At 72.4% G+C, this 56,260-nt stretch carries 52 protein-coding genes and 1 riboswitch (2 of these 53 cut by a window edge); of the genes, 28 read left to right on the top strand and 24 right to left on the bottom strand.

Features of this window, described 5'->3' with window-relative positions; translation table 11 throughout:
• From ACFY12_RS23390 to ACFY12_RS23380, 3 genes are all read right to left on the bottom strand, one after another.
• Positions 1-1,185: the 5' portion of a hypothetical protein gene (locus ACFY12_RS23390; protein WP_390717790.1), read on the bottom strand. Its footprint begins 282 nt before the window's first position; only the first 1,185 of its 1,467 coding nucleotides appear in the window; it begins with the start codon at positions 1,183-1,185; the stop codon falls past the left edge of the window.
• 260 nt (positions 1,186-1,445) lie between these two features.
• Positions 1,446-2,573 carry an alpha/beta hydrolase gene (locus ACFY12_RS23385; RefSeq protein WP_390717789.1) on the bottom strand — a complete coding sequence of 376 codons (1,128 nt, stop codon included), beginning with the start codon at positions 2,571-2,573 and terminating at the stop codon, positions 1,446-1,448.
• A gap of 123 nt (positions 2,574-2,696) precedes the next feature.
• Positions 2,697-3,353 (bottom strand): class II aldolase/adducin family protein, encoded by a 657-nt coding sequence (locus ACFY12_RS23380; RefSeq protein ID WP_390717788.1) that lies wholly within the window; start codon positions 3,351-3,353, stop codon positions 2,697-2,699.
• A gap of 500 nt (positions 3,354-3,853) precedes the next feature.
• On the opposite strand from ACFY12_RS23380, the gene ACFY12_RS23375 reads away from it, so the two are divergent.
• From ACFY12_RS23375 to cobC, 9 genes are all read left to right on the top strand, one after another.
• A complete protein-coding gene (locus tag ACFY12_RS23375) occupies positions 3,854-5,134 on the top strand; it encodes an anion permease (protein ID WP_390717787.1) in 1,281 nt (426 codons plus the stop codon).
• Positions 5,135-5,158: 24 nt separating this feature from the next.
• Positions 5,159-5,395 carry a hypothetical protein gene (locus ACFY12_RS23370; protein ID WP_390717786.1) on the top strand — a complete coding sequence of 79 codons (237 nt, stop codon included), beginning with the start codon at positions 5,159-5,161 and terminating at the stop codon, positions 5,393-5,395.
• A 285-nt stretch (positions 5,396-5,680) separates the two neighbouring features.
• Positions 5,681-5,813: riboswitch (cobalamin riboswitch) on the top strand.
• A gap of 127 nt (positions 5,814-5,940) precedes the next feature.
• On the top strand, positions 5,941-6,915 hold the full coding sequence (locus ACFY12_RS23365) for a cobalamin biosynthesis protein (protein WP_390717785.1): 975 nt from the start codon (positions 5,941-5,943) through the stop codon (positions 6,913-6,915).
• The gene (locus ACFY12_RS23360) at positions 6,912-8,507 is read left to right on the top strand and encodes a cobyric acid synthase (protein ID WP_390717784.1); all 1,596 of its coding nucleotides are present in this window, start codon (positions 6,912-6,914) and stop codon (positions 8,505-8,507) included. Before ACFY12_RS23365 ends, ACFY12_RS23360 begins: the two co-directional genes overlap by 4 nt.
• A 55-nt stretch (positions 8,508-8,562) precedes the next feature.
• Entirely contained in the window at positions 8,563-10,728 is a 2,166-nt protein-coding gene (locus ACFY12_RS23355; protein WP_390717783.1) for a putative cobaltochelatase, read from the top strand.
• Entirely contained in the window at positions 10,728-11,327 is a 600-nt protein-coding gene (gene cobO / locus ACFY12_RS23350) for a cob(I)yrinic acid a,c-diamide adenosyltransferase (protein WP_390717782.1), read from the top strand. Before ACFY12_RS23355 ends, cobO begins: the two co-directional genes overlap by 1 nt.
• Positions 11,328-11,334: 7 nt before the next feature.
• Complete coding sequence (locus ACFY12_RS23345; protein ID WP_390717781.1) at positions 11,335-12,756, top strand: cobyrinate a,c-diamide synthase; 1,422 nt, start codon at positions 11,335-11,337, stop codon at positions 12,754-12,756.
• Positions 12,753-13,202 carry a cobalamin biosynthesis protein gene (locus ACFY12_RS23340; RefSeq protein ID WP_390717780.1) on the top strand — a complete coding sequence of 150 codons (450 nt, stop codon included), beginning with the start codon at positions 12,753-12,755 and terminating at the stop codon, positions 13,200-13,202. The genes ACFY12_RS23345 and ACFY12_RS23340 overlap by 4 nt, the downstream gene beginning before the upstream one ends.
• On the top strand, positions 13,199-14,332 hold the full coding sequence (cobC, locus tag ACFY12_RS23335) for an Rv2231c family pyridoxal phosphate-dependent protein CobC (RefSeq protein WP_390717779.1): 1,134 nt from the start codon (positions 13,199-13,201) through the stop codon (positions 14,330-14,332). The genes ACFY12_RS23340 and cobC overlap by 4 nt, the downstream gene beginning before the upstream one ends.
• A gap of 204 nt (positions 14,333-14,536) precedes the next feature.
• Here cobC and ACFY12_RS23330 read toward each other — a convergent pair whose 3' ends face one another.
• The 3 genes from ACFY12_RS23330 to ACFY12_RS23320 all read right to left on the bottom strand — a co-directional run bounded on the left by ACFY12_RS23330 (position 14,537) and on the right by ACFY12_RS23320 (position 17,071).
• Complete coding sequence (locus tag ACFY12_RS23330; RefSeq protein WP_390717873.1) at positions 14,537-15,586, bottom strand: SCO1860 family LAETG-anchored protein; 1,050 nt, start codon at positions 15,584-15,586, stop codon at positions 14,537-14,539.
• 297 nt (positions 15,587-15,883) lie between these two features.
• Positions 15,884-16,630 (bottom strand): SDR family NAD(P)-dependent oxidoreductase, encoded by a 747-nt coding sequence (locus tag ACFY12_RS23325; RefSeq protein ID WP_390717778.1) that lies wholly within the window; start codon positions 16,628-16,630, stop codon positions 15,884-15,886.
• A 78-nt stretch (positions 16,631-16,708) separates the two neighbouring features.
• On the bottom strand, positions 16,709-17,071 hold the full coding sequence (locus tag ACFY12_RS23320) for a hypothetical protein (protein ID WP_390717777.1): 363 nt from the start codon (positions 17,069-17,071) through the stop codon (positions 16,709-16,711).
• Positions 17,072-17,156: 85 nt separating this feature from the next.
• Between ACFY12_RS23320 and ACFY12_RS23315 the strand changes: the two genes are divergently transcribed.
• Positions 17,157-17,534: an ArsR/SmtB family transcription factor gene (locus tag ACFY12_RS23315; protein ID WP_390717776.1), complete on the top strand. Its 378-nt coding sequence runs from the start codon at positions 17,157-17,159 to the stop codon at positions 17,532-17,534.
• Between the two features lie 166 nt (positions 17,535-17,700).
• On the opposite strand, the gene ACFY12_RS23310 is transcribed toward ACFY12_RS23315, so the two are convergent.
• Positions 17,701-18,792 (bottom strand): amidohydrolase family protein, encoded by a 1,092-nt coding sequence (locus ACFY12_RS23310; RefSeq protein WP_390717872.1) that lies wholly within the window; start codon positions 18,790-18,792, stop codon positions 17,701-17,703.
• 516 nt (positions 18,793-19,308) lie between these two features.
• Between ACFY12_RS23310 and ectA the strand changes: the two genes are divergently transcribed.
• The 5 genes from ectA to ACFY12_RS23285 all read left to right on the top strand — a co-directional run bounded on the left by ectA (position 19,309) and on the right by ACFY12_RS23285 (position 24,247).
• Complete coding sequence (gene ectA, locus ACFY12_RS23305; RefSeq protein WP_390717775.1) at positions 19,309-19,872, top strand: diaminobutyrate acetyltransferase; 564 nt, start codon at positions 19,309-19,311, stop codon at positions 19,870-19,872.
• Positions 19,873-19,955: 83 nt separating this feature from the next.
• Positions 19,956-21,224 (top strand): diaminobutyrate--2-oxoglutarate transaminase, encoded by a 1,269-nt coding sequence (ectB, locus tag ACFY12_RS23300; protein WP_390717774.1) that lies wholly within the window; start codon positions 19,956-19,958, stop codon positions 21,222-21,224.
• 113 nt (positions 21,225-21,337) lie between these two features.
• Positions 21,338-21,757, top strand: a complete 420-nt coding sequence (locus ACFY12_RS23295; protein WP_390717773.1) for an ectoine synthase — start codon at positions 21,338-21,340, stop codon at positions 21,755-21,757.
• Between the two features lie 160 nt (positions 21,758-21,917).
• A complete protein-coding gene (gene thpD, locus ACFY12_RS23290; protein ID WP_390717772.1) occupies positions 21,918-22,817 on the top strand; it encodes an ectoine hydroxylase in 900 nt (299 codons plus the stop codon).
• Positions 22,818-22,924: 107 nt separating this feature from the next.
• Entirely contained in the window at positions 22,925-24,247 is a 1,323-nt protein-coding gene (locus ACFY12_RS23285; protein WP_390717771.1) for an alpha/beta fold hydrolase, read from the top strand.
• Between the two features lie 59 nt (positions 24,248-24,306).
• Here the strand turns inward: ACFY12_RS23285 and ACFY12_RS23280 are convergent, their stop codons facing one another.
• Positions 24,307-25,437: an aminotransferase class V-fold PLP-dependent enzyme gene (locus tag ACFY12_RS23280; RefSeq protein ID WP_390717770.1), complete on the bottom strand. Its 1,131-nt coding sequence runs from the start codon at positions 25,435-25,437 to the stop codon at positions 24,307-24,309.
• Between the two features lie 265 nt (positions 25,438-25,702).
• On the opposite strand from ACFY12_RS23280, the gene ACFY12_RS23275 reads away from it, so the two are divergent.
• On the top strand, positions 25,703-26,449 hold the full coding sequence (locus ACFY12_RS23275) for a class I SAM-dependent methyltransferase (RefSeq protein WP_390717769.1): 747 nt from the start codon (positions 25,703-25,705) through the stop codon (positions 26,447-26,449).
• Here ACFY12_RS23275 and ACFY12_RS23270 read toward each other — a convergent pair.
• A complete protein-coding gene (locus ACFY12_RS23270) occupies positions 26,334-27,113 on the bottom strand; it encodes a GNAT family N-acetyltransferase (RefSeq protein WP_390717768.1) in 780 nt (259 codons plus the stop codon). The two genes, ACFY12_RS23275 and ACFY12_RS23270, sit on opposite strands and share 116 nt — an antisense overlap.
• 369 nt (positions 27,114-27,482) lie before the next feature.
• Here ACFY12_RS23270 and ACFY12_RS23265 point away from each other — a divergent pair, with 369 nt between their 5' ends.
• The 5 genes from ACFY12_RS23265 (at position 27,483) to ACFY12_RS23245 (ending at position 32,141) form a co-directional block, all read left to right on the top strand.
• The gene (locus ACFY12_RS23265) at positions 27,483-28,880 is read left to right on the top strand and encodes a sensor histidine kinase (protein WP_390717871.1); all 1,398 of its coding nucleotides are present in this window, start codon (positions 27,483-27,485) and stop codon (positions 28,878-28,880) included.
• Positions 28,877-29,626 carry a response regulator gene (locus tag ACFY12_RS23260; protein WP_390717767.1) on the top strand — a complete coding sequence of 250 codons (750 nt, stop codon included), beginning with the start codon at positions 28,877-28,879 and terminating at the stop codon, positions 29,624-29,626. The genes ACFY12_RS23265 and ACFY12_RS23260 overlap by 4 nt, the downstream gene beginning before the upstream one ends.
• Positions 29,627-29,824: 198 nt before the next feature.
• The gene (locus tag ACFY12_RS23255) at positions 29,825-30,391 is read left to right on the top strand and encodes a hypothetical protein (protein ID WP_390717766.1); all 567 of its coding nucleotides are present in this window, start codon (positions 29,825-29,827) and stop codon (positions 30,389-30,391) included.
• A gap of 91 nt (positions 30,392-30,482) precedes the next feature.
• Positions 30,483-30,752, top strand: coding sequence for a GlsB/YeaQ/YmgE family stress response membrane protein (locus ACFY12_RS23250; protein ID WP_390717765.1), 270 nt, complete (start codon positions 30,483-30,485; stop codon positions 30,750-30,752).
• A gap of 138 nt (positions 30,753-30,890) precedes the next feature.
• Positions 30,891-32,141, top strand: coding sequence for a TerD family protein (locus ACFY12_RS23245; protein ID WP_390717870.1), 1,251 nt, complete (start codon positions 30,891-30,893; stop codon positions 32,139-32,141).
• Between the two features lie 23 nt (positions 32,142-32,164).
• Here ACFY12_RS23245 and ACFY12_RS23240 read toward each other — a convergent pair whose 3' ends face one another.
• Together ACFY12_RS23240 and ACFY12_RS23235 are read right to left on the bottom strand one after the other, a co-directional pair.
• Positions 32,165-33,649, bottom strand: coding sequence for an alkaline phosphatase PhoX (locus ACFY12_RS23240; RefSeq protein WP_390717764.1), 1,485 nt, complete (start codon positions 33,647-33,649; stop codon positions 32,165-32,167).
• Positions 33,650-33,955: 306 nt separating this feature from the next.
• The gene (locus ACFY12_RS23235) at positions 33,956-35,506 is read right to left on the bottom strand and encodes a hypothetical protein (RefSeq protein ID WP_390717763.1); all 1,551 of its coding nucleotides are present in this window, start codon (positions 35,504-35,506) and stop codon (positions 33,956-33,958) included.
• Positions 35,507-35,785: 279 nt separating this feature from the next.
• On the opposite strand from ACFY12_RS23235, the gene ACFY12_RS23230 reads away from it, so the two are divergent.
• Positions 35,786-37,651 carry an endonuclease/exonuclease/phosphatase family protein gene (locus ACFY12_RS23230; RefSeq protein WP_390717762.1) on the top strand — a complete coding sequence of 622 codons (1,866 nt, stop codon included), beginning with the start codon at positions 35,786-35,788 and terminating at the stop codon, positions 37,649-37,651.
• Between the two features lie 330 nt (positions 37,652-37,981).
• Complete coding sequence (locus ACFY12_RS23225) at positions 37,982-38,131, top strand: hypothetical protein (RefSeq protein ID WP_390717761.1); 150 nt, start codon at positions 37,982-37,984, stop codon at positions 38,129-38,131.
• Between the two features lie 256 nt (positions 38,132-38,387).
• On the opposite strand, the gene ACFY12_RS23220 is transcribed toward ACFY12_RS23225, so the two are convergent.
• The 10 genes from ACFY12_RS23220 to ACFY12_RS23175 all read right to left on the bottom strand — a co-directional run bounded on the left by ACFY12_RS23220 (position 38,388) and on the right by ACFY12_RS23175 (position 47,209).
• Entirely contained in the window at positions 38,388-39,212 is an 825-nt protein-coding gene (locus tag ACFY12_RS23220) for an EI24 domain-containing protein (protein ID WP_390717760.1), read from the bottom strand.
• A 154-nt stretch (positions 39,213-39,366) separates the two neighbouring features.
• Positions 39,367-40,374: a 2,3,4,5-tetrahydropyridine-2,6-dicarboxylate N-succinyltransferase gene (dapD, locus tag ACFY12_RS23215; RefSeq protein ID WP_390717759.1), complete on the bottom strand. Its 1,008-nt coding sequence runs from the start codon at positions 40,372-40,374 to the stop codon at positions 39,367-39,369.
• A gap of 166 nt (positions 40,375-40,540) precedes the next feature.
• Entirely contained in the window at positions 40,541-40,876 is a 336-nt protein-coding gene (locus ACFY12_RS23210) for a metal-sulfur cluster assembly factor (RefSeq protein WP_390717758.1), read from the bottom strand.
• The gene (gene sufU / locus ACFY12_RS23205) at positions 40,873-41,331 is read right to left on the bottom strand and encodes a Fe-S cluster assembly sulfur transfer protein SufU (RefSeq protein ID WP_390717757.1); all 459 of its coding nucleotides are present in this window, start codon (positions 41,329-41,331) and stop codon (positions 40,873-40,875) included. Before sufU ends, ACFY12_RS23210 begins: the two co-directional genes overlap by 4 nt.
• Positions 41,332-41,342: 11 nt before the next feature.
• Positions 41,343-42,599 carry a cysteine desulfurase gene (locus ACFY12_RS23200; RefSeq protein WP_390717756.1) on the bottom strand — a complete coding sequence of 419 codons (1,257 nt, stop codon included), beginning with the start codon at positions 42,597-42,599 and terminating at the stop codon, positions 41,343-41,345.
• On the bottom strand, positions 42,596-43,360 hold the full coding sequence (gene sufC, locus ACFY12_RS23195; RefSeq protein WP_390717755.1) for a Fe-S cluster assembly ATPase SufC: 765 nt from the start codon (positions 43,358-43,360) through the stop codon (positions 42,596-42,598). Before sufC ends, ACFY12_RS23200 begins: the two co-directional genes overlap by 4 nt.
• A 7-nt stretch (positions 43,361-43,367) precedes the next feature.
• Entirely contained in the window at positions 43,368-43,685 is a 318-nt protein-coding gene (locus tag ACFY12_RS23190) for a non-heme iron oxygenase ferredoxin subunit (protein WP_390717754.1), read from the bottom strand.
• A complete protein-coding gene (gene sufD, locus ACFY12_RS23185) occupies positions 43,682-44,866 on the bottom strand; it encodes a Fe-S cluster assembly protein SufD (protein ID WP_390717753.1) in 1,185 nt (394 codons plus the stop codon). Before sufD ends, ACFY12_RS23190 begins: the two co-directional genes overlap by 4 nt.
• Before the next feature lie 61 nt (positions 44,867-44,927).
• Positions 44,928-46,349, bottom strand: a complete 1,422-nt coding sequence (sufB, locus tag ACFY12_RS23180) for a Fe-S cluster assembly protein SufB (RefSeq protein WP_390717752.1) — start codon at positions 46,347-46,349, stop codon at positions 44,928-44,930.
• Positions 46,346-47,209, bottom strand: coding sequence for a helix-turn-helix transcriptional regulator (locus tag ACFY12_RS23175; protein WP_390717751.1), 864 nt, complete (start codon positions 47,207-47,209; stop codon positions 46,346-46,348). The genes sufB and ACFY12_RS23175 overlap by 4 nt, the downstream gene beginning before the upstream one ends.
• A gap of 356 nt (positions 47,210-47,565) precedes the next feature.
• On the opposite strand from ACFY12_RS23175, the gene ACFY12_RS23170 reads away from it, so the two are divergent.
• The 3 genes from ACFY12_RS23170 (at position 47,566) to ACFY12_RS23160 (ending at position 50,534) form a co-directional block, all read left to right on the top strand.
• Entirely contained in the window at positions 47,566-48,555 is a 990-nt protein-coding gene (locus ACFY12_RS23170; protein WP_390717750.1) for an ABC transporter ATP-binding protein, read from the top strand.
• Entirely contained in the window at positions 48,552-49,373 is an 822-nt protein-coding gene (locus ACFY12_RS23165) for an ABC transporter permease (RefSeq protein ID WP_390717749.1), read from the top strand. Before ACFY12_RS23170 ends, ACFY12_RS23165 begins: the two co-directional genes overlap by 4 nt.
• A 162-nt stretch (positions 49,374-49,535) precedes the next feature.
• Positions 49,536-50,534, top strand: a complete 999-nt coding sequence (locus ACFY12_RS23160; protein ID WP_390717748.1) for a heme A synthase — start codon at positions 49,536-49,538, stop codon at positions 50,532-50,534.
• On the opposite strand, the gene ACFY12_RS23155 is transcribed toward ACFY12_RS23160, so the two are convergent.
• The 3 genes from ACFY12_RS23155 to ACFY12_RS23145 form a co-directional block, all read right to left on the bottom strand.
• A complete protein-coding gene (locus tag ACFY12_RS23155) occupies positions 50,495-51,571 on the bottom strand; it encodes an amidohydrolase (RefSeq protein ID WP_390717747.1) in 1,077 nt (358 codons plus the stop codon). The two genes, ACFY12_RS23160 and ACFY12_RS23155, sit on opposite strands and share 40 nt — an antisense overlap.
• A 216-nt stretch (positions 51,572-51,787) precedes the next feature.
• Entirely contained in the window at positions 51,788-52,162 is a 375-nt protein-coding gene (locus tag ACFY12_RS23150) for a hypothetical protein (RefSeq protein ID WP_390717746.1), read from the bottom strand.
• Between the two features lie 73 nt (positions 52,163-52,235).
• Positions 52,236-53,186 (bottom strand): heme o synthase, encoded by a 951-nt coding sequence (locus ACFY12_RS23145; RefSeq protein WP_390717745.1) that lies wholly within the window; start codon positions 53,184-53,186, stop codon positions 52,236-52,238.
• Between the two features lie 480 nt (positions 53,187-53,666).
• On the opposite strand from ACFY12_RS23145, the gene tkt reads away from it, so the two are divergent.
• Both tkt and tal read left to right on the top strand, forming a co-directional pair.
• A complete protein-coding gene (gene tkt, locus ACFY12_RS23140) occupies positions 53,667-55,754 on the top strand; it encodes a transketolase (RefSeq protein WP_390717744.1) in 2,088 nt (695 codons plus the stop codon).
• Positions 55,755-55,788: 34 nt separating this feature from the next.
• Positions 55,789-56,260, top strand: the beginning of a protein-coding gene (tal, locus tag ACFY12_RS23135) for a transaldolase (protein WP_390717743.1). 647 nt of this gene lie beyond the right edge of the window; 472 of the gene's 1,119 nt are visible here — the first part of the coding sequence; it begins with the start codon at positions 55,789-55,791; its stop codon lies off the right edge, out of view.

Genomic DNA, 56,260 nt, shown 5'->3' with positions numbered 1-56,260 from the left:
GTCGCCGCCCTCGTGCTCGACCAGCCACAGCAGCGCGTACGGGCGCAGGCCCGGTTCGTCGGCCGCGGCGCGTACGGCGGCCTCGGCCGGTGCGCCGACCGCGCGCAGCGCCTCGAAGGCCAGGCCGCGCAGGAGTGCGTCCTCGCCGCGGGCCACGGTCAGCAGCTCCTCGACGGCGGCGCCGACGGAGCGGGCGGCGAGCCAGGCGCGGTACTCGGCGCGGGCCGGTCCCGGGGTGAGCCGGGCGCTGCCGCGCAGCATCGCCTCCGCGGACTGCTCGATATGGCCCGCCGGGCTCTGCGCGGCCACGCAGATCTGCTCCAGCTTGATCCACACCGACCAGTTGCCGAGCGGTGTCAGCTGCGCCTCGGACGCGTCGTGGGTGCTCTGGTAGGAGCCGTCCGGGGCGCCGGGCGGCGGCACCAGCGCGCCGACCGTGAGCAGCGCGTCCAGCGCCCAGCCGAGCAGCTCGGCCAACGACGCCCCCGCGGCGTCGCCGGCCTCCGTCTCGGTGCCGCCGTCGGCCGGACCGGGCGAGGAGTCCTGCCCGTAGGGGACCTCGCAGCGTTCCGTGCGCAGTTCGGTGACGCGCTGCTCCAGCATGTCCAGCAGCACCGGCAGCCGGACCGGGCCGGCCGACAGGTGCAGGAGGGACAGCAGCTGCGGCAGCGCCTCGACGACCTCGGCGACGAGCGCGGGCCCGGCACCGGGCGGTGCGGGGCGGGCCAGCGACCAGGCGTCGAAGAGCGCGACCCAGCCGCGCAGCACCGCCGTGTCGTCGCGGTCCCAGGCGCGCAGTCGCCAGCCGGGGCGGGCGAGGCCGTCGTGGAGTTCGACGAGTCCGGCGAGCCGGGCCCGGTCCCAGTCGGTGCGGACCTGTTGCGGCGTCAGGCCCAGGGCGCCGGCGGCGCGTTCCACCGCGGGCGCGGGGAGCGCGCAGTCCTGGCCGGCACGCAGTCCGCCGCCCGGGCCGGCGACGTCGGCGCTGTCGGCCCAGCGGGCGAGCCGGGCGGCGCCGGCCAGCACGGCGCGGGCCTGGCGGGCCAGCTCCGAGGGCGGCGGAGTGCCCTCGGGCGGGCGGGGCGCCGGGCGCTTGGCCCGGGTGGCGACCGCCCGGCGGGCGGCCGTGACAGGTTGACGGGGGACGAGTCGGAGCCTGGAGTCGCGCGGAGTACGGGACGTCACAGGAGCAGTCTTGCGGCTGACGGCCCGAAAGCCCAATCGGACGACGGATCACGGTCCGATGGAACCGCACCACCCGGCCGTCGCACGCCCGATGTGGGGAGTTGTCCGCCTGTATGCCCCGGCGTCACCGGGCCAAGGCGCGTCCGAGGTGCGCCGGGGTCCGGTGCGCACCACGCGAAGAGCGGGCTCCGGCACGACAAGAGAAGGGCTCCGGCACTACAGGAGAAGCGCTCCGGCGCTACATGAGAGGGGCTCCGGCACTACATGAGAGGGACGAGGAAGCGCCGCAGGGCCTCTTCGTAGCGGGGCGGGTCCGCGTTCCACATCGCGGCGTGCGGTGCGTGCGGGACCGCGTGCAGGGTGATCAGCTCGGCGCAGCGGGCGGCGAAGGCCCGGGAGGCCTCCCAGGGGGCGATCAGGTCGTCGGGGCCGTGGAAGAGCAGGGTGGGGACGGTCAGCGCGGCCGGGTCGGCGGCGTCCGCGGGGCGGTGGACGGGCATACCGGTGGTGCCTTCGGCGGCGCGGACGACGAGCGGCAGCAGGCTGCGCGGGACCCCTCGGGCCGCGGCCAGCGCGCGGACCGTGGCGTGCCGGTCGAGGACCGGCGAGTCCAGGATCAGTCCGCTGATGCGGTCGCGCACCGCGGAGCGGGCGGCGGCCCGCAGGGCCATGGTCGCGCCGACGGACCAGCCGTGGAGGACGACGGCCCGGGCGCCGTAGCGGACCGCGTAGCGGATCGCCGCGTCCAGGTCGCGCCATTCGGTGTCGCCGAGATGGTTGATGCCGTCGGTGGTGCGGGGCGCGCCGAGGTCGTTGCGGTAGGCGATGTCCAGGACGGGCAGCCGGTGGCGGTGCAGGAAGGGCATGACCACCATGGGGTGTTCACGGGTGGTGCCCAGGCCGTGGGCGGTGATGACCCAGGTATCGCGTACGCCGGGGACGAACCAGGCGGGGAGGGGGCCCAGTTCGCCGGGGATGTCGACGTCGGCGCAGTCCAGACCGAGTGCGTCGCGGGGGTTGCCGATGTGCACCTGCGGGGTGAGCCGCATCCGGGTGCCCGGCCGGAGGGCGCCGTGGGTGACCCGTTCCAGACGGCGTACGACGGCGTCCACGGGGTGCGGTCCGCCATGGACGACGGAGCCGATCACGGCATGGCAGCCGGCTCCCGTGAGGCCGTAGGTGCCGGGCCGCAGGGACACCAGGCTGCGGGTGAGGGTGATCCGCTCGGCGCCGACGGAGTGCACGGTGAGACGGGAGTCGCCCGGGAGGGGGTGCTCGGGTGACGGTTTCAGGGCGATATCGCCGGCGTACCGGCCGACCGCCACGGCGGCCGCCCCGGCACCGAGCGCACTGAGGGCGGCCGTGGCCGCCGCTGTACCCGGACGCATCTCCTCAGTGTGCGCAGCGGCGTCGGGTGCGGCCACTTGGCGGAGACGGCGGGGTGAGCGGCCACCGGACGGACGGCGGGGCTTCCGGCGCAGGGCCCGGGCGGCCGGGCGGTGTGCTGGACCCTAAGGCTGGCCGTAGCCCGCCAGGCGGGCGCCGGCCGCGGCCAGCTCGTCGGCCGACAGCAGGCTGGGAGTGTGCCCCGGTACGGAGCGGGCCAGGAGCCAGACCCGGCACATCCACTCCAGCTGGGCGGTGCGGTCGAGGGCCTGGTCGAGGCTGTCGCCGTAGGTGAGGGTGCCGTGGTTCCGGAGCAGGGCTCCGGTGCGGTCGCGGAGCGCGTCGAGCAGGTGCGCGGCGAGTGCGTCGGTGCCGTAGAGGGCGTACGGGGCGACGCGTACGGGGCCGCCGAGCGACGCGGCCATGTAGTGGACCGGCGGGAGTTCGGTGAGGAGCGTGGAGACGGCGGTGGCGTGCGGGGCGTGGGTGTGGACGACGGCGGTGGCGTGCGGGGTGCTGCGGTACACCGCCAGGTGCATGGGCAGCTCGCTGGTCGGCCGGAGATGGCCGATGATCTGGCGTCCTTCGAGGTCGACGGCGGTGGTGTCACCGGGGCCGAGCCGGTCGTAGGGGACGCCGCTGGGGGTGACCAGGATCAGGTCCTTGATGCGGCGCGAGACATTGCCGGACGTTCCGACGACGAGGCCGTCGGTGACGGTTCTTCGGGCGGTGGCGACCAGTTCGCTCCAGGCGGCGGCGAGCGGGTCGGGGCGGTCCTTCATGGGTCCTCCGGCTCGGTGCGACGACAGGGGGCGGTGCGACGGACAGGGCGGTGCGGCGAAAAAGCGCGGAAGCGGATGCGGCGGACAGGCGGGACGCCGGACAGGCGGGACGGCGGCGGACGGGCGGGACGACCGACAGGCGGGACGACGGATGGCGAATGCGCGCCACCGTACGGGCAGGCCGGGGCCGGGGCCGGAGGCGCCGAGGGCCCTCCGTTCCGGTTCCGCCATCAGGTGACATTTCTTACCGCTCCTCGCCCTGCCGGCCGTTGCGGGGCGGGCCCCCGCGCGCCCCTCCCCCTACCCTCGGCCCCCTGGGAGCCCTGCTACGGCAGAGCAGAACAAGGTGGCCGAAAGGTGAGGCGGAAGTGACGTGAGAGGCACCTCCGCGCGAACAGCGCGGTGACGTCATCGCCAGGCCCGCATCAGTTCACTTTCCGTTCACCCACTCTCCGTACGGTCCCCGGCGACACTGACCTTCGAACTGATTGCCTGGGTGAATGGAACACATCACGCTTCTCATCGGGATCGTGATCGTCACGGCCTTGGTGTTCGATTTTACGAACGGCTTCCACGACACGGCCAACGCAATGGCCACCACCATCTCCACCGGCGCCCTGAAGCCCAGGACCGCGGTGGCGATGTCGGCAGCGCTCAACCTCGTCGGCGCTTTCCTGTCCGTGGAGGTGGCCAAGACCATCTCCGGGGGGATCATCGATGAGAGCGCCGGTATCAGACCCGAAGTGATCTTCGCCGGTCTGGTCGGCGCCATTGTGTGGAACCTGCTGACCTGGCTCGCGGGCCTCCCCTCCAGCTCGTCCCACGCGCTCTTCGGCGGTCTGATCGGTGCCACGCTGGTCTCCGTCGGCTCCCAGGGCGTGCACGGTGACGCCGTGGTGATGAAGGTCCTGATCCCGGCGGTGGCCGCCCCGATCGTCGCCGGAGTGGCCGCGACGGCCGCGACCCGGCTGACCTACCGCCTGGCCCGCAACCGCGACGAGGCCGACACCGCCAAGGGCTACCGCGCCGGCCAGATCGCCTCGGCCGCCCTGGTCTCGCTCGCCCACGGCACCAACGACGCCCAGAAGACGATGGGCGTGATCACCCTCGCGCTGATCACCGGAGGCGTGGTCGCCCCGCACGCCGACCCGCCGCTGTGGGTCATCGCCTCGGCCGGTCTGGCCATCGCGCTCGGCACGTACCTGGGCGGCTGGCGGATCATCCGCACGATGGGCAAGGGCATCACCGACATCCAGCCGCCGCAGGGCTTCGCCGCCCAGACCGGCGCCGCGGCCACCATCCTGGCCTCCTCCCACCTCGGCTTCGCGCTCTCCACCACCCAGGTCTGCTCCGGCGCGGTGACGGGCTCGGGCCTGGGCCGCAAGGGCGGCGTGGTGCGCTGGTCCACGGCCGGCCGGATGGTCGCCGCCTGGGCCCTGACGCTGCCGGCCGCCGGTGCGGTCGCGGCGGGCGCCGCGCTCCTGGCCAAGCAGGGCACCTGGGGCGTGACCGCGACGGCCGTCCTCGCCCTCGCCGTCTCCGGTGCGATCTGGGCCGCCTCGCGGCGCAACACCATCGACCACACCAACGTCAACGAGGTGCCGCCCGCCGAGCCGGCGGGCGTGGTGACCACCGCGCTCCGGGCTGTCTCCCCTCCCCCGGCGGGCCAGCCGGCCCCGGCCGCCTCCGGCGACGCCTCGCACTCCGCCGACGAGCCGGAGGTCGCACAGCACGGCTCCCCGTCCGCCCCACGCGCCCAGGCCGCGACGGCCACCCCCTAGCGGCTCTCACCCAAGGAACCCTTCATGAGCATCGACTGGGCAGCATTCGGTCAGGTCTTCGGCGTCAGCATCGTGGTGACGGTCGGGATCGTGGGCCTGTTCACCCTCGGCATCGTCGGTACCTCCCGCAAGCCGGGCCGGGAGGGCGAGGCCGCCGCGGCGACCGCGCCCGGTGCGGGCGCGCGGGCCGGGGCGGTGGCCGCCTTCGCCCTCTGCGCGGCGGCCGTGGCGTACGGCATCTACCTGATCGTCGCCAGCTGACAGAGAGTCCTGACAGAGAATCACGGCGCCGAAGAGAATCACGGCACCAAGGGGAGGCGGGGCCCCGCTCGAGGCGTTCGCGGATCACGGCATCGGCCACGATCCGCGAACGCCTCTCCGCTTCTCCGGCCGACGTCTCCGGCCGGCGCGTCGTCACCCCTGCCACTCCGTTGCCCTTCTGTGGCCTCCGCCACAGCCGCCGCCACGGCGTAGCGCCGCAGGTCAAGGGCGAGTTGACGGGCGTTCGCGGCGCGTGGTGGACTGCCGGAGCCAATCGGCGACAGCAGAGGAAGTCCGGTGCGAATCCGGCGCGGTCCCGCCACTGTCACCGGGGAGCGCTCCTCCGACGAGGGCCACGGCTCGTACCCGTACGGGCTGGAAGGCCGGAGGCCACGCCGATCCGGGAGCCAGGAGACTCTGGTCGCCGTTCACGTCGAACCAGGGCGCGGACCCTGAGTGAGGACATACCGCCATGGCCCTGTCGTCTCCTCCCTGCCGTCCGCCCGCCGCAGGGCCCGTTCGAGGCCTGACGGCGGCCTGATCCGATGCGCGGCGAACACGCGGGATACGCGTGCGGCGCGGCCCTCGGCTTTCTCGGTGACCTGGTCGCGGCGGATCCGCGGCGCGGCCATCCGGTGGCCGCGTTCGGCCGGGCCGCGTACACCGTCGAGCGCCGGCTGTGGCGCGACCACCGCGGCTACGGGGCGGTCCATGCCGTGCTGTGCGCGGGTGGCGCGGCCGCCGGTGCCGCACTGCTGCAGCGCGCCGTACGGGACCATCGCGGTGCCCGGGTCGCGCTGACCGCGATGACGGTGTGGGCCGTGCTGGGCGGCACCTCGCTCGGCCGGGAGGCGCGGGCCCTCGGCGGAGCGCTCACGGCGGGCGACTGGGACGTGGCCCGGGAGCGGCTGCCGCATCTGTGCGGGCGCGATCCCCAGGCCCTGGACGGGCCGCAGATGGCCCGCGCGGTGGTGGAGTCGGTCGCCGAGAACACCTCGGACGCGGTGGTGGGCGCACTGGTGTGGGGCGCCGTCGGCGGAGTGCCCGGGCTGGTGGCGTTCCGGGCGGTGAACACACTGGACGCGATGGTGGGTCACAAGTCCCCGCGTTACCGCCGCTTCGGCTGGGCCTCGGCCCGGCTCGACGACCTCGCCGGCTGGCCCGGCTCCCGGCTGACCGCCGCGCTGACCGTGCTCGCCGGCCCGGACCGGCGCGGCGCGCTGCGGGCCTGGAAGGCGGACGGCGCGGCCCACCCGAGCCCCAACGCGGGCCCGGTGGAGGCGTCGTTCGCGGGCGCCCTGGACGTACGGCTGGGCGGCACGCTGGCGTACGGCGGACGGGTCGAGCACCGCCCGGTGCTCAACGGCGGGGCGCGGCCGGCCACGGCGGCGGACATCGAGCGGGCGGTACGGCTCTCGCGGCGGGTGAGCGCGCTGGCGCTGGCGGCGACGGTGGCGGGGCGGCTGGCGGCGGGGCTGGCGTGGGGCGCGGTACGGCGGACGCGAAGGGAATCGCGATGAGCGGGCGGACGGCTGCGTCCGATGGCACGGCATCCGGCGGTACGGCATCCGGCAGCAAGCCGGGCGGCGGGCTGCTGGTGGCCGGTACGACCTCGGACGCGGGCAAGAGCGTGGTGACGGCGGGCATCTGCCGCTGGCTGGCCCGGCAGGGCGTCAAGGTGGCGCCGTTCAAAGCGCAGAACATGTCGCTCAACTCCTTTGTGACGCGGGAGGGCGCGGAGATCGGACGGGCCCAGGCGATGCAGGCCGCCGCGGCCCGAGTGGAGCCGACCGCGCTGATGAACCCGGTGCTGCTCAAGCCGGGCGGCGACCGCAGCAGCCAGGTGGTGCTGCTGGGCAAGCCCGTGGGTGAGCTGAGTGCGCGCGGCTACCACGCCGGGCGGCAGGAGAAGTTGCTGGGCACGGTGACGGAGTGCCTGGCCGAGCTGCGGCGCACGCACGACGCCGTGATCTGCGAGGGCGCCGGCAGCCCCGCCGAGATCAACCTGCGGCGCACCGACATCGTGAACATGGGCATCGCCCGGGCCGCCCGGATACCGGTGGTGGTGGTCGGTGACATCGACCGCGGCGGGGTCTTCGCGTCCTTCTTCGGGACCACGGCGCTGCTGTCGAAGGAGGACCAGGCGCTGGTCGCGGGGTATCTGGTCAACAAGTTCCGGGGCGATGTGACGCTGCTGGAGCCCGGGCTGGAGATGCTGCGCGGCCTCACCGGCCGCCCCACGCTGGGCGTGCTGCCCTTCGCGCACGGGCTCGGCATCGACGAGGAGGACGGCCTCCGGGTGTCGCTGCGCGGCGCGGTGCGCGAGAGCGTGGTGGCCCCACCGCACGGCGCGGACGTCCTGCGGGTGGCGGTCTGCGCCGTACCGCTGATGTCGAACTTCACCGATGTGGACGCGCTGGCCGCCGAACCGGGCGTGGTGGTGCGGTTCGTGGACCGGGCCGAGGAACTGGCCGATGCGGATCTGGTGGTGCTGCCCGGTACCCGCGGTACGGTCCGGGCACTGGAGTGGCTGCGTGCGCGCGGTCTCGCGGACGCCCTCGCCCGGCGGGCCGCCGAGGGCCGCCCGGTGCTGGGCATCTGCGGCGGCTACCAGATGCTCGGCGAGCGCATCGACGACGAGGTCGAGTCGAGGGCGGGCACGGTCGACGGACTGGGGCTGCTGCCCGTACGGGTGCGGTTCGCGGTGGAGAAGACCCTCGCCCGCCCGTCCGGCGAGGCGCTGGGCGAGCCGGTGGAGGGCTACGAGATCCACCACGGTGTCGCCGAAGTCACCGGCGGGGACGAGGCGTTCATGTCCGATGACCAGGGGCACGGCCTGGACGGCTGCCGGGTGGGCTCCGTATGGGGCACACACTGGCACGGTTCCCTGGAGAGCGACGCCTTCCGCCGGGCCTTCCTGCGACGGGTCGCGGCCGACGCGGGCCGGGCGTTCGTCCCGGCCCCCGACACCAGCTTCGGCACCCTGCGCGAGGAGCAGCTGGACCGGCTGGGCGATCTGATCGAGGAGCACGCGGACACGGCGGCGCTGCTGCGGCTGATCGAGGACGGAGTGCCGGAGGGGCTGCCGTTCGTGCCTCCGGGGGCGCCATGAGGGGTACGCAACGGACGGTTCCGGGAGCCGACGGCGACGTGGAGGACGAAACAGCATGACAACCGCGCACAACACGACCACCCCGCAGTACCCCTTCACGGCCGTCGTCGGCATGACCGATCTACGGCTGGCACTGCTGCTGAACGCGGTGAGCCCCGCGGTCGGCGGGGTGCTGGTCCGCGGCGAGAAAGGGACCGCCAAGTCGACCGCAGTACGGGCACTGGCGGCGCTGATGCCGACCGTGGACGTGATCGGCGGCTGCCGCTTCGCCTGCGCGCCCGCCGCGCCCGACCCCGGCTGCCCCGACGGGCCGCACGGGCCGGGCGCCGCCGAGTCCCGCCCGACCCGTATGGTCGAACTGCCCGTCGGCGCCTCCGAGGACCGGCTGGTCGGCGCGCTGGACATCGAACGGGCCCTGTCCGAGGGCGTGAAGGCCTTCGAACCGGGTCTGCTGGCCGACGCCCACCGCGGCATCCTGTACGTCGACGAGGTCAACCTCTTGCACGACCACCTGGTGGACCTGCTGCTCGACGCCGCCGCCATGGGCGCCTCGTACGTCGAGCGCGAGGGCGTCTCCGTACGGCACGCCGCGCGCTTCCTCCTCGTCGGCACCATGAACCCCGAAGAGGGCGAACTGCGGCCGCAGTTGCTGGACCGCTTCGGGCTGACGGTCGAGGTCGCGGCCTCGCGGGAGCCGGAGCAGCGGGTGGAGGTGGTCCGGCGGAGGCTGGGGTACGACGCCGATCCGGCCGGCTTCGCGGCGCGCTGGGCGGCCGAGGAAGAGGAGCTGCGGCAACGCATCGCGGCGGCACGGGAGTTGCTGCCGGATGTGGTGCTGGGCGACCGGGCACTGCGGCAGATCGCGGCGACCTGTGCGGCGTTCGAGGTGGACGGGATGCGCGCGGACATCGTGATGGCCCGCACCGCCACCGCGCTGGCGGCGTGGGCGGGCCGCACCGACGTCCTGGAGGAGGACGTCCGGCAGGCCGCGCTGCTGGCACTGCCGCACCGCCGGCGCCGCAACCCCTTCGACGCCCCCGGCCTCGACGAAGACAAACTGGACCAGGTCCTGGAGGAGTTCGGCGCGGACGAGCCCGCGGACGAGCACACGGACGGCGACGACGATCCGGAGCCGGACGGTCCGGACGGCGGCCCCGACGGGGGCGGCCCGGGCGGCGGGCAGCCCCCGCAGGAGGGCGGGCCGGACGGGCCCCCGCCGGGCCCCGAACTGCCCCACCAGCAGGACCGGGAGACCGGCCAGACCGACCCGCAGGCTCCCGATGAGCCCGAGCCCGACGCCCAGCCCCAGCCCCAGCCCCAGGGCGGCGCGGCCGGCGAGAAGCCCGCGGTCGGGGCCGCCGAACCGTTCCGGACCCGCCGCCTCGACGTCCCCGGCCTCGGCGAGGGCGCCGACGGCCGCCGCTCCCGCGCCCGGACCGCGCACGGCCGGACGACCGGTGCCCGGCGCCCCCACGGCACCCTGGGCAAGCTGCACCTGGCCGCCACCGTGCAGGCCGCCGCACCGCACCAGCGGGCCCGCGGACGGCGGGGCACCGGCCTGCTCATACGCCGGGACGACCTGCGCGAGGCGGTACGCGAGGGCCGTGAGGGCAATCTCGTGCTGTTCGTCGTGGACGCATCCGGCTCGATGGCGGCACGGAAGCGGATGAGCGCGGTCAAGGGCGCGGTGCTCTCCCTCCTGCTGGACGCCTACCAGCGACGCGACAAGATCGGCATGATCACCTTCCGGGGCGCCGACGCCCAGTTGACGCTGCCGCCGACGTCCTCCGTCGAGGCCGGGGCGGCGCGGCTGGAGCAGCTGCCGACCGGCGGCCGCACGCCCCTGTCCGCGGGCCTGCTGCGGGCCCATGAGGTGCTGAGGGTGGAGCGGATGCGGGATCCGTCGCGCCGCCCCCTGCTGGTGGTGGTGACGGACGGGCGGGCCACGGGTGGCCCGGAGCCGGTGGTCCGGGCGCATCGCTCGGCCCGGCTGCTGGCCGCCGACGGCATCGCCTCGGTGGTCGTGGACTGCGAGGCCGGCCCCGTACGGCTGGGCCTGGCCGGCGAGCTGGCCCGGGAGCTGCGGGGCACCGCCGTCACCCTCGAAGAGCTGCGCGCGGACAGCGTCTCCGCGCTCGTACGCGACGTACGGACGGCACACACGACACGTACGGCACACATGACACGGGCGACGACACCGACGACACGGAGGGCCGCGTAATGCCACAAGGACAGCCGAGCGTCATCCCGGAAGACGGGCTCACCACGCGCCAGCGCCGCAACCGCCCGCTGGTGCTCGTCCACACCGGTATCGGCAAGGGCAAGTCGACCGCCGCCTTCGGGCTGGCGCTGCGGGCCTGGAACCAGGGCTGGCCGATCGGGGTGTTCCAGTTCGTCAAGTCGGCGAAGTGGAAGGTCGGCGAGGAGAACGCGCTGAAGGTCCTGGGCGCCTCCGGCGAGGGCGGAACCGTCGACTGGCACAAGATGGGCGAGGGCTGGTCCTGGATCCAGCGCGACGGCGAGATGTCCAACGAGGAGAAGGCGCGCGAGGGCTGGGAGCAGGTCAAGCGCTGCCTGGCCGAGGAGACGTACAAGCTGTACGTGCTGGACGAGTTCGCGTACCCGATGCACTGGGGCTGGGTGGACACCGACGAGGTGGTGTCGGTGCTGCGCGATCGTCCGGGCACCCAGCACGTCGTCATCACCGGCCGCAACGCGCCGCAGCCGCTGCTGGACGCCGCCGATCTGGTCACCGACATGTCCAAGGTCAAGCACCCGATGGACGCCGGCCAGAAGGGCCAGCGGGGTATCGAGTGGTGAGCGCCCGGTGAGCACGCCCCGTCTGGTCATCGCTGCCCCGGCCTCCGGCAGCGGCAAGACGACCGTCGCCACCGGGCTGATGGCCGCGTTCACCGAGGCCGGGCTGACGGTCTCACCGCACAAGGTGGGCCCGGACTACATCGATCCGGGCTACCACTCCCTGGCCACCGGCCGCCCCGGCCGCAACCTGGACGCCTATCTCTGCGGCCCCGGCCGGATCGCGCCGCTGTTCCGGCACGGTGCGGCGGGTGCGGATCTCGCGGTCGTCGAGGGCGTGATGGGGCTGTTCGACGGCGCTTCCGGCATGGGCGAGCTGTCGTCGACGGCCCAGGTGGCGAAGGTGCTGCGGGCGCCGGTGGTGCTGGTGGTGGACGCGTCCGCGCAGTCCCGGTCGGTGGCCGCGCTGGTGCACGGCTTCGCGTCCTGGGACCCGGAGGTGCGGCTGGCCGGGGTGATCCTCAACAAGGTCGGCTCGGACCGTCATGAGGCGCTGCTGCGGGAGGCGATGGGCTCGTCCGGGGTGCCGGTGCTCGGCGTGCTGCGCCGTGACGGGCTCGCCGGTACGCCGTCCCGCCATCTGGGCCTGGTGCCGGTCGCCGAACGGCGGGCCGAGGCCCTGGAGTCGGTACGGGAGCTGGCCGCACGCGTCCGCGCGGGCTGCGATCTCGACGCACTGCTGGCGCTGGCCCGTTCCGTACCGGAGCTGCCGGACGCACCGTGGGACCCGGCGGCGGCGCTGTTCGCGGGAGCCGCTCCCGGTACGGCCGGGATACCTGGTACGGCCGGGACAACGGTTCCCGGACAGCCACTGATCGCGGTCGCCGGCGGCGCCGCGTTCACGTTCTCGTACGCCGAACACACCGAGCTGCTGACCGCCGCCGGCGCCGAAGTGGTCCCCTTCGACCCGCTCCGGGACGAGGAACTGCCGCCCGGAACCCAGGGGTTGGTGATCGGCGGCGGCTTCCCCGAGGTGTACGCACCGGAGCTGTCGGCGAACGCGCCGCTGCGCGCGGCGGTGGCCCGGCTGGCCGCCTCCGGCGCCCCGGTCGCCGCGGAGTGCGCCGGGCTGCTGTACCTCTCCCGTGCGCTCGACGGGAAGCCGATGTGCGGAGTGCTGCCCGCCGAGGCACGGATGACCGAACGGCTCACCCTCGGCTACCGGGAGGCGGTGGCGCTCGGCGACAACGCGCTGGCCGCGGCCGGGACGCGGGTGCGCGGCCACGAGTTCCACCGGACGGTACTGGAGCCGGGCGCCGGCCCGGAGCCGGCCTGGGGCCTGACCCACCCCGCACGGCGGGTGGAGGGCTTCGCGGCCGGCGGGGTGCACGCCTCGTACCTCCATGTGCACTGGGCCGCGGAGCCGTCCCTGGCGGTCCGGCTGGTGGCGGGCGCCGCGCGGGCCGCGGCGGTTCAGGGCACCGCCCGATGACCGGCGGCCCCGCCACCGCGCCACTGAGCGTCGGTGTGGGCGCCCGCCCGGGCGTCACGGAGTCCGAGGTACTGGACCTGATCACCGCCGCGCTCACGGCGGCCGGGTGCGCCACCCGGCCGATCGCGGCCCTGGCGACGGTGACGGCCAAGGCCGGCGAGCCGGGCCTGGCCGGGGCGGCCCGGCGGCTCGGCGTACCGCTGCGGGCGTTCCCGGCCGCGGCGCTGGCGGCCGTACGGGTGCCCCGGCCCTCCGCCGCCGCGGCCGACGCGGTCGGGACGCCGAGCGTCGCGGAGGCGGCCGCCCTGCTGGCCGCGGGCCCGGGCGCGGAACTGGTCGCGGGCAAGCGGACGTCAGCGCGCCCGGGGCGGCCGGCCCGGGCGACCTGCGCGCTCGCCGCACCCCGGACGCCCGCGCCACCGCCCGGCACCAAGGAGACCCTGTGACCTCACCCCCCGCCCGGCACGAGCCTGCCGGGCCGGCGCACCACGAGCCGGATCTGCGGCACCACGGCGACGCCGAGGTACGTGACGCGCAGGCCGTGCCCACCGGTCCGGCCGGCCGGACCGGCCTGACAGACCCGACACACCTGACAGACCTGGCGGTCAACGTCCGCGCCGGCACTCCCCCCGCCTGGCTCAAGGAGCGGATCGCCGCCTCGCTGGACGGTCTCGCCGCGTACCCGGACGACCGGACGGCACGGGCCGCGGTCGCCGGGCGGCACGGTCTGCCGGCGGAGCGGGTGCTGCTGACGTCGGGGGCCGCGGAGGCCTTCGTCCTGATCGCCCGCGCCTCGGGGGCTCGTCGGCCGGTCGTCGTCCATCCCCAGTTCACCGAGCCGGAGGCGGCGCTGCGGGACGCCGGACACACGGTCGGACGGGTGCTGCTCACCGAGCGGGACGGCTTCCGGCTGGATCCGCGCGCGGTGCCCGAGGACGCCGACCTCGTCGTCGTCGGCAACCCCACCAACCCGACGTCCGTGCTGCACCCCGCCGACGTACTGGCCCAACTTGCCCGCCCCGGCCGGATGTTGGTGGTGGACGAGGCGTTCATGGACGCGGTGCCCGGCGAGCGGGAGTCGCTGGCGGGGCGCACGGATCTGCCGGGCCTGATCGTGCTGCGCAGCCTCACCAAGACCTGGGGGCTGGCCGGGCTCCGTATCGGCTACCTGCTGGCCGCCCCGGACACCGTGGCCGCCCTCCAGCGGGCCCAGCCACTGTGGCCGGTCTCCAGCCCCGCGCTGGCCGCCGCCGAGGCGTGCAGTGCGCCCGCGGCGCTGGCGGAGGCGGCCGAGGCGGCCGAGGAGATCGCCGTCGACCGGGCTCATCTGCTGGCCCGGCTGGGCGAGTTCGGGCAGATCCGGGCGGCCGGTCCGGCGGCGGGGCCCTTCGTCCTGATCCGGCTGAAGGGCGCGGCGGACGTCCGTACCGCACTGCGTGCCCGGGGTTTCGCGGTCCGCCGCGGCGACACCTTCCCCGGCCTCGGCCCCGACTGGCTCCGCCTCGCGGTCCGCGACCGCGCCACCACGGACCGCCTGATGGCGGCTCTGGCCGACGTCATCGCCCCGGCACCCTGAGGTCCTGACACCCCGACGCCCTGACCCCGGCGGGAGTTCGCCACCGCGCCTCGCCGGGCCCTGTCGCTCCACGTGCTCCGAGGACCCGGCGAGGGGGGCGGGGTGCGCCGCACGGACCGCGTGAAGCCGATACGGCGCACCCCGGGCCGCACCCCATACGCGGCGCCCCCACAGCACCGGCACGAGGTACGGAGTACGGGTCGGTCAGTCGCGGCCGCCCTGCTGGGCGCCGGCGCGCCGCCGACGGGTGTAGACCGTCGCTCCGGCACCCGCGGCGATCAGCAGGGCCGCGCCGCCGGCGAGGTACGGGGTGGCCGAACTGCTGCCGGTCTCCGCGAGGTTCTCGGTGTCGGTCCGGGAGCCGGACTGGCTCACATGGGTGCCGCCCCCGGCGGGCTTGTCGCCACCGCCGGACCCTCCGCTACCGCCCGTACCGCCTGTGCCGCCCGTACCGCCTGTGTCGCCACCGGTGGTACCGCCCCCGGAGCTGCCACCGGAAGCGCCGCCCGACGCGCCTCCGGAACCGTTGTCGTCGGGCGGGTTGCCGTGCGGCGTGGTGCACTTCGCCTCGGCGAGGGTGACCTTGCCCCGTACATCGGCGACGTTCAGCTTCAACGGATTGACCGAGACGTTCAGTTCGAGCGCGGTGGCCGCGGCACTCTTGGACGTGTGGCTCTTCTTGGACAGGTCGAGCCGCACCTCGCCCACGCCGGGGACCTTGACCTCCGTCGTGCCGCCCGCCGTGAGCGTCACCTTCTTGCCCAGGACATGGACATCGCCGAGCACATTGGACTCGGCGCGCGTCCGGCCGCCGGCCTCGCACACCGCTTTGGCGGTGACCTGCTGGACCTCGATCAGCGACAGCAGCGGCAGGCCGGGCAGGTGCACCTTGGCGTTGACCAGGTTGGCGTAGCCCTCGTTCCGGCCGCGGTGGGCGGCGGCGCGGGCGGTGGCGACATCGGCGCGCAGCACGGTGAACGGCTTGCCCTGCTCGACGCCGTCGAGCTTGGCGGTGAGCGTGGTCTTGGCGGCGGTGGCCGGGGCGTGCACGTCGTTGAGGGCGACGTTCAGCGGGACGTCGAGCGTCTTGTTGAGCAGGCCGACGTTCAGGCCGGCACGCAGCACGACCGCGTCGGCGGTGCCGGCGGCCGGGCCGTGGTCTCCGGCGGCATGGGCGGGCGCGGCACCGAGCAGGACGGCGGGGCCGGCCGTGAGCGCCGTGGCGACGACGGCCGTGGCGAGACGCCTGGACATGCCGTAGGAGGTGGTGGAGCTGCTGGACACGTGTGTGGAACCCCCACGAGAGAAGTGGAGCCGCCGGCCGCGCCAATGGGGGACATCACGCGGGCCGACGACCTCGACCCGCACATCGTGTCCGTACCGAGGGTGAACGGGCAGCCACGTGAGGTCAGTTCACCCCAAAGGGTGAGTTTCGCGTCTGCATTCGATTCCCGTGGCGCGGCCCGCCTCTCCGACCACAGCCCCCACCGCACGACCACCCCACCGCACGAGCGCCCCACCCCACGGCCACCCCACCGCACGGGCGGGCCGTCACCTCATCAGGGCTCCCCCGTTGACGTCGTAGGTGGCGCCGGTGACGAACGATTCCCGTGAGGCCAGGAAGACCGCGACCCGGGCCACCTCCTCCGGAGCGGCGATCCGGCCGAGCGGGACCTGGGCGGTGAGAGCCGCGAGCGTGTCCGGGGCGACCGAGCGGACCATGGGCGTATCGATCATGGCGGGGGCGACCGCGTTCACCGTGATGCCGTACGGAGCGAGTTCGGCGGCGAAGACCCGGGTGAGCGCGAGCAGTCCGGCCTTGGCCGTGCCGTAGGCGGCACCGGTGGGACGGGGCGTCTGCCCGGCGATGGAGGCCATGTTGACGACGCGTCCGAAGCCGCGGTCGCGCATACCGGCGGCGACGGCGCGGGTGAGGAGGAAGACAGCGCGCAGATTGACCGCGAAGACCTCGTCCCACTCCTCGGGGGTGGTCTCCCAGAGCGCCTTGGCGAGCGGCCGGGCGGCGTTGTTGACGAGGACGTCGACCGGGCGCCAGGCCTGGATCTCCTCGTACGCGGCATCGATCGCCGCGGGGTCGGACAGATCGGCACGGACCGGCAGGACGCGTGCGCCTCCGGGGTCGAGGGCGGCGGCCAGCTCGTGGTTGGCGGTCTCGTCGATGTCGAGGGCGGCGATGTACGCGCCTTCGGCGAGGAAGGCGCGGACGATTGCGGCGCCGAGCCCCTGGGCGCTGCCGGTGATCAGTACGGTGCGGCCGGCGAGGCCGGTGTCGAGCACGTGCGGGCCTTTCTGGACGAGGAGTCGGAGATCAGGTCTGGACGGGGAGTCGGAGATCAGACGGGGATCAGACAGGGATCAGGCGGTGCCGAAGAACAGCGGGCGGCCGACCCTGGCCTCGATGCGCAGATAGCGCCAGAGCCGGCCGTCGCCCACTTCGGTGTCGCGGACGATGCCGCAGATCCGGGAGACGGTGTCCAGGTCGGGGACGTCGGCGAGGAGGTACGACGTCCAGGGCCACGCGGTGGAGGCGCCGACCATCAGCTGGTCGTCGTCCATGGTGCCGAGCACCTGCGCGCCGAAGCGTTCGGCGAGGCGCTCGAAGGCGGGCGGGAGGGCGGCGGCGACGGAGGCACGGGTGGCGTCGTCGGCGGCGAAGAAGTCCTGGGTCACGCCGATGCAGAAGAGGGTGCGCAGCGGGGTGCCGGGGGTGTCGGTCATGGCGGCCTCGGGGAGAATGCTTAGAGGATCGTCGAAACGTGGTGACGATCAGGACGTTAGCACCCAGTTAGAGAGTTCTCGAACAATGCCCCCTACGGAACGACGGCCCACGGCCCCGCCCACCCCCGAGCCACCCGCCTCGTCCCCACCGGCCGACGCCGACCAGCCGGAGACCGACCGGATCCGCCTCGGCGAGCTGCTGCAGGCGTTCAGCGATCCGCTGCGCCGGGAGATCGTCCGGCGGCTGGCCACGGACGGCGAGGCCGGCTGCGGGGACATCGAACTGCCGGTCACCCGCGCCACCGGCTCGTACCACTTCCGGATCCTGCGGACGGCGGGCTGGACGCACACCCGCCGGATCGGCCGGGAGCGCTACATCTCGCTGCGCCGCGCGGACCTCGAGGAACGGTTCCCGGGTCTGGTCGACGCACTCCTGCGGGCGGCGGAGGCGGACCGGGGGTAGGGGCCTACGGGGGCAGGACCCCGGGACGGGACCCCAGGACAGGACCCCAGGAGGGGCGACCCGCGGGGACCCTTAGGGGGCGGTCGAACAGATCCCCTAAGGGTCGCGAGGGCCCCCTGCGGGTCCACAACGACGAGGAGCAGGGCGGGTATTCCCGCCCCTCAGCTCAGCCGACGACCCGCCCCCGCAGAACCACCCGCCGCGGTGCCGCGAGGACGCGGACGTCGGCGCGCGGATCGCTCTCGTAGACCACCAGGTCGGCGGGGGCGCCCTCGGTGAGGCCGGGGCGGCCGAGCCAGTCCCGGGCGCCCCAGGTGGTGGCGGAGAGGGCGGCGACGGCGGGCAGTCCGGCCCTGGTCAGTTCGACGACCTCGTCCGCGACCAGGCCGTGGGCCAGGGAGCCACCGGCGTCGGTCCCGGCGAAGACGGGCACGCCGGCGTCGTAGGCGGCCCGTACGGTGTCGTAGCGGCGGGCGTGGAGGCGGCGCATATGGTCCGCCCAGCGCGGATACTTCGCCGCGCCGCCGTCCGCGAGTTGCGGGAAGGTGGCGATGTTGACGAGGGTGGGGACGATGGCGACGCCGCGCTCGGCGAACAGCGGAATGGTGTCCTCGGTGAGTCCGGTGGCGTGCTCGATGCAGTCGATGCCGGCCTCGACGAGCGGGGCGAGGGTCTCCTCGGCGAAACAGTGGGCGGTGACCCGCGCGCCGAGCCGGTGCGCCTCGGCGATGGCGGCCTCGACGGCGCCGCGGGGCCAGCAGGCGGAGAGGTCGCCGGTGGAGCGGTCGATCCAGTCGCCGACGAGTTTGACCCAGCCGTCGCCGCGGCGGGCCTCCTGGGCGACGTAGGCGACAAGGTCCTCGGGTTCGACCTCATGGGCGTAGTTGCGGATGTAGCGCTTGGTCCGGGCGATGTGGCGGCCGGCGCGGATGATCCGCGGGAGGTCCGCGCGGTCGTCGATCCAGCGGGTGTCGGAGGGGGATCCGGCGTCGCGGATCAGCAGGGCGCCGGCGTCACGGTCGGTGAGCGCCTGTTTTTCGCTGGTGGGGGCGTCCACCGGGCCATGGGCGTCCAGGCCGACGTGGCAGTGGGCGTCGACCAGGCCGGGCAGCACCCAGCCCTGCACCGTGGTGGCATCGCGTGCCATGGCCGGCCGGTCGTAGGTGACCCGGCCGTCCACGACCCACAGCTCGTCGCGCACGTCGTCCGGTCCGACGAGGACCCTCCCCTTGAGGTGCAGCACCGCACCTTCACTCATGGACGTCATACAGGCACTTTAGGACGCGCGGCCGGGCGGGTGGAGGGAGCGGTTCACCGTGGACATTCCCGCGGCGCTCCCGGGGCGTTCCTGTCACGTTCCTGCCGCGTTCCCGCAATTCTCGCCGTATGTTCTTACAGATCTCGCCATAGACTTGTCAGGGCCCCGTTGCCCGGGTTTCCATAGGGCTTCCGGCGGTCTCCGAGGTCCTTCTGTGGGCGAATTCCCCATTCTCCGGAAGCGCAGCTTCCCGTATTCTTCTGCCCGCTTTTCCACAGCTCAAACGCCAAGATTTCGCTAGTATCAGGTTCCGCAATTCGGACGCTTCTCGCGGGCGTTATGGAGCTGTGACCGACCACACAGAGTGTCCGTTTCACACCAAACCTCCCGGGCAAATCGGGAGATTTTTCGACCTGATCGCGTACCCGGGCGCGCCCGCGCGATAACACATTCCGCACGTTCACGTAACCCCTGCCCGCGATGCAATTTCGTTTTCCGCTGGGTAAATTCAATTCCATGACCGCCGCACAAGCAGCCCATGCACGTGCCCGAAGCGATATCAGAGAATTGCCGGAGGGCTTCAAGCTCGACACCCCCCGAGTGGCGGACGGAACCGCGATCTGGCGAATCGCCCGCGACTCGAAGGCGCTGGACCTCAACTCGTCGTACAGCTACCTCCTGTGGTGTCGCGACTTCGCCGCCACCTCCGTCGTCGCCCGCGACCCGGAGGGCGAGCCGGCCGCCTTCCTCACCGGCTACATCCGCCCCGAGCGCCCGGAGACCCTCGTCGTCTGGCAGATCGCCGTCGACGACGCGCACCGCGGCAAGGGGCTGGCCGCCGCGCTCCTCGACGAGCTGACCCTGCGCGCCATGGACGAGCTGGACATCCGCTTCGTCGAAACCACCATCACCCCCGACAACGCCGCGTCCAACCGGCTGTTCGCGTCCTTCGCCGAGCGGCACTCGGTGCCGGTCAGACGCGAGGTGCTCTTCGACGCGGGGCTGTTCCCCGAGCAGGGCCACGAGCCGGAGGTGCTCCACCTCATAGGCCCGTTCACACCGTCGGCCCCCGGGCAGTAGCGCCCCGGCGTCCCGGCGCTCCGGAACCCTGGCGCCCCGGAACAGACTTCCGCATCCCCGCACTCATCTCCCAGGAGCATGCTGTGACCATCACCCAGCCCGATCTGAGCGTCTTCGAGACCATCGAGTCGGAGGTGCGCAGCTACTGCCGTGGCTGGCCCACCGTCTTCGACCGCGCGCAGGGCAGCCGGCTGACCGACGAGGACGGGCACACCTACCTCGACTTCTTCGCCGGTGCCGGATCGCTCAACTACGGCCACAACAACCCCGTCCTCAAACGCGCCCTGATCGACTACATCGAGCGGGACGGCATCACCCACGGCCTGGACATGTCCACCACGGCCAAGCGGGCGTTCCTGGAGTCGCTGCAGAACATCGTCCTGCGGCCGCGCGACCTGCCCTACAAGGTCATGTTCCCGGGCCCGACGGGCGCCAACTCCGTCGAGGCCGCGCTGAAGCTGGCCCGTAAGGTCAAGGGCCGCGAGTCGATCGTGTCCTTCACCAACGCCTTCCACGGCATGTCGCTGGGCGCGCTCGCGGTCACCGGCAACTCCATGAAGCGGGCCGGCGCCGGCATTCCGCTGGTGCACGGCACCCCGATGCCGTTCGACCACTACCTGGACGGGCAGACCCCCGACTTCCTGTGGTTCGAGCGGCTGCTGGAGGACCAGGGCTCCGGCCTCAACAAGCCCGCCGCCGTGATCGTCGAGACGGTCCAGGGCGAGGGCGGCATCAACGTGGCGCGCCCCGAGTGGCTGCGCGCGCTGGCCGCGCTCTGCGAGCGGCAGGACATGCTGCTGATCGTCGACGACATCCAGATGGGCTGCGGCCGTACGGGTGCCTTCTTCTCCTTCGAGGAGGCGGGCATCGTGCCGGACATCGTCACCGTCTCGAAGTCCATCAGCGGCTACGGCCTGCCGCTCGCGCTCACCCTGTTCAAGCCCGAGCTGGACATCTGGGAGCCCGGCGAGCACAACGGCACCTTCCGCGGCAACAACCCGGCGTTCGTCACCGCCGCCGCGGCGCTGGACACCTACTGGGCCGACGGTCAGATGGAGAAGCAGACCCTCGCCCGCGGTGAGATCGTCGAATCGCACCTGAAGGCCCTCGTCGAGGAGCACCCGGACACCTTCGCCGAGTACCGCGGCCGCGGTCTGGTGTGGGGCCTGGAGTGCAACGACAAGAGCCTCGCCGGAAAGATCGCCAAGCGCGCCTTCGAGCTGGGTCTGCTGATCGAGACCTCCGGCCCGGAGAGCGAGGTCGTCAAGCTGCTGCCGGCCCTGACGACCACCCCCGAGGAGCTGGACGAGGGCCTGCGCGTCCTCGGCCGCGCGGTCCGCGACTGCGCCTGAGCCGCACCGCGGCCCGGCCCTGCCCGGCTCGGCTCGGCTCCCGGGAGCGGAGAAGCATCCCGGGGACGCACCGCACAGCTCCACAACGTTTCACAGAAAGGCACCGACTCACCGTGATCGTCCGATCCTTCCAGGACATCGAAGGCACCGACCGCCACGTCAAGGCCAAGTCCGGCACGTGGGAGAGCAAGCGCATCGTCCTCGCCAAGGAGCGCGTCGGCTTCTCGCTGCACGAGACCGTGCTCTACGCGGGCACCGAGACCTCCATGTGGTACGCCAACCACATCGAGGCCGTCGTCTGCACCGAGGGCGAGGCCGAGCTGACCAATGACGAGACCGGCGAGAAGCACACCATCACGCCCGGCGTGATGTACCTGCTCGACGGGCACGAGAAGCACACCATGCGGATCAAGAAGGACTTCCGCTGCCTGTGCGTCTTCAACCCGCCGGTCACCGGTCGCGAGGACCACGACGAAAACGGGGTATACCCGCTTCTGACCGAGCCGGACACGGAGCCCGAGCCGGCGGTCTGAACCCTCCGACCGGTCCGGCCGGTCCGGGCCGTCACCCGCCTGCCCCGTCCGGCAGCCGAGAAAGGCACGCACACAGCACACCTCACCACCACGACACCTCAACACCTCACGCATCGATCGCGTACGCCAGATTCCGTACGAGAGGAGAGGAAGGCAGCACATGACCACCGCACCCGAGCGCACCGCCGACCTGTATCCGACCCGGGGCACCGAAGAGGTGCTCATCGAGCGCAAGGACCCCGTGGTGTGGTCCGAGCCGGGCGCAGCGGGGCCGGTGACCGCCGAGGAGCTGGCGGGGTTCGAACGGGACGGGTTCCTGGCGATCGACCAGCTCCTCAGCCCGGACGAGGTGGCCGTCCACCGTGCCGAGCTGGAGCGGCTGATCCACGATCCCGCGATGCGGGAGAACGAGCGCGCCATCGTGGAACCGCACTCGAAGGAGATCCGCTCGCTCTTCGAGGTGCACCGGATCAGCGAGGTGTTCGCCGAGCTGGCGGCCGATCCGCGCATCGCCGGACGGGCGCGGCAGATCCTGGGCTCGGACGTCTACGTCCACCAGTCCCGGATCAATATCAAGCCGGGTTTCGGTGCGAGCGGGTTCTACTGGCACTCGGACTTCGAGACCTGGCACGCGGAGGACGGTCTGGCGAACATGCGCACCGTGTCGGTGTCGATCGCGCTCACCAGGAACTACGACACCAACGGCGGGCTCATGATCATGCCGGGCTCGCACCGGACGTTCCTGGGCTGCGCGGGCGCCACGCCCAAGGACAACTACAAGAAGTCGCTGCGGATGCAGGACGCGGGCACGCCGTCGGACGAGGCGCTCACCCAGCTGGCGTCGGAGTACGGCATCCGGCTGTTCACGGGTGAGGCCGGTTCGGCGACCTGGTTCGACTGCAACGCGATGCACGGCTCGGGCGACAACATCACGCCGTACCCGCGCAGCAACGTCTTCCTCGTCTTCAACAGCGTGGAGAATGCGGCGGTGGAGCCGTTCGCGGCTCCGGTCCGGCGCCCGGAGTTCGTCGGCGCGCGGGACTTCAGACCGGTGGGGTGACGTCCGGGCCCTCGGCACAGGGGGCCGGTCGTACAGGTGGCGCGGTCGCGCACGGCAGGGTCCGTGCGGCGGCCGCGCCCTGTCGTGCGAGGAGGGTTCGAGGAGTCATGGCTGTCGACCGGCTGCCCGGGGTGGTACTGACCGACCATGTGCTGGAGGCACCGCTGGATCACGACGATCCGGGCGGTGAGCGGCTGACGCTGTACGGCCGGGAGGCGGTGGCCGCGGGCCGGGAGGACGCCGAGCTGCCCTGGCTGGTGTTCCTGCAGGGCGGCCCCGGGTGCCCGTCGCCGCGTCCGGTGGGGCAGGAGTCCTGGCTGAAGCGGGCCCTGGAGAACCACCGGGTGCTGCTGCTCGACCAGCGCGGCACCGGACGCTCGGCCCCGGCGAACCGCCAGACCCTGCCGCTGCGCGGCGGACCGGAGCAACAGGCCGCGTACCTGGCGCACTTCCGGGCCGACTCGATCGTCCGGGACGCCGAACTGTTCCGCCGCCTACTGGTCCCGGACGGCGGCCCGTGGAGCGTACTGGGCCAGAGCTTCGGCGGTTTCTGTACGGTCTCCTACCTTTCGCACGCCCCGGAAGGCCTGTCGGCGGCGTATGTCACCGGCGGCCTGCCGGGACTGACGGCGACCGCCGAGGACGTCTACCGGGCGGCGTATCCGCGGGTCGCCCGCAAGAACGCGGCGCACTACGCCCGGTATCCGCAGGACGTGGCGGCGGTGCGGCGGATCGTGGAGCATCTGCGCGAGCACACCGTACGGCTGCCGGGCGGCGGGTTGCTGACCGCCGAGGCGTTCCAGGCCCTGGGCCTGATGCTGGGCAGCGGCACGGGTTCGCACACCCTGCACCACCTGATCGCCGAGGCCTGGGTGCCGGGTCCGGCGGGGCCTGAGCCGGCGGACGGGTTCCTGCATGCCGTACAGGGCCATCTCTCCCATGCCGCCGCGCCGTTGTTCGTGGTGCTGCACGAGTCGCTCTACGGTCAGCGCTCGGTGGACCCGGGGCCCACCCGCTGGGCGGCCCAGCGGGTCCGGCACCAACTGACGCCGGAGCACGCCGCGTTCGACGTGGATACGGCGCTGGCGGGTGACGGGCCGGTGTACTTCACCGGCGAGATGATGTACCCGTGGCTGTTCGACACCGACCCGGCGCTGCGCCCGCTGAAGGAGACCGCGCAGGCGCTGGCGGAGCGGACGGACTGGCCGGATCTGTACGACGCCGGGCGGCTGGCGGCCAATGAGGTACCGGCCGCCGCGGCGGTGTACTTCGACGACATGTACGTCGACACCGCGCACTCGCTGCACACCGCCGAGGCCATCCGCGGGCTGCGGGTGTGGGTGACCAACGAGTGGGAGCACGACGGCCTGCGGGTGAGCGACGGGGCGGTGCTGGACCGGCTGATGCGGATGGCACGCGGGGAGATCTGAGTACGGAGATCTGCGTACGGAGATCCGAGTACGTGGTGCGCGCCGGCCATCCCGACCGGCTACCCCAGGAGCGCCAGCAGCCGGTCCACGTCCGCCGTCGAGTTGTAGAGGTGGAAGGCCGCGCGGAGCAGTCCGCCGCGCACCGAGACCTGTACGCCCGCCTCGGCCAGCCGGTCCGCGGCGTCCACGAGGCCCGGGGTGGAGACGATCGCCGAGCCGGGCGCGGGGCGTGGCGTCAGACCGCGTTCGGCCAGCCCCTCGCGGTAGTACGCGGCGAGCGCGGTGTTGTGGTCGTGGACAGCGGCCACGCCCAGTTCCTCGACGAGGGCGAGCGACGCTTCGGCGCCGGCGTACGAGAGGAAGACGGGCGGTTCGTCGAAGCGCCGCGCGCCGGCGGCCGGGGTGATCAGGCCGTAGTTGGACGCGCCGGGGTCCTCCCCGGCAGCCCAGCCGGCATGCAACGGAGCCGGCCAGTGCGGCCCTTCGCCGCCCGTACCGCCGCCGTCCGTACCGCCGGCATCCGTGCCCCCGCCGTCCGTGCCGTCGGCATCTGTGCCATGCGCACCACCGAACGCCAGGAACGTCGCCCCGCGCGGGCACATCAGCCACTTGTAGGCGCCGGCAACGAGGTAGTCGAAGTCGGCGGCGCGCAGCGGCAGCCAGCCGGCGGCCTGGGTGGCGTCGACGAAGGTACGCGCCCCGTGGGCCCGCGCGGCCTCCCGTACCGCCGCGAGGTCGGCGATCCGGCCGTCCAGCGACTGCACGGCGCTGAAGGCGACCAGTGCGGTACCGGGGCCCACCGCGTCGGCGAGCGCTTCCAGGGGGACGGTGCGCAGCGTGACGCCGGGGTGGGCGCCGAAGGGGTTGAGGAGGGAGCTGAAGTCGCCTTCGGGCGCGAGGACTTCGGCGCCGGGCGGGAGGGAGGCGGCGATCAGCGCGGACCGTACGGCGACCGAGCTGCCGATGGCGACGCGCTCGGCGGGAAGGCCCAGCAGGCGGGCGAAGGCGGCCCGGGAGGCGGTGGCGGCGGCGAAGTAGTCGCGGCCCATGGTGCCGTAGGAGGTGGATTCGTCGATGGCCGCGCGCAGTGCGGCGGCGCTGCGGCGCGGGAGCAGTCCGCTGGAGGCGGAGTTCAGGTAGGTGGTCTCGGGCGCGAATTCGGCCCCGCCGAGTGGCTCGTGTCGCTGCATGATCCCACTGTGCTCGGCCCGGGCCGCCCCCGTCCATGGCGTTTCGGCCCGGCTGACGGGGGCAGTGGCCGGTGACTGCCTTACGGGGTCGGGTATGCCCCCGGCTTCACCTGTCCTACGAACGCCTGCGGGCGTGATCGCGCCCCGCTGTACGGCGCTGTCGGCCAACACCGTCGCCAGGCTCGCGTACGCCCTCCAGGTGGCGGCACGTCTTTTCCGAGTGGCGGCAGGGTTTCAGGCTCCCGGCCGGCCATACCGTGCGGGCATGACCTCGTCACAGGGATTTCTCGGATTCTGGGAGACGACCGGGGCCGCCAAGACGTTCACTCACCCGCTCGATCCGGAGCTGCTGGACGCGTACGTCCCGCGGACCGCGCGGGTGCTGGACTACGGCTGCGGCTACGGGAGGCTCACCGCCGAGCTGGCCGGGCTGGGGTACCGCGAGGTGCGCGGGGTGGATGTCTCCGCGGCGCTGATCGCGCGGGGGCGGCGGGAGCATCCGGAGCTGGATCTGCTGCGCTGGACCGGGTTTCCGCTGCCGTTCGAGGAGGGCTCCTTCGATGCGGCGCTGCTGTTCGCGGTGCTCACGTGTGTACCCGGGGACGCGGACCAGTCGGCGATCGTGGCGGAGCTGGGGCGGCTGGTGCGGCCCGGTGGGGTGCTGTATCTCAGCGATGTGCCGTTGCAGGGCGATCCGCTGAACCAGGGGCGCTATGCGCGGTTCGCGGAGTGGTACGGGACGTCCGGGGTGTTCGAGACGGCCGACGGCGGGGTGTTCCGGCACCATGCGCCGGAGCGGCTGCGGGGGCTGATGCGGGCCGCGGGCTTCTCGGTGGTGGCGGAGCGGAGGGGGTCGGTGGTGACGCTGAACGGACGGCAGGCGGAGCGGCTGCAGCTCATCGCCCGGCGGGCGGCGGAGGAACGTCCTGGAGAGAAACGTCCTGGGAAGAAACGTCCTGCGGAGGAACCGCCTGGGAAGAAACGTCCTGGGGCAGGTCGAGCGTCAGGGTGAGGTGGGTGGCGTCGGGGACGGGGCGGCGGTCGGGATCGGGGCGCCAGCCGAGGCGGCGGTAGAAGGCGCGGGCGCGGTGGTTGTGCCAGCGGACGTCGAGGACCGCCCGGGTGAAGCCGGCGGTGTGCCAGCCGCGGAGGCAGGCGGTGTGCAGGGCGTGGCCGATGCCGGTGCCCCAGTGGGCGGGGGCAACGTGGAGCTGGTGGAGCGTGACGGTGGGGCGGGCGTGCGGACGGTTCTCCCGCACCGCTGAGGCGTCGGGGAGGTAGCAAGCGGCGCCGAGGACGGTGCCGTGCCGGACCGCGCACAGCAGTGCCGTGTCGTCGCGGTCCAGCGCGCGGGCCCAGGCGTCGTACCGGCGGGCGTGGCCGGCCGGCTCGTCGAACGGGGTGCCGGGAAAGCGGGCGCGGTGGTGCGCGGCGCGGGCGGCGGTGTGCAGGGCGGCGATGGCCGCCAAGTCGGCGCGGTCGGCGGTACGCACACGGACGGGGCCCTGGACGGTGAGGGTGCCGCAGACGGTGTCTGCCGCGATCGGCTCCGGCGTCTTGTTCTTCCCGGTCTTCCCGGTCTTCCCGGTCTTCCCGGTCTTCCCGGTCTTCCCGGTCTTCCCGATCTTTCCAGTCTTTCCGGGTCGGGGTTCGTTCTTCCGGACTGGTGCTGCCACCGCGCATTCCTCCCGGGCGATGCCGTGCCGACAGGTTCGGGCAGGGTGAGCTGTACCGCCCACCGGGCGGCATCCGACGCGCTGAACGATGCCCCGGAGAACGATGCTCCGGATCATGAACATTCGGGACTCTATGGCTGCCCGAACGGAGGGTCAAGAGCGCGCCAAGAGCGTGGGCGGGACCGGGGCCGGAGACTGGAGGACCGGGGCCGGAGACTGGAGGACCGGGGCCGGAGGACCGTACCGCGCCGGGCCCGCGCCGATACCGCCGCTGAGCCTGACCTACGCTGTGTACATGTTCGTCGGAGTACTCGTGGAGAGCAGTTGCACGTGACCGGCCGGCGGCGGGGGCGGGGGCGGCTCCGGATGATGGGCCGCCGCTGGGCCCATCTCATCCTGGGCGGCGCCCTGCTGATGCCGTTCTACCTGCTGGCCACGGCCGCCATCCCGTTTTTCGTGGACGGCGTCGACCCGCTGCGCGAGCCGCCCTGGCAGTTCATCGCCTTCGGTTGCGCACTGCCGCCGGCCGCGCTGGCCGCGCTGCTGTTCCCGCTGCTGCGGCCATTGGAGGCGACGGCCGTACGGTCGCTGTGCGGGGTGCCCGCGGAGCGGCTGGCGGACGGGCCGGCCCTCTCGTGGGCGGCCCGCCGGCGCAGCGCGCTGTGGTTCGTGGCACATCTGCTGGCCGGCGGGGTCGTCAGCGGGATGACGCTGTCCGCGCCGCCGGCCGCCGTGGCGCTGATCCTGTTGCCGCTGTCGGACCCGCTGCAGGGCGCCGCACCGGACTGGATGCACGCGCTGCCCCTCGCGTACGGCCCCCTGGCCGGACTGGGGCTGCTGGCCTTGGTCGTCGGCACCGCCTGGGCGGCCGGGGCTCTGCTGGCCCGTTGCGCCCCGGTGCTGCTGGGCCCCACGCCCGCCGACCGGCTGGCCGCCGCCGAGCGCCGGGCCGCCGATCTGGCGACCCGTAACCGGCTGGCCCGCGAGCTGCACGACGCGGTGGGGCATGCGCTGAGCGCGGTCACGCTGCAGGCGAGCGCGGCCCGCCGGGTGCTGGACGCGGACCCGGAGTTCGTCCGGCAGGCCCTGGCCGCCATCGAGGACACCACCCGGGAGGCGGTCGCCGAACTCGATACCGTACTGGGCCTGTTGCGCGAGGAGGGCGGCACCGGCCGGCCGGCACCGGCGCCCGGCCTGGACGACGGTCTGGAGGCACTGCTGGACCGGATCCGTGCGGCGGGGGTGAGGGTGCGGGCGACGGTCGAGGGACGGTGGGCGGATCTGCCGCCGGTGGTGTCGCGGGAGGCGTACCGGATCGTGCAGGAGGGCCTGAGCAACGCGCTGCGGCACGCCGGGCCGCCGCCGATACCGGTACGGCTCCGTGTGCGACGGGACGAGCGGGAGCTGACGCTGCTGCTGGAGAACCCGCTGCCCGGTGAGAGCCGCCTGCCCGATGAGGGTCCACTGTCCAGTGGGGACCCACTGTCCGGTGAGGACCCGCTGTCCGGTGAGGAGCCACTGTCCGGTGAGGAGCCACTGTCCGGTGAGGACCCGATGCCCGTACCGTCGGCCCGTGCGGGCGGCGGCCGGGGGCTGCACGGGATCGCCGAACGGGCGCGGCTGCTGGGTGGCGAGGCGACAGCCGGCGCCCAGGACGGCGTATGGCGGCTGACCGCCCGGCTGCCGCTGCCCGCGGCAGCACAGGACACCGGAGCGGCACCGGACACGGGACGTGGAACGGCGGGAGAGGCGACAGCGACACGATGACGGACCGGAACGACGACCGCCCGGAGTCCGGCGACAGCAACGGCAGCGGCGACGGCAGCGGCAGCGGCAGCAGCGGCAACACGATCCGCCCGCTGCGGATCGTCCTCGCCGACGACGAGCGGATGGTGCGTACGGCGCTGCGCGCGATCCTGGGCGCCGAGGCCGATATGGAGGTGGTCGGCGAGGCGGCGACCGGTGCGGAGGCGGTACCGCTGATCCGGGCGCTGCGCCCCGACGTCGTACTGATGGATGTGCGGATGCCGGAGATCGACGGAATCCGGGCCACCGAGCAGGTGCTCACGGGGATGGACCGGCCGCCACGCATCGTCGTCGTGACGACCTTCGAGAACGATGCCTACGTATATGAGGCGCTGCGCGCCGGCGCCAGCGGGTTCCTGCTCAAGCGGTCCGGGGCGGAGGACCTGGTCCAGGCCGTACGGCTGGTGGCCCGCAGTGACTCGCTGCTGTTCCCGGCGGCGGTGCGCCGGCTGGCCGCCGAGCACGCGGGGCGGCGGGCCGCGGAGGACACCGCGCGGGCGCTGCGGGCCCGGCTGTCCGAGCGGGAGCGGGCGGTGCTGCGGCTGATGACCGCCGGCATGACGAACGCGGAGATAGCGGACCGGCTGGGGGTGGGCCCGGCCACCGTGAAGACCCATGTGGCGGGGGTACTGGCCAAGCTCGGGGTGCGGGACCGGACCCAGGCGGTGATCGCCGCGTACGAATGCGGATTCGTGCGTCCGGGGTGACGGCCCGCTCCCCAGCCCACTCGCCCTCGTCCGCCCCGCTCCCCGTCACTCGACCCGCTCCGCTCATCACCCGAACACAGCACGTCAGCAGGCCCGTCCGGGCCCGGACGGCGTATCCCGGACAAAGGAGGCGCGGAACTCCACCAACTTCCCTGTGGCGCGAGGGTGTGTCACATCCGCGCTTCGCGGAGGCCTCAGATGCGAACCCCCCGACTGCTGACCCGCACCGCGTTGTCCGGTGCCGCGTTGTCCGCCGTCGCCCTCGGCCTGACCACCACCACGGCGTTCGCCGGGGACTTCGGTGAGATCGGGAGCTCGCCCGACCCGGCCCGGCCCGGCACCACCGTCTCGCTGTCCACCACGGACTGCGGGAACAGCCGCTCCGCGAGCATCGACGCCAGCACGGTGGGCGGTGGCACCCTCTCCTTCACCCGCGGCTCCGAGAAGGGTCCGCTGGCCGCCTGGCTGAAGCTCCGGGCCGACACCGAGCCGGGCACCTACGGGGTGGGCGGCACCTGCGACAACGGCAAGATGATCACCGGCACGGTCCATATCGGCACGGTCCACGGCACCGGCCCCGGTACCGGCCACCGCGCCGCCGGACCCAGTACGCCGCCCAGGACCGGGATGACGGCAGGTGCCGGCAGCGGCGCCGGCGAGAACACCAGCACCACCGAGATCGCCGCGGGTACGGGCGCGCTGCTGACGGCTTTCGCCGGCGGCATCTGGTGGGTACGGCACCGGCGCACGCGCGGCCGGGCCTGAGGCGGGCGACCGCGGCGCGGAACCCTGGCGTCCCCGGCTGCGTCCTGATGGGTGCACCTACCACCCGTCGTGCAGGAACGAGGAACGCAACATGGGTATCGTCAGCTGGCTCGTACTGGGCCTGGTCACGGGCGTCATCGCCAAGGTCCTGCTGCCCGGCCGGGATCCGGGCGGACTGGTCGGCACGACGCTGATCGGCATCGCGGGCTCCTTCATCGGCGGCTGGCTCTCCACCAAGTTCCTGGACCGCCCGATACCGAAGGACTTCGGCGAGCCGTCCATGTGGATCGCCTCGATCGCCGGTGCGCTGGTCCTGCTGATCGGCTACCGGCTGCTCTTCGGCAACTCCCGCGAACGGTGAGGCGGGTAGTGCGGAGTGAGTCGGGTAGTGCGTGGTGAGTCAGGTAGTGCGTTGCGTAGTGAGGCGCCCCGTGCGTAAGAGAGCCGTAGGTAATGGAACCGCAAAGGCGAGCCGATCGTTGGTTCGGGCATGACCGCTATGACTCCTGGCTCGAACCTCCCGCTCACCGCCGCGCGCGTGGCGGTCGACGTCACCGCCCCGGTACGGCTGGACGTGTCGGGCCTGCTGCTCGCCGCCGACGGCAAGGTGCGCTCCGACGACGACTTCGTTTTCTACAACCAGCCCAGCGGACCGGGCGTGACCCACTCCGCGGCGGCCTCCGGCGGTGACACCATCACGGTGGACACCGCCGCGGTGCCCGACGGCATCGAGAAGATCGTGGTGACGGCGAGTCTGGATGCCCCCGGCACCACCTTCGCCGGCACCGAGCCGACCGGCACGGTCCGCGACGCCGACAACGGCAGCGTCATCGCCTCGTTCACCCCGCCGCAACTGGGCCCGGAGACCGCGCTGGTGGTCGTGGAGATCTACCGCCGCGGCGGCGCCTGGAAGGTCCGCGCGGTCGGCCAGGGTTACGCCAACGGACTGGCGGGGATCGCCACCGACTTCGGCGTCAGCGTGGAGGAGCCGGCCACCCCGGCCACACCCGCCACCCCGGCAGCAGCCGCACCGACTCCCCCAGCACCGCCGGCTCCCCCGGCCCCCGCCGGCCAGTGGGGACCGCCGGCCGGCACCCCGGCCCCGGTGGCCCCGCCGCCGGCCGCGGCCTCCCCCTCTTCCCCCGCCGCGCCTCCCGTACCCCCCGGCTCCGGCAAGGTCAACCTCGACAAGGGCCGGGTCAGCCTCCAGAAGAACCAGACGGTCTCCCTGGTCAAGGGCGGCCGCCCGCTGCTGAGTTCGGTCCGGATGGGTCTCGGCTGGGAGCCCGCCTACCGCGGCAGGAACATCGACCTGGACGCCTCGGTCATCGCCTACGGGCCGGACCGCAAGAAGGTCGACAACTGCTTCTTCGGCAAGCTGATGATCCTCGGCGGTGCCATCCAGCACTCGGGCGACAACCTCACCGGCGAGGGCGCCGGCGACGACGAGTCGATCACCGTCCACCTCGGCGGCCTCCCCCCGGAGGTGACCGGCCTGGTCTTCGTCGTGAACTCCTTCTCCGGCCAGAAGTTCTCCGACGTCGCCAAGGCCTACTGCCGTCTGATCGACGCCCAGAGCGGCGAGGAACTGGTCCGCTTCGACCTCACCCACGCCGAGCCCCGTACGGGTGTGATGATGGCGAAGCTGATCCGCCAGTACTCCGGCGAGTGGGAGATGACGGCACTGGGCGAGTTCGTCGACGCCCGCACCGTCCGCGGCATGGTCAAGCCGGGCGGCCAGGCGCTGTAGGGCCAGGGCGGCCAGGGCCAGGGCTAGGCCTTGTGCCGGTGCTGCCGCTTCCAGGGGCCGGTGATCGCGAGCATGATGCCGGGCTCCTGGATGTTGGCGAACAGCGTCCGCCCGTCGGGGGAGAACACCGGTCCGGTGAACTCGCTGAACTCCGGCTTGTCCGCGGTACCGATGTTGAGCTCGTTACGGGCGATCGGGTAGGTCCGGCCGTCGTCGGTGGTCGCGAAGAGGTGCTGTACGCCCTCGCCGTCCTCGGCGATGATCAGGCCGCCGTAGGGGGAGACGCTGATGTTGTCGGGACCGTCCAGCGCGCCGTCCTTGCCCGGGTCGGGATTGACGCCCAGCAGCACCTTCAGGGTCAGGGTCCGCCGCTTGGGATCGTAGAACCACACCTGCCCGTCGTGCTGGACCGGGCTCTCGTCACGGGCGAAGGAGGACACGATGTACGCGCCGCCGTCCGCCCACCACATGCCCTCCAGTTTGCGGGCGCGGGTGATCTCGCCGTCCTTGAACTGCTTGCGCACCGGGACGGTACGGGCGTCGCGGTCGGGGACCTCGACCCAGTCGACGCCGTAGACGGTGCCGGCCTTGGTGGCCCGGGAGAGGTCGTCGACGAACCGGCCGCCGGAGTCGAAGCACTTGAAGGCCGACAGCACACCGGCATCGTCGGCGAGGGTACGCAGTCGGCCGCGGCCGTGGCGGAAGCCGTGCGGCGGAGTCCAGCGGTACAGGAGGCCGTTGGGTTTGTCGGCGTCCTCGGTCAGGTAGAGGTGGCCGCGCTTGGGGTCGACGACGACGGCCTCATGGGCGTAACGGCCCAGCGCCTTGACGGGCTTGGGGTTCCGGCCGGCCCTGAGGTCGTGGGGGTCGACCTCGAAGACGTAGCCGTGGTCCTTGGTCATACCGTGCTCGCCGGCCTTGTGCTCGGACTCCTCGCAGGTGAGCCAGGTGCCCCACGGGGTGGTCCCGCCCGCGCAGTTGGTGGACGTACCGGCGATGCCGACCCACTCGCCGACCGTGGTGCCGTCCTTGGCGACCTCGACGACGGTGCAGCCGCCGGAGGCCGCCGGGTCGTAGACCAGGCCGTCGGCGAGCGGCACCGGGTGCGGCCAGTCGGCGCGCGGGCCCTTCAGCTCGTGGTTGTTGACCAGGAGGGTGGTGCCGCGCCGGCCGGGGAAGGTGCCGGTGCCGTCGTGGTTCGACGGGGTGAACTCACCGCTGTCGAGCCGGGTGACACCGCAGTGGGTGACGATCTTGTACGAGAACCCGGCGGGCAGCGCGAGGATGCCCTCCGGGTCCGGGATCAGCGGGCCGTAGCCGATGGCGCGGCCGGCGCCGTGACCGCCCGGCGCGTCCGCCGCATCCGCCGCGCCGTCCGGGCCGGCGTCCGGTGCGGCCTCGGCGATGGCTCCGGGCGCGGTGGCCAGCACACCTACGCTGCCGGCCAGCGCGACCCCGGCGCCGGCGTAGGCGGAACGCTTGGCGAAATCTCTCCGCGTGAGCGGCATTGTCATCTCCTGGATGGCCGTCTTCTGCTCCCCTGTTCGCCGCACACGCTCCCGTGCGCTGTCGAACTCGAGTTGAACGCGGCGCGACGTCCAGGAAGCGGTTGGCCTGTCTCCAGGTGGCCCCGGGGATGGAGGCAGTCCGGGGATCGAGGTGGCCGGGGCCTCAGGCAGCGGTGAGACCGGGCAGGAGACACCGGTGAGGCCGGGCAGGAGATACAGGAGATCAGGAGATACAGGAGATAGCGGTGAGGCCGGGCGGGCCCTCCCGGCCCACCCGGCCTGTGGTGTCAGCTTGTGCCGAGGCCGTCAGCGCGACTGCCGCGAGCGCGCCTTGAAGGCGGCCTTGCGGGCTTCCTTGGCCGACTTCTTGTCGGGGTGCAGCCGGCCCATGGCCTCCAGGACGTCGGCGGTGGCCGGGTGGTCCACCCGCCAGACGGCGTCGAAGAACCCGCTGTGCTGGTCGGTCAAACCGCGTACCAGGTCGCGGAGTTCGGCCGCGGTGTCCTCGTCGGCGCTGTCCAGCTGGGCCGCGAGGGTGTCCACGGTCAGCCAGAAGATCATGTCCTGGGACGGCTCGGGGATGCCGGGCAGGGCGCGCTCGGCCAGCCAGACCCGGGCCAGCCCACCCAGCTCCCGGTCGTCGAGCACCTCGCGCAGCGCCGCCTCGGCCTCCGGCGAGACCAGGGAGAGGGTCTGCTGGGCGGCGAGCCGGCGGCCCGGGGCATGCGCGTCGCCGCCGCGGGCGGCGGCGAGCAGGTCCCGGGCGGCGTCCAGCGGCGTACGGGCGGCGAGCCACAGCTCGGACTCGGCCCGGGCGATCCCCTCGGGGTAGTCGGGCAGCTCGTCGAGGAGGACATCGGCGCCCTTGTCGCTGAGGTCGCCGACCGCGGGGGCGTGGGCGCCGGCGTCCAGCAGCCGGGCGCGGACCGCGTAGACACCGAGCGGGGTGAGCCGGACCAGACCGTAGCGGGAGACGTCCTCGTCGGTGAGCGGCTCGGCGGCGCTGACCGTCTCGCCCTGTTCGTCGAGCTCCTCGATGAGTGCCTCGTCGACGGGCCGGTAGGCGACCAGGCCGATCGGCGCGAGCACCCGGAACTGGTCGTCCAGGCGCATCATCACCGCGGAGACCTCTTCGAGGACGTCGTCGGTGGGCTCGTCCATATCGTCCGGAACGACCATGGAGGCGGCCAGGGCGGGCAGCGGTACGTCCCGCTCGGGGTCGTCGGCGAGGGCGGAGAGGAGGTAGAGGTTGCCGAGGACGCCCTCCAGCAGCTCGGCTTCCTCCTCCGGGTTCCAGTCGATCGCGTCCAGGTCCAGTTCGCCGCCTTCGGCGAGCTGGTCGGCGATGTCCGCGAGGTCGGGGGCGGCCGCGTCGGCGAAGACGGTCTCCACGCCCGCGAGCCAGATGTCGAGAACGTCCTGCGGGCTGCCGGAGGTGAGCAGGCCCAGCTCCTCGCCGGGGGTGGCCGTACCGTCCACCACCGCGTCGTCGGGCAGCTGCCCGGCCCCCGCGGCGGCGTCCTCGGCACCCTGATCGCCCTCGGCGCCCTCAGCGTCCTCGCCCTCCGGCGCTCCCCCGGTCTCCTCGATCTCGACCAGCCCGGTGTCCACCGCGAGCTGCCAGGCCTCGGCGGTATAGGCGGGCCCGTCCTCGTCGCCGGCCAGTCCGAGGTGGTCGGTGGCGGCGGCCAGCGCGTCCTGGAGGAGCTCGCCGCCCACGCCGACCGGGACGCCGGGCTCGGACCAGCGGGCGAGTCGCACGGCCCGGGCCATCAGGGGAGTACTCAGCGCGTCCCGAGCCAGCTCCGCTTCGGGGCGCAGCCGCACCGGCGGCAGGGTGGGGCGGTCTGCGGACATCGGGTGCTCAGCTCCTAGGACGGACTACGGCGTGTGCGCCGCCCAAGCGTAGACGGAATTCGCCGCATGTCCGACGGTTCACCCCCGCTCCACTGCCGATCACCGGGAAAACCTTGACAACTCCCTGTCATACACCGGAAATTGACGCGCGTAGCGCGGGGTGCGGCTCCGCGCGGTGATCGCGACGCTCTCGTTCACGCTCACCTTCGCCCCCGTATCAGCCCTCGCTCACGCTCACGCTCACTCTCCCTTCACCCCCCATACCCCTCGGAGGCACGCATGCCGTCCCGTCGTCCCCTTTCGTCACCATCCCGTCGTCCGCTCCGCCGCAGACCGGCCGCTCTGGGCGCGGTGGTCGCCGCCGCCCTCGCCGGCGGACTGCTGACCGCCACCCAGTCCGCGTCCGCGGCCGGGGCCCGGATTCACGACATCCAGGGCCGCACCCGCATATCCCCGCTGGCCGGGAAGCAGGTCAGCGAGGTGCCCGGCACGGTCACCGCGGTCCGCTCGTCAGGCGCGTCGCGCGGCTTCTGGGTGCAGGACCCGCGGCCGGACGGAGATCCGGCCACCAGCGAGGCAGTCTTCGTCTTCACCGGCAAGGAGACCCCGAAGGTCTCCGTCGGCGACGCGGTCACCGTCTCCGGCACGGTCAGCGAGTACTACCCGGGCCGCAAGGACGCCGGTCTCCAGTCCGTGACCGAGATCGCCGACGCGACCTGGCGGACCGTCTCCACGGGCAACCCCCTGCCGGCCGCCTTCCGCCTCAACCCAGCCTCGGTGCCGAATCGTTACGCCCCTGACGCGGGCGGCCGGAGCATCGAGTCCCTGCCGCTGCGCCCCGGCTCGTACGCGCTGGACCGCTACGAGTCACTGGAGGGCATGCGGGTCTCGGTGTCCGATGCGCGGGTCGTCGGGCCGACCACCGAGTACCACGAGCTGTGGGTGACCGCCGAGCCGCGACAGAACCCCACGGTCCGCGGCGGCACGCTCTACCGCTCGTACGCGGACCCCAACGGCGGCCGGATCAAGGTGGCCTCGCTGGTTTCCTCCGCCCGGCGGCCGTTCCCGGTGGCCGACGTCGGCGACGAGCTGACCGGCACCACCGCCGGGCCGCTGGACTACAGCAGCTTCGGCGGCTACACCCTCCAGGCCACCGAGCTGGGCAGGCTCACCGACCACGGCCCCGCGCCGGAGACCACCCGCAAGCAGAAGCCGGACGAGCTCGCGGTGGCCACCTACAACGTCGAGAACCTCTCCCCGGCCACTCCGCAGCCCAAGTTCGACCGGCTGGCGAAGGCGCTGGTGCACCACCTGTCCGCCCCTGACGTCGTGGCCCTGGAGGAGGTCCAGGACGACAACGGCCCGGCCGACGACGGTACGGTCACCGCCGGGGCGACCCTGACCAAGCTCACCGACGCGATCAAGTCGGCCGGCGGTCCGGCGTACGCATGGCGGCAGATCGACCCGGTCGACGGGCAGGACGGCGGCCAGCCGGGCGGGAACATCCGGGTCGCGTTCCTGTTCAACCCCGCGCGGGTGTCCTTCACGGACATCGAGGGCGGCGACGCCACCACGCCGGTGAAGGTGATCGCCGACCAGGGCCGGGCCACGCTGTCCGCGTCCCCCGGCCGGATCGCGCCCACCGACCCGGCGTGGAAGTCCAGCCGCAAGCCGCTCGTCGGCCAGTTCGCGCTGCGGAGCCGCCCGGGCAGCCAGGTGTTCGTGATCGCCAACCACTTCAACTCCAAGGGTGGCGATCAGGGGCTGCACGGCCGTTTCCAGCCGCCGGCCCGGAGTTCGGAGAGCCAGCGCACCGCACAGGCGAAGCTGGTCAACACCTTCGTCAAGGAACTCCTGGCCGCGGAGCCCAAGGCGGCGGTGGTGGTGGCCGGCGACCTCAACGACTACCCGTTCTCACCGGCCCTGAAGAACCTCACCGCCGGCGGGGTGCTCACCGACCAGGTCGACAGGCTGCCGCAGGCCGAGCGGTACGGGTATGTCTACGACGGCAACTCGCAGGTGCTCGACCACATGCTCACCAGCCGGCGGCTGTCCCGGGCCGACTACGACATCGTGCACCTCAACGCCGAGTACGCGGACCAGGCCAGCGACCACGACCCGCAGGTGCTGCGCGTCCGTCCCTGAGCGCCTGTGCCTGGGCGTCCGTCCCTGGGCGTCCGTCCCTGGGCGTCCGTCCCTGAGCATCTGTCCCTGCGAAGTCCGCCTCTGAGTGCCCGTCCCTGAGCGACTGTCCCTGAGAAGTCCGTCTCCGAGCGTCTGTCCCTGAGCCATGGCCAATGACCGCCGACCGTGACCGGAACATCCGGCTGTGACCGAGACGCCCGGCCGCGACCAGGCATGATCACCCCACGTGACGTCCATGTCACCCGACTGGCCCTGATCCGGGCGCCAACCGCCATCGCGGGTGCGCTACTGGGCACGTAAGCAACATTCGGCGAGACATGAGGAGTCATCATGCCGAAGGCGCAGAACCGTAAGTCGGGCAGCAAGGACCGTGCCGCGGAGCGGCGTTCCGGCCAGCAGAAGCGGCGGTCGTCGGAGGAGTCCGCATCCGAGCGCACCCAGGACCTGAAGCGTTCGCGGAACGGCCTGACTGACGAGTGATGGGCCTGTGATGCCCGGGCGGCCGTCGCACCGAAAGGCGCGACGGCCGCTCCGCGTCGCAGCGCACCCAGGCCCCCAGGCCCCCAGGCCCCCAGGCCCCCAGCCCAGGGAATACGCGTCGCAGCGCCCCCATCCCCGGGAATACCGCCACGCCCCACCTCGTTGTGGCCCCGCAGGGGGCCCTCGCATCCCCTAGGGAATCCGTTCGACCCACCCCTACGGGATCCGTTCGACCTCCCTACGCGCGAGGCCCTCCCTAGGCGCGCGCAGCCCCGTCGTCCGGCGTGGCCCCATGCGGCGCGGACCCGTTCGGCGCCGGCTGGGCCTGCTCCGGTGGGGCCTCCTCGGCCGGGGCCAGGTCCCGCACCAGCAGTGTCGCCCCGGCCACCGCCCCCGGCATCAGCATCACCGCGACGAACGGGATCAGGAAGAGCAGGACGAGCGGGGTGCCGAAGCCGACCGCGAGCGCCTTACGGCCGCGCAGCAGCCGCAGCCGCTCGCGCACCGGGATGCCGCGGCGCTGCAGGGCCACCGAGGTCAGCTCAACCGCGAGGAAGAAGCCGGAGACGCAGAAACCGATCGCGGGAATCACGGTCTGTCCGATGACCGGTACGAACCCGAGGGCGAACAGCAGGACACCGAAACCCGCGGCCCGCAGCAGCACATGGACGCTGTCCCGCAGCGCGATCAGGATCTCCTGCCAGAGAGGACGCCCCGGCCCCGGCGGGCAGTGGCCCTCGCTCTCCTCCACCTTCTCCGAGAGCGACTCGTAGAAGGGGTCACCGATCAGCAGGGTGACGGCGGTGAAGGTGAGCACCGACAGCATCAGCCCGCCCGCGACCAGCAGGGCCACGAACACCCCGCGCAGCAGCCCCTGCCAGGGCGAGCCCCAGGTGTCGGCGAACGGCGTGGCCCAGGCGGCGATATCGCCGGACCAGATGGCGAGGGCGGTGAGCACCGCGGCGTAGAGCACCAGCGCGATCAGCGCCGGAATCATGCCGAAGCCCCACCACCGGCCGTGCTGGGCAACCCAGCGCTGGCCCCTGCCCAGATACCGTATCCCCGCTGCAAGATCACGCATGCGCGTAAGCCTAGCGGGGGGGGGGACGGTTACGGCCCGGCCCACGGACGGCTACCCGCCCGGCCCCGGCGGACGGCGACGGCCCGGTGGAGGAAGTCGTCCGCCGGGCCGTCGCCGTAGCCGTGGCCATGCCTGTTCAGCTGCGCGCGTCCGCTCAGTTGTGGCTGTGCAGGATCTCGTTCAGGCCGCCCCAGGCCGCCTTGTTCGGGCGGGCCTCGACGGTGCCGGTGGTGGAGTTGCGGCGGAAGAGGATGTTGTCGCCGCCGGAGAGCTCCGCGGCCTTGACGATCTGGCCGTCGGGCATGGTGACGCGGGTGCCCGCGGTGACGTACAGGCCGGCCTCGACGACGCACTCGTCGCCCAGCGCGATCCCGATACCGGACTCGGCGCCGAGCAGGCAGCGCTCGCCGATCGAGATGATCTGCTTGCCGCCGCCCGACAGGGTGCCCATGGTCGAGGCGCCGCCGCCGATGTCCGTGCCGTCGCCGATGACCACGCCCGCGCTGATCCGGCCCTCGACCATGGAGGTGCCCAGCGTGCCGGCGTTGAAGTTGACGAAGCCCTCGTGCATGACGGTGGTGCCGGCCGCGAGGTGGGCGCCGAGGCGGACCCGGTCGGCGTCGCCGATCCGTACGCCGGCGGGCGCGACGTAGTCGGTCATCCGCGGGAACTTGTCGACACTGGTGACCTGAAGGTGCAGCCCCTCGGCGCGGGCGTTGAGCCGCACCGTCTCCAGCTGGTCGACGGCCACCGGACCCAGCGAGGTCCAGGCGACGTTGGCCAGCAGCCCGAAGATGCCCTCCAGGTTCTGCCCGTGCGGCTTGACCAGGCGGTGGCTGAGCAGGTGGAGGCGGAGGTAGACGTCGTGCGCGTCCAGCGGCTTGTCGTCGAGGGAGGCGATGACCGTACGGACGGCGATCACCTCGACCCCGCGGACCGGGTCGGGACCGATCGCCTTGCGCGCGGCGGCGCCCAGCAGGTCGGCGGCGCGCTCGTCGTCGAGGCGCTCGGTGCCGGCCGGGCCAGGACCGTCGGCGGTCGCGGCGACCAGCTCGGGGGCCGGGAACCAGGTGTCGAGAACGGTGCCGTCGGGGGTGACGGTGGCGAGCCCGGCGGCGACGGCGCCGGGCAGGGGGGCAGCGGAAACAGCAGCATCGGTCATGTCCGAAACCTAACCGGAGGGCGCCCGCCGAGGCGAACCGGTCTCAGCGATCGGCCCCGGTCCGTCGGGCGGTGGGACATGAAGCGGCCGTGCCCGCCGGAGGTAACCGGCGGGCACGGCCATAGTGCTGCGGCGCGGTGACGCCGCGGCGCGGTGCGGGAGCGCGTCAGACGTTGAAGCCCAGCGCCCGCAGCTGCTCGCGGCCGTCATCGGTGATCTTGTCGGGGCCCCACGGGGGCATCCAGACCCAGTTGATGCGCAGCTCGCTGACCAGGCCGTCGGTGGCGGACTTCGCCTGGTCCTCGATGACGTCGGTCAGCGGACAGGCCGCGGAGGTCAGCGTCATGTCGATGGTGGCGATGTTGGCGTCGTCGATGTGGACGCCGTAGATCAGCCCGAGGTTGACGACGTCGATGCCCAGCTCGGGGTCGACGACGTCGTACAGCGCCTCGCGGACCTCTTCCTCGGAGGCCGGCCTGGTGGTCGTCGGGGTGTCGGTCATGCGGTCTTCGCCTCCTGGGAAAGGGCCTTGGCCGTGGCGTCCTTCCAGGCCATCCAGCTCAGCAGCGCGCACTTCACACGCGCCGGGTACTTCGAGACACCGGCGAACGCCACCGCGTCCTCCAGGATGTCCTCCATCGCGTCATCCGGCTCGACCTGGCCCTTGGACTGCATCAGCTCCAGAAACGTCTCCTGGATCTTCTGCGCCTGGCCGAGCTCCTTGCCGACCAGCAGGTCGTTGAGCACCGACGCGCTGGCCTGGCTGATCGAGCAGCCCTGCCCCTCGTACGAGACGTCCGCGACCGTCGCACCGTCGTACCTCACCCGCAGCGTGATCTCGTCACCGCACGTCGGGTTGACATGGTGCACCTCGGCGTCGCCGTCCCGGAGCCCGCGCCCGTGGGGGTGCTTGTAGTGGTCCAGGATGACGTCCTGATACATCGAATCCAGCTTCACGTGCCAGCCCCTCAGCCGAAGAAGTTCCGTACGTGCTCCAGGCCCTCGACCAGGGCATCGACCTCGGCCGGGGTGGAGTACAGGTAGAACGACGCTCGCGTGGTCGCGGGAATTCCGTACCGCAGGCAGACCGGCCGCGCGCAGTGATGCCCCACCCGCACCGCGATGCCCTGTTCGTCCAGGACCTGGCCGACGTCGTGCGGATGGATGTCGCCGAGGGTGAAGGAGATCGTCGCCCCGCGGTCCTCGGCCGTGGTGGGGCCGATGATGCGCAGGTCGGGGACCTCCAGCAGCCGCTGGACGGCGTATTCGGTCAGCGCGTGCTCATGCCTGGCGATGTTGTCCATGCCGATGGAGGTGAGGTAGTCCACGGCGGCGCCGAGGCCGACGGCCTGGGCGATCGGGGGCGTACCGGCCTCGAACTTGTGCGGCGCCGGGGCGTACGTCGAGGAGTGCATGGACACCGTCTCGATCATCTCGCCGCCGCCGAGGAACGGGGGCAGGTCCTCCAGGAGCTCCTGGCGGCCCCACAGCACGCCGATGCCCGTCGGGCCGCACATCTTGTGGCCGGTGAAGGCCACGAAGTCGGCCTGCAGCGCCTGCACGTCCAGCACCATGTGCGGGGCGGCCTGCGAGGCATCGATCAGGACCAGGGCGCCGACCTCCTGGGCGCGGCGCACGATGGCCTCGACCGGGTTGACGGTGCCCAGGATGTTGGAGACGAGGACGAAGGACACGATCTTCGTCTTCTCCGTGATGACCTCTTCGATGGTGGAGAGGTCGAGGCGGCCGTCGTCGGTGAGGCCGAACCACTTCAGCTTCGCGCCGGTGCGCTGCGCGAGCAGCTGCCACGGAACGATGTTGGAGTGGTGCTCCATCTCCGTGATGACGATCTCGGTGTCCCGGTCCACCCGGTAGGGCTCGTCGGCCCAACCGAGCATGTTCGCCACGAGGTTGAGCGATTCCGAGGCGTTCTTGGTGAAGATCACCTCGTCGCGGCTCGGCGCGTTGATGAACGCGGCGACCTTGTCGCGCGCGCCCTCGTACAGCGCCGTGGCCTCCTCGGCGAGCACATGCACACCGCGGTGGACGTTGGCGTTGTGGCGCTCGTAGTACTCGTTCAAGGCGTCCAGCACCTGGCGCGGCTTCTGCGAGGTCGCCGCGTTGTCCAGGTAGACGAGCTTCTTGCCGTCGTGGACGACTCGGTCCAGGACGGGGAAGTCCTTGCGGATCGCCTCGGTGTCGAGGAGGCCCGGCAGCTGTGTCACTCGGATGCGCCACCCTTCGTGTATGCCTCGTAGCCCTCGTTCTCCAGCTTGTCGGCAAGTTCGGCGCCGCCGGACTCGACGATGCGGCCGCCCGCGAAGACGTGGACGTGGTCGGGCTTGATGTAGCGCAGGATGCGCGTGTAGTGGGTGATCAGGAGGGTGCCGACCTCGCCCGTCTCACGGACGCGGTTCACGCCCTCGGAGACGACGCGCAGGGCGTCGACGTCGAGGCCGGAGTCGGTCTCGTCGAGGATCGCGATCTTCGGCTTCAGCAGCTCCAGCTGAAGGATCTCGTGGCGCTTCTTCTCACCGCCGGAGAAACCCTCGTTGACGTTGCGCTCGGCGAAGGCGGGGTCCATGGACAGGCGCTCCATGGCCTCCTTGACCTCCTTGACCCAGGTGCGCAGCTTGGGGGCCTCGCCGCGGACGGCGGTGGCGGAGGTGCGCAGGAAGTTGGAGACGGAGACACCCGGAACCTCGACCGGGTACTGCATCGCCAGGAAGACGCCGGCGCGGGCCCGCTCGTCGACGGACATCTCCAGGACGTCCTCGCCGTCGAGGGTGACGGTGCCGCCGGTGATCGTGTACTTGGGGTGACCCGCGAGGGAGTAGGCGAGGGTCGACTTGCCGGAGCCGTTGGGGCCCATGATGGCGTGCGTCTCGCCCTGCTTCACGGTCAGGTCGACGCCCTTCAGGATCTCGCGCGGGCCGTTCTCGGCTTCGACGGAGACGTGCAGGTCGTGGATCTCAAGCGTTGCCATGGGTGACTCAGGACTCCTGGGTGACGGAGACGAGCACGTCGTCCCCTTCGATCTTTACGGGGTATACGGGGACGGGCTGCGTCGCGGGAAGGCTGTCGGGCTTGCCGGTGCGCAGGTCGAAGCTGGAGCCGTGCAGCCAGCACTCGATGTGACAGTTCTCCACCTCGCCCTCGGAGAGGGAGACGTTCGCGTGCGAGCAGATGTCGTTGATCGCGAACACCTCGCCCTCGGTGCGGACCAGGGAGACGGGGACGCCGTCGAGCTCCACCCGCTTGGGGGTGTCCTCCTCCAGCTCGCTGAGCGCCGCCGCGCGTACGTAGGTCATACCGCGGTCGCTTCCAGCTCGGCTTCGATCTTGCTCATCAGGCGTTCTTCGACGTCCGGGAGCCCGATCTGCTGGACCAGCTCGGCGAAGAAGCCGCGCACCACCAGGCGACGGGCCTCGTCGGCGGGGATGCCGCGGGCCATCAGGTAGAAGAGCTGCTCGTCGTCGAAACGGCCGGTGGCGGAGGCATGGCCGGCGCCGACGATCTCGCCGGTCTCGATCTCCAGGTTCGGGACGGAGTCGACGCGGGCGCCGTCGGTCAGGACGAGGTTGCGGTTGAGCTCGTAGGTGTCCGTGCCGGTCGCCGAGGCCTGGATGAGGACGTCGCCGATCCACACCGCGTGGGCGTCCTGGCCCTGCAGCGCCCCCTTGTACGTCACATGGGAGCGGCAGTTGGTGGCCTGGTGGTCGACGAAGAGGCGGTGCTCGTGGTGCTGGCCCTGCTCGGTGAAGTACAGACCGTACAGCTCGGCCTCGCCGCCCGGGCCGGCGTAGTCGATGCGCGGGTGGAGGCGGACCAGGTCGCCGCCGAAGGTGACCACGACGGACTTGAAGGAGGCGTCCCGGCCGATCAGCGCGTTGTGCTGCCCGGTGTGGACGGCCGTGTCGTCCCAGTCCTGGACCGAGACGACGGTGAGCTTGGCGCCGTCGCCGAGGAGGTAGTCGACGTTGGCGGCGAGCACCGCGTCCCCGGTGTGGTCGATGACCACGACCGCCTCGGCGAACGCCCCCACCTCGATCACCTGATGGCCGAAGGCGGTCCCGCCCTCGCCGTGGACGGCGATACGGACCGGCTCGGTCAGCACGGTCTCCTTGGGGACCGTGACCACCGACGCCTTCTCGAACGAGCTGTAGGCCTGGGCCGCGACCCGGTCCACCGGCGCGCCCGCCTTGCCGACCCTGGGGTCGGTGCGGTCGACCAGCTCGTGGGTGACGCCCTCCGGCGCGGTGATATCGACCTTCAGGTCCGGGCCGGCGGCCACGGCGGTGCCGTCGTGCAGGCCCTTCAGGCGCGCCAGGGGGGTGAAGCGCCACTCCTCCTCGCGGCCGTGCGGCACCGGGAAGTCCGCCACGTCGAAGGACGGCGGGGCGCTCATCCTGGTGGCGACGGTGGACTCCGCGGCCACCGCTACGGCACCGGCGGTCGTGGCTCCCAGGGGGATGTTCTGAGCCTCAGGCATGGCTGTCGTCGTGCTCGCTTTCTGCTTCAGAAGTCTTCTCGCTGCTCAAGGGGCGGGGCGGTCAGCCGACCGCGCCCTCCATCTGCAGCTCGATCAGCCGGTTCAGCTCCAGGGCGTACTCCATCGGCAGCTCCCGCGCGATCGGCTCGACGAAGCCCCGCACGATCATCGCCATCGCCTCCTGCTCACTCAGACCACGGCTCATCAGGTAGAACAGCTGGTCCTCACTGACCTTCGAGACCGTCGCCTCATGCCCCATGGAGACGTCGTCCTCGCGGACGTCGACGTAGGGGTAGGTGTCCGAGCGGGAGATGGTGTCCACCAGCAGCGCATCGCACAGCACGTTGGACTTCGAGCCCGCGGCGCCCTCGCCGATCTCGACCAGGCCGCGGTAGGAGGTCCGGCCGCCGCCCCGCGCCACCGACTTGGAGACGATGTTGGAGGAGGTGTTCGGCGCCATGTGCACCATCTTCGAGCCCGCGTCCTGGTGCTGGCCCTCGCCCGCGAACGCGATGGACAGGGTCTCGCCCTTGGCGTGCTCGCCCATCAGGTAGACGGCCGGGTACTTCATCGTCACCTTGGAGCCGAGGTTGCCGTCCACCCACTCCATCGTCGCGCCCTCATAGGCCACCGCGCGCTTGGTGACCAGGTTGTAGACGTTGTTCGACCAGTTCTGGATCGTCGTGTAACGGCAGCGGCCGCCCTTCTTCACGATGATCTCGACGACGGCCGAGTGCAGGGAGTCCGACTTGTAGATCGGCGCCGTGCAGCCCTCGACGTAGTGGACGTAGGCGTCCTCGTCGACGATGATCAGCGTCCGCTCGAACTGGCCCATGTTCTCGGTGTTGATCCGGAAGTAGGCCTGCAGCGGGATGTCGACATGGACGCCCTTGGGCACGTAGATGAACGACCCGCCCGACCACACCGCGGTGTTCAGGGAGGCGAACTTGTTGTCACCGACCGGGATGACCGTGCCGAAGTACTCCTGGAACAGCTCCGGGTGCTCCTTCAGCGCCGTGTCGGTGTCCAGGAAGATGACGCCCTGCTTCTCCAGGTCCTCACGGATCTGGTGGTAGACCACCTCGGACTCGTACTGCGCGGCCACACCCGCGACCAGGCGCTGCTTCTCCGCCTCGGGGATGCCCAGCTTGTCGTAGGTGTTCTTGATGTCCTCGGGCAGGTCCTCCCAGGAGGCGGCCTGCTGCTCGGTGGAGCGGACGAAGTACTTGATGTTGTCGAAGTCGATCCCCGACAGATCCGAGCCCCAGGTCGGCATCGGCTTCTTGTCGAACAGCCGCAGACCCTTCAACCGGAGCTTGAGCATCCACTCCGGCTCGTTCTTCTTCGCCGAAATGTCACGGACGACGTCCTCGGAAAGGCCGCGCTTCGCTGCCGCGCCGGCCGCGTCGGAGTCGGCCCAGCCGTATTCGTAGTTGCCCAGACCCTCGAGCTCAGGGTGAGCAGTCTCCGTGGGGAGCGTCATGCGGGGTTCCTCCCGGCCGTGCTTGCAGATGCTGTGGTGGTCTGTGTGGTGCGCTCACCGGTGTGGTGAGCGGCCTTGCCGGCCCTGGCCCCGGAGGCTCGTCCGGCCTTCGGGATGAAGGTCGTACACACTCCGTCGCCGTGGGCGATGGTGGCAAGACGCTGTACGTGGGTCCCGAGCAGACGGGAGAAGACCTCGGTCTCCGCCTCGCACAGCTGCGGGTACCGCTCGGCGACATGGGCGACCGGGCAGTGGTGCTGGCAGAGCTGTTCACCGAGCTGGGGATTGGGCGCACTGCGCGCCGTAGCAGCGTACCCGTCCGCGGTCAACGCCTTCGCCAGGGCCTGGGTGCGGGCCTCGGGCGGAGCGCTCTCGACCGCCGCGCGGTAGACCTCGGCCTGGGCCGCGAGCCGTGCGCGGGCGAACGCGGCGACGGCCGCCTCGCCCTTCTCGCCGCCGCCGGCGCTCTCCGCGATCCAGCGGAGCGCGTCGCAGGCGAGCTGGTCGTAGGCCTGGTCGAAGGCGTCCCGTCCGCAGTCGGTGAGGGCGAAGGCCTTGGCCGGGCGGCCGCGGCCGCGAGTGCCGTACACCCGCTTCTCGCGGGGCTCGACGACGCCCTCCGCGACCAGCGCGTCCAGATGGCGGCGGACGGCGGCCTGGGTCAGCTCCAGGCGGAGTGCGAGCTCGGCCGCGGTGGACGGGCCGTGGTCGAGGATGGAGCGGGCGACCCGGTTACGGGTGCCCGGCTGTTCGTCGTGCGAGGCCTGGCGGGGCTGCTCGGCCGGCCCGGGCGTAGAGCGCATCGGCCCGGCGGTCTGGCCGACCGCGGGCTCTCGCCTGCCCTCGCTCGCGTATTTCACAACGCCATTGTTGCGTAATTCGCCAAACCGATTCAACCCTCGAAGAGGGCAGTGGATGGTGGCCTCTATCACTTAGGCTTACCTAATTCAAGTCCTCGCCGGAATGCCCGAAACGCGTGTCGACCTGCGGTGGTGCACCTCGGGCCGGCGACCGACCGATCATGGGCCGACGGCCGGGAAACCCGTGCCGGCCGTGCGAGGGCGCACCCCCGGATTGGTGACCCGGCGCCCCGCGGGCCGGTGATTCCGAGGCCCTCCGGACCCACAGGCCCGGCGCCATGGAGGGCTATGGAGGGCTTTGGATGGCCAAAGCCCCCGTTGAGAGCCGCCCCCTCCCTCTTCGTAGACTGCCCGCCATGCGCAGCAGCTCCCCGGGGGGCGCCCCCCGGACCCGCTCCCGCTCTTCGGCGGGGGGATCCCCAGGCCGAGAGCCTGCCGTCGAGATCACCGGCCTGGTCAAGCGATACGGGGCCAAGACCGCCGTGGACGGGCTCGACCTCACCGTCGCCCGCGGCTCGGTGACCGCCGTCCTCGGGCCCAACGGCGCCGGCAAGACCACGACCGTCGAGACCTGCGAGGGCTACCGCCGCCCGGACGCCGGGCAGGTCCGCGTCCTGGGCCTGGACCCGGTCACCGACGCCGCCGCCCTGCGCCCCCGGATCGGCGTGATGCTGCAGTCCGGCGGCGTCTACGCGGGCGCCAGGGCCGAGGAGATGCTGCGGCACACCGCTACCCTGCACGCCCATCCGCTCGACGTCGGCGCGCTGATCGAGCGCCTCGGGCTGGGCAGCTGCGGCCGGACGCCCTACCGGCGGCTCTCCGGTGGCCAGCAGCAACGCCTGGCCCTGGCGATGGCCGTGGTGGGCCGCCCCGAACTGGTCTTCCTCGACGAGCCCACGGCCGGTCTCGACCCACAGGCCCGGCACGCCACCTGGGACCTCGTCCGGGAGCTGCGCGCCGACGGGGTGAGCTGCGTGCTCACCACCCACTTCATGGACGAGGCCGAGCAGCTCGCCGACGATGTCGCGATCATCGACGGCGGCCGGGTGATCGCCCAGGGCACCCCGGAGGAGCTGTGCCGCGGCGGCGCGGAGAACAGCCTCCGCTTCACCGGGCGGCCGGGCCTCGACCTCGGCTCGCTGCTGAAGGCGCTGCCCGCGGACAGCCTCGCCACGGAGCTCACGGCCGGCACGTACCGCGTGCGCGGCACGGTCGACCCGCAGCTGCTGGCGACCGTCGCCTCCTGGTGCGCGCAGAACGGGGTGATGCCGGACGCGATAACCGTGGAGCGGCACACCCTGGAGGACGTTTTCTTGGAGCTCACTGGTAAGGAGTTGCGGGCATGACCGCCACCGAGGCCGGTGCCGTCGCCGGTACCGGCACCTTCGCCCCGCGGCCCGGCGCGGCGCCGCTGCCCCGGATGATCCGGGCGCAGGCGGCGCTGGAGACCAGGATGCTGCTGCGCAACGGCGAGCAGCTGCTGCTGACCGTGATCATCCCGACGCTGCTGCTGGTGCTCTTCTCCGCCGTCGACATCGTCGCCGTGCCCACCGACACAGCGGGGGGCGCGGGGAAGGCGGTGGACTTCCTCGCGCCGGGCGTCCTCGCGCTGGCAGTGCTGTCCACGGCGTTCACCGGGCAGGCCATCGCCACCGGCTTCGAGCGCCGCTACGGGGTCCTCAAGCGGCTGGCCGTGTCGCCGCTGCCGCGCTGGGGGCTGATGACCGCGAAGACCTGCGCGGTGGTGATCACCGAGGTCCTCCAGGTCGCCCTGCTGACGGCGGTCGCCTTCGCGCTGGGCTGGTCGCCGCACGGCGGTCCGGCCACGGTGGTCCCGGTGGTCGCGCTGCTCGTCCTCGGTACGGCGGCGTTCTCCGGTCTGGGGCTGCTGATGGCCGGGACGCTGAAGGCCGAGGCGACGCTGGCCGCCGCGAACCTGGTCTTCCTGCTGCTGCTCGTCGGCGGCGGGGTGATCGTCCCGCTGACGAAGTTCCCGGAGGCGGTCCAGTCCGTCCTGGGGTTCCTGCCCGTCTCCGCCCTGTCGGACGGCCTGCGGGACGTCCTCCAGCACGGCGCCGGGGTGCCCTGGGCGGACCTGGGCATCCTGGCCGGGTGGGCCGTGGTGGGGCTGGGCGCGGCTGCGAAGTTCTTCCGCTGGGAGTAGGCGCCTTCCGCTGGTAGACAGGCGCTCTTTCTCCGGAAGGGGCCCGGCGACCTGCGCGGTCTCACGGCGCGGGGGCACACGCGCCCTCATGCCCCGGGGGCGCGCGCCCTCGTGGCAGACCCTCGTGAAAGTTTGCACAAGCCGCCGCCTACGATGTCTCCCGTGCCGAATACGCTGAATCCCCTTGAGCTGATCGCCCGCCGCTGGCAGCCCTCCGCGGCCTTTGTACGGCGGGCCGCGCTGGCGACCGTGGTGATGGCCGTGATCATCGTCGTCACCGGCGGTGCGGTCCGGCTCAGCCAGTCCGGGCTGGGCTGCTCGACCTGGCCCAAGTGCACGCCGGAGAGCCTGACCCCGACCGCCGCGATGGGCATCAACGGCCTCATCGAGTTCGGCAACCGGATGCTGACGTATGTGCTGTGCGCGGTCATCGGCCTGTTCATCATCGCCGCCCGCGCCCGGCACCCCCGGCGGCGTTCGCTGACCCGGCTCGGCTGGGCGCAGTTCTGGCTCACCATGACCAACGCCGTCATCGGCGGCGTCACGGTCCTGACCGGCCTGAACCCGTACATCGTCGGCTCCCACTTCCTCGCGGCCACGGCGCTGCTCACCGTCGCCGTACTGAGCTGGAAGCGGGCGAGCGAGGGTGACGAGGAGCCGCGCGAGCTGGTCGCCCGCCCGGTACGGCAGCTGGCCTGGCTGCTGGTGGCGGCGACCGGCGCGCTCACCGTCGTCGGCACGGTGGTCACCGGCACGGGCCCGCACGCCGGCGACGCGAAGAAGGTCCACCGCATTCCGCTGGACTGGCAGGAGATCACCCAGCTGCATGTGGACTTCGTCTACATCGTGGTCGGGCTGAGCGTCGCGCTGTGGTTCACGCTGCGGGCCGTCAAGGCCCCGGCGGCCCCGCGCCGGCTGGTGCTGGAGCTGCTCGCCTGCCTCGCGGCGCAGGGCGTCCTCGGCTACGTCCAGTACTTCCTGGGCCTGCCCGAGCTCGTCATCGGGCTCCACATGCTGGGCTCGGCGCTGGTGTGGATCTGTGTGCTGCGGGTCGCCCTGTCGCTGCGCGACCGGGGCCCGCTGCCGGAGGCGGAGACGCCTGCCGACCTGCCCGAGGCCGCTCAGCCGGTGTCCGAGGCCGCCCCCGCGGGCAGCCGGTAGATCCGCCGGGCGTTCCCGGCCCCCACCATCTCGGTGATCCGCCGCCCGTCCTCGGGGCCGCACAGGCCCTCGGCGGCCCACTCCCCCACCAGGCGCGCCATGCCGCGGAGGAAGGACCGGGCGCCGGTGACGTACAGCTCGGGCAGCCCGCGGGCCGCCGAGGAGAACAGCAGCTTGCCGAACGGCGCCTGGCGCAGGGTCTCTTCGGGCCGGGGCCCGGCGTCGGCGTAGACGTGGGTGTGCGCGGCGGCGAGCTGGGCCGCCCGCCGGTGGTGCGGCGCCCCGGACAGCAGGACGAGGTCGGCGCCGATGCCGGTGGTGGCGCCCAGGAAGGCCGCCAGCCGCCGCGGGTCGGGGCAGTGCAGCTGTACGGGCAGGCCGGTGGCCACCGCGCTCCACAGCAGGTGGCGGACGAGGGCGGGTTCGGCCAGCCGGTTCCCGGGGCGGCGGGCGCGCAGCCAGCGGTCCGCGGCACGGCGTACCTCGCCGGCCTCGGGGGCGCGGCCGTCGCAGTAGGCGGCGCCGGAGGCGAAGGCGGTGGCGTGCTGGGCCGCCGTGTAGAGGGCCTCGGCGGTGTAGCCGATGAAGGAGTCGACGCTGCCGGAGGTGTCGGCGACCTGCTCGGCGAGGGCTTCGAGCCGTACGACCTCGTGGGCACGGGCCTCGGCGGCGGTGGCGATCTCAGCGGCCGAGGTCAGTTCGCTGGGGGTGCCGGACTCCAGCAGGAAGGTGCCGATACCGGAGCCGCGCAGCAGCATCCGGCCGGCCCGGTAGGCGCCCACCTCGCGCCGGCGGGCCAGGTAGCGGGCCGGCGGGCAGTGCGGTTCCAGGCCGAGTAGCGGGGGGCACCAGCGGCGTATCGCAAGCCCGGTGACGCTGTCGAAGTAGCTGGTGCCGGCGGGTGCCGGGCCCTGGGCACCGACCGCGGCGGCCAGATGGGACTCGAACGACCCCAGGCCCAGTTCGCCGTGCACCGCGCCGTGGCTGTACTGGTCGATGAGCGGTGGCTGATCCACCAGGAAGGGAAGGCCGTCCATCCGCTCCTCCTCGCCGAGAGCCCACCGGGCATGGCCGGAGCGCCGCGCCCGGTGGGCTTAACGGAAGAGGTGGTGGTGAGGTAGCGGGCTCCGGTTGTGGCGTACGCCCCGGCGCCGCGGGGCCCGCCCTTCGGGCGGACGACGGGACTTCCGGCACAGGCCCTGGACCCCAGGCCCTGGACGCCCAGGTCTCGGACGTTCAGGTCTTGGACGCTCTCACGGGTTGGCCGGCCCGCCCACCTGGATGCCCGCCATCCGGGACCACTCGTAAGGGCCGGTGCGCACCTTGGCGGCGAGCTCGCCGTCGAAGTCGTCCTGGAGGGTGACACCGGCCTGGGCGGCGGCGTCCTTGGCGGCGTCGTAGCTGTCCGCGACGAGGTTGCCCCACTCGCCGTTGGCCCCGACGAGGGCGATCCGGGTGCGGCCGCGACCGATGTGCGCGAGCTGGCCTTCGGCGCTGCCGCCGTGCGTGTCGGCGAAGGCGCGGATCTGCTTGGCGAGCCTCGCCGTGCGCTTGCCGGCCGCGCCGCCGGGGGCCGTCTCCGGCCGCTCGTCCGCCTGCGCCTGCTGGGTGTCTGCCATGGACAGCATGCTACCCACCGGTAATCAACGACGGAAGGGCTCCTGGCCGGGTGCCACAGCCGGCCCGCGGATCACCCGCGCGTCAGCGGAGGAACGGGTCCACCGCGACGGCGACGAACAGCAGGGAGACGTAGGTGATGGACCAGTGGAACAGCCGCATCTCCTTGAGCTTGGGACCGGTGATCCCGGCCTTCGCCCGGGCCTGGAGGGCGTGCGCCTCCTTCAGCCAGAAGGCGCCGCAGGCGACCGCGACCGCGGTGTAGAACCAGCCGGTGTAGCCGAGCGGCTGGAGCAGCAGCGAGACGCCGACCATCACCCAGCTGTACAGGACGATCTGACGGGCCACGGCCTTGTTGCCGGCGATGACCGGGAGCATCGGCACGCCGACCCGCTCGTAGTCGTCCTTGGCCTTCATCGACAGCGGCCAGTAGTGCGGCGGCGTCCAGAAGAAGATGACCAGGAAGAGGACCAGCGCGGCCCAGGAGACCGAGTTCGTCACCGCGGACCAGCCGATGAAGACCGGCATACAGCCGGCGATCCCGCCCCACACGATGTTCTGCGCGGTGCGCCGCTTGAGGATCATCGTGTAGACGACGACGTAGAAGAGCAGCGCTCCGAGCGAGAGCGCCGCCGACAGCGGGTTGACGAAGACCCAGAACCAGGCGGTGGAGACGACCGCGAGGGCGGACGCGAAGACCAGGCACTCGCGCGGCGAGACCATGCCGGTCACCAGCGGACGCTGCGAGGTGCGGTCCATCAGGGCGTCGATGTCGCGGTCGAGGTACATGTTGAAGGCGGCCGCGCCGCCGGCGGAGAGGTAGCCGCCGACGCAGGTCGCCAGGACGAGCCACAGGTCGGGGACGCCGCCCGCCGCCAGGAACATCACCGGGATCGTGGTCATCAGCAGCAGCTCGATGACGCGCGGCTTGGTGAGCGCCACGAACGCCTTGACGCGGGCCCCGAACGGACGGTGACCTGGTCCCGCGGGGCTCTCGGAGAGAGCCCCCACAGGACGGGATTCGACGGCCGTCACGCACACCCCTGGAAGTAACATCAGCGGCTCCCGCCGCCGAAGAGATAAGACCTGCGAGCCCGTGCGGCGGTGCAGAGATCCGGCACAAGCTTGCGCGTACCACGCCACTTTAGACGTTGGCCATACGGCGGCCTTCGCGGGGGTGGGGTCGTGTTGGCGGGTGCCGTCGCCGCCTTCCCCCGGCGCCCGCACCCGGTTTCCGCCACCGTCCCGGCCGCCATCCGCCCCGTGTCACAGGAGGCGCACCCGGCCGCCGCCCGGCAGTCTGGAGGGAGGGGCCGCCGCGCCGGGCCGGGAATGCCCGGCGGGCCGAGGCGGTTGCTCGAAGCGACGAGCAGCTGGTGTCGGCACCCCGACTGAGCGGCCCGGACATCGACTGAGCGTCGAAAAGACGCACGCACTCGCGGGGGTAGGCTCGACACCGCCTGGCGGACATACCGTCCGTGGCATTCGACATGTGGAGAGGAGCCCTGACTCAGGGTGAGCACCAAGCCGACCACCACAGAATTCGAGTGGACCGAACTGGACCAGCGGGCGGTGGACACCGCGCGGGTCCTGGCCATGGACTCCGTGCAGAAGGTCGGTAACGGCCATCCGGGTACGGCCATGAGCCTGGCTCCCGCCGCGTACGTGCTGTTCCAGAAGCTGATGCGGCACGACCCGGCGGACGCGGACTGGACCGGCCGCGACCGGTTCGTGCTCTCCGCGGGCCACTCCAGCCTGACCCTCTACATCCAGCTCTACCTCGCCGGATACGGCCTGGAGCTGGACGACCTGAAGTCCTTCCGTACGTGGGGCTCGGCGACGCCCGGGCACCCGGAGTACGGCCACACCGCCGGTGTGGAGACCACCACCGGCCCGCTGGGCCAGGGTGTCGCCAACGCGGTCGGCATGGCGATGGCGGCCCGCTACGAGCGCGGTCTGTTCGACCCGGCGACGGCGCCCGGTTCCTCGCCGTTCGACCACCACATCTTCGCGATCGCCGGTGACGGCTGCCTCCAGGAGGGCATCGCCGCCGAGGCGTCCTCGCTGGCCGGCCACCAGAAGCTCGGCAACCTCGTCCTGCTCTGGGACGACAACCACATCTCGATCGAGGGCGACACCGAGACCGCGATCTCCGAGGACGTCGTCAAGCGGTACGAGGCCTACGGCTGGCACGTCCAGCGCGTGGCGCCCAAGGAGAACGGCGACCTCGACCCCGAGGCGCTGTTCCGCGCCATCGAGGCGGCGAAGGCCGTCACGGACAAGCCGTCGTTCATCGCGATGCGCTCGATCATCGCCTGGCCGGCCCCCAACGCCCAGAACACCGAGGCCGCGCACGGCTCGGCGCTGGGCGAGGAGGAGGTCGCGGCCACCAAGCGCGTGCTGGGCTTCGACCCGGAGCAGTCGTTCGAGGTCACCGACGAGGTGATCGCGCACACCCGCGGCGCCCTCGACCGCGGCCGGGACGCCAAGAAGGAGTGGGAGAAGGCCTTCGCCGCCTGGCGCACCGCGAGCCCGGAGCGGGCCGCCGAGTTCGACCGGATCGCGGCCGGCGAGCTGCCCGCGGGCTGGGAGGACCACCTCCCGGTGTTCGAGACCGGCAAGGCCGTGGCCACCCGCGCCGCGTCCGGCAAGGTGCTCCAGGACCTCGGCGCGGTCATCCCCGAGCTGTGGGGCGGCTCCGCCGACCTCGCGGGCTCCAACAACACCACCATCGACAAGAACTCCTCGTTCCTGCCGAAGGGCAACCCGCTGCCGGAGGCCGACCCGTACGGCCGCACGATCCACTTCGGTATCCGCGAGCACTCCATGGCCGCGGAGATGAACGGCATCGCGCTGCACGGCAACACCCGCGTCTACGGCGGCACCTTCCTAGTGTTCTCCGACTACATGCGCAACGCCGTCCGGCTGTCCGCGCTGATGCACCTGCCGGTGACGTACGTGTGGACGCACGACTCCATCGGCCTGGGCGAGGACGGCCCGACCCACCAGCCGGTCGAGCACCTGGCCTCGCTGCGCGCCATCCCGGGCCTGAACATCGTCCGCCCGGCCGACGCCAACGAGACCGCCCTCGCCTGGCGCGAGATCCTCCGGCGCTGGACCAAGGAGTTCGGCGTGGGGGCCCCGCACGGCCTGGCGCTGAGCCGCCAGGGCCTGCCGACCTACCCGGTCAACGAGGACGCCGCCAAGGGCGGTTACGTCCTGTTCGAGGCCGACGGCGGCAAGCCCGAGGTGGTGCTGATCGGCACCGGCTCCGAGGTGCAGCTGGCCGTGGCGGCGCGCGAGCAGCTGCAGGCCGCGGGCGTGCCCACCCGGGTGGTGTCGATGCCGTCGGTCGAGTGGTTCGACCAGCAGGACCAGGACTACCGCGACAGCGTGCTGCCCCCGTCCGTGAAGGCCCGAGTGGCCGTCGAAGCCGGTATCGGCCTGACGTGGCACCGCTTCGTCGGTGACGCCGGACGCATCGTGTCGCTGGAGCACTTCGGTGCCTCGGCCGACGGCAAGGTCCTCTTCCGCGAGTTCGGTTTCACCGCCGACGCGGTGGCCGCCGCCGCCCGGGAGTCGCTGGAAGCCGCCGCGCGCTGACGCACGTACTCAACGAGTAGGAGATGCAGAACCCATGACAGACGCACTCAAGCGCCTCTCCGAGGAGGGCGTCGCGATCTGGCTGGACGACCTGTCGCGCAAGCGCATCACGTCCGGCAACCTCGCCGAGCTGATCGACGAGCAGCACGTCGTCGGCGTCACGACGAACCCGTCGATCTTCCAGAAGGCGATCTCCTCCGGCGACGGCTACCAGCAGCAGGTCAGCGACCTCGCGGCCCGTAAGGTCACCGTCGACGAGGCCATCCGCATGATCACGACGGCCGACGTCCGGGACGCCGCCGATGTGCTGCGGCCGGTCTTCGACGCCACCGGCGGCCAGGACGGCCGGGTCTCCATCGAGGTCGACCCGCGCCTGGCGCACAAGACCGTGCCGACCGTCGCCGAGGCCAAGCAGCTGGCCTGGCTGGTGGACCGCCCGAACACCCTGATCAAGATCCCGGCCACCAAGGCGGGCCTCCCGGCGATCACCGAGGTCATCGGCCTGG

The sequence above is a fragment of the Streptomyces sp. NPDC001339 genome (assembly GCF_042895955.1).
Classification (GTDB): Bacteria; Actinomycetota; Actinomycetes; order Streptomycetales; family Streptomycetaceae; genus Streptomyces.
The sequence above is the reverse complement of the archived record's forward strand: the minus strand, read 5'-3'. Positions and strand labels throughout refer to the sequence as shown.

Bases quoted from the DNA above. Each gene is read 5' to 3' on its own strand.
- ACFY12_RS23260 (WP_390717767.1), top strand. From the start codon at position 28,877: ATGACGGACCGGAACGACGACCGCCCGGAGTCCGGCGACAGCAACGGC.
- ACFY12_RS23315 (WP_390717776.1), top strand. From the start codon at position 17,157: ATGCCCCCTACGGAACGACGGCCCACGGCCCCGCCCACCCCCGAGCCA.
- ACFY12_RS23150 (WP_390717746.1), bottom strand. From the start codon at position 52,162: ATGCTGTCCATGGCAGACACCCAGCAGGCGCAGGCGGACGAGCGGCCG.
- sufB (WP_390717752.1), bottom strand. From the start codon at position 46,349: ATGACGCTCCCCACGGAGACTGCTCACCCTGAGCTCGAGGGTCTGGGC.
- ACFY12_RS23310 (WP_390717872.1), bottom strand. From the start codon at position 18,792: ATGAGTGAAGGTGCGGTGCTGCACCTCAAGGGGAGGGTCCTCGTCGGA.
- ACFY12_RS23255 (WP_390717766.1), top strand. From the start codon at position 29,825: ATGCGAACCCCCCGACTGCTGACCCGCACCGCGTTGTCCGGTGCCGCG.
- cobO (WP_390717782.1), top strand. From the start codon at position 10,728: ATGCCACAAGGACAGCCGAGCGTCATCCCGGAAGACGGGCTCACCACG.
- ACFY12_RS23355 (WP_390717783.1), top strand. From the start codon at position 8,563: ATGACAACCGCGCACAACACGACCACCCCGCAGTACCCCTTCACGGCC.
- ACFY12_RS23240 (WP_390717764.1), bottom strand. From the start codon at position 33,649: ATGCCGCTCACGCGGAGAGATTTCGCCAAGCGTTCCGCCTACGCCGGC.
- thpD (WP_390717772.1), top strand. From the start codon at position 21,918: ATGACCACCGCACCCGAGCGCACCGCCGACCTGTATCCGACCCGGGGC.
- ectA (WP_390717775.1), top strand. From the start codon at position 19,309: ATGACCGCCGCACAAGCAGCCCATGCACGTGCCCGAAGCGATATCAGA.
- ACFY12_RS23375 (WP_390717787.1), top strand. From the start codon at position 3,854: ATGGAACACATCACGCTTCTCATCGGGATCGTGATCGTCACGGCCTTG.
- ACFY12_RS23330 (WP_390717873.1), bottom strand. From the start codon at position 15,586: ATGTCCAGGCGTCTCGCCACGGCCGTCGTCGCCACGGCGCTCACGGCC.
- ACFY12_RS23170 (WP_390717750.1), top strand. From the start codon at position 47,566: ATGCGCAGCAGCTCCCCGGGGGGCGCCCCCCGGACCCGCTCCCGCTCT.
- ACFY12_RS23220 (WP_390717760.1), bottom strand. From the start codon at position 39,212: ATGCGTGATCTTGCAGCGGGGATACGGTATCTGGGCAGGGGCCAGCGC.
- ACFY12_RS23235 (WP_390717763.1), bottom strand. From the start codon at position 35,506: ATGTCCGCAGACCGCCCCACCCTGCCGCCGGTGCGGCTGCGCCCCGAA.
- ACFY12_RS23365 (WP_390717785.1), top strand. From the start codon at position 5,941: ATGCGCGGCGAACACGCGGGATACGCGTGCGGCGCGGCCCTCGGCTTT.
- sufC (WP_390717755.1), bottom strand. From the start codon at position 43,360: ATGGCAACGCTTGAGATCCACGACCTGCACGTCTCCGTCGAAGCCGAG.
- ACFY12_RS23275 (WP_390717769.1), top strand. From the start codon at position 25,703: ATGACCTCGTCACAGGGATTTCTCGGATTCTGGGAGACGACCGGGGCC.
- ACFY12_RS23230 (WP_390717762.1), top strand. From the start codon at position 35,786: ATGCCGTCCCGTCGTCCCCTTTCGTCACCATCCCGTCGTCCGCTCCGC.
- ACFY12_RS23370 (WP_390717786.1), top strand. From the start codon at position 5,159: ATGAGCATCGACTGGGCAGCATTCGGTCAGGTCTTCGGCGTCAGCATC.
- ACFY12_RS23280 (WP_390717770.1), bottom strand. From the start codon at position 25,437: ATGCAGCGACACGAGCCACTCGGCGGGGCCGAATTCGCGCCCGAGACC.
- dapD (WP_390717759.1), bottom strand. From the start codon at position 40,374: ATGACCGATGCTGCTGTTTCCGCTGCCCCCCTGCCCGGCGCCGTCGCC.
- ACFY12_RS23225 (WP_390717761.1), top strand. From the start codon at position 37,982: ATGCCGAAGGCGCAGAACCGTAAGTCGGGCAGCAAGGACCGTGCCGCG.
- ACFY12_RS23155 (WP_390717747.1), bottom strand. From the start codon at position 51,571: ATGGACGGCCTTCCCTTCCTGGTGGATCAGCCACCGCTCATCGACCAG.
- ACFY12_RS23320 (WP_390717777.1), bottom strand. From the start codon at position 17,071: ATGACCGACACCCCCGGCACCCCGCTGCGCACCCTCTTCTGCATCGGC.
- ACFY12_RS23190 (WP_390717754.1), bottom strand. From the start codon at position 43,685: ATGACCTACGTACGCGCGGCGGCGCTCAGCGAGCTGGAGGAGGACACC.
- ACFY12_RS23340 (WP_390717780.1), top strand. From the start codon at position 12,753: ATGACCGGCGGCCCCGCCACCGCGCCACTGAGCGTCGGTGTGGGCGCC.
- ACFY12_RS23385 (WP_390717789.1), bottom strand. From the start codon at position 2,573: ATGCGTCCGGGTACAGCGGCGGCCACGGCCGCCCTCAGTGCGCTCGGT.
- ACFY12_RS23265 (WP_390717871.1), top strand. From the start codon at position 27,483: ATGGGCCGCCGCTGGGCCCATCTCATCCTGGGCGGCGCCCTGCTGATG.
- ACFY12_RS23250 (WP_390717765.1), top strand. From the start codon at position 30,483: ATGGGTATCGTCAGCTGGCTCGTACTGGGCCTGGTCACGGGCGTCATC.
- ACFY12_RS23165 (WP_390717749.1), top strand. From the start codon at position 48,552: ATGACCGCCACCGAGGCCGGTGCCGTCGCCGGTACCGGCACCTTCGCC.
- sufD (WP_390717753.1), bottom strand. From the start codon at position 44,866: ATGCCTGAGGCTCAGAACATCCCCCTGGGAGCCACGACCGCCGGTGCC.
- ACFY12_RS23245 (WP_390717870.1), top strand. From the start codon at position 30,891: ATGACTCCTGGCTCGAACCTCCCGCTCACCGCCGCGCGCGTGGCGGTC.
- ACFY12_RS23285 (WP_390717771.1), top strand. From the start codon at position 22,925: ATGGCTGTCGACCGGCTGCCCGGGGTGGTACTGACCGACCATGTGCTG.
- ACFY12_RS23360 (WP_390717784.1), top strand. From the start codon at position 6,912: ATGAGCGGGCGGACGGCTGCGTCCGATGGCACGGCATCCGGCGGTACG.
- ACFY12_RS23210 (WP_390717758.1), bottom strand. From the start codon at position 40,876: ATGACCGACACCCCGACGACCACCAGGCCGGCCTCCGAGGAAGAGGTC.
- ACFY12_RS23380 (WP_390717788.1), bottom strand. From the start codon at position 3,353: ATGAAGGACCGCCCCGACCCGCTCGCCGCCGCCTGGAGCGAACTGGTC.